The sequence below is a fragment of the Anaerococcus jeddahensis genome, assembly GCF_001182725.1.
Lineage (GTDB): Bacteria > Bacillota > Clostridia > Tissierellales > Peptoniphilaceae > Anaerococcus > Anaerococcus jeddahensis.
Genome location: NZ_CWHU01000005.1, coordinates 461,370 through 519,040 on the forward strand (window position 1 = coordinate 461,370; position 57,671 = coordinate 519,040).

Annotated in this window: 48 protein-coding genes and 4 pseudogenes (2 of these 52 cut by a window edge); 48 read left to right on the forward strand and 4 right to left on the reverse strand. The window is 30.6% G+C overall.

All coding sequences use genetic code 11. The annotated features are described in order from the left end of the window. Positions 1-429, reverse strand: partial view of a relaxase/mobilization nuclease domain-containing protein gene (locus BN2087_RS05300; protein ID WP_049690798.1) — the start only. 903 nt of this gene lie to the left of the window's left edge; the window shows 429 of its 1,332 coding nt (coding positions 1-429); its start codon is at positions 427-429; the stop codon falls past the left edge of the window. Between the two features lies 1 nt (position 430). Then, positions 431-787 carry a plasmid mobilization protein gene (locus BN2087_RS05305; RefSeq protein ID WP_049690799.1) on the reverse strand — a complete coding sequence of 119 codons (357 nt, stop codon included), beginning with the start codon at positions 785-787 and terminating at the stop codon, positions 431-433. A gap of 292 nt (positions 788-1,079) precedes the next feature. On the opposite strand from BN2087_RS05305, the gene BN2087_RS05310 reads away from it, so the two are divergent. From BN2087_RS05310 to BN2087_RS09570, 23 genes and pseudogenes are all read left to right on the forward strand, one after another. Further along, entirely contained in the window at positions 1,080-1,664 is a 585-nt protein-coding gene (locus tag BN2087_RS05310; RefSeq protein WP_049690800.1) for a TetR/AcrR family transcriptional regulator, read from the forward strand. Positions 1,665-1,681: 17 nt separating this feature from the next. Continuing rightward, positions 1,682-3,400 (forward strand): ABC transporter ATP-binding protein, encoded by a 1,719-nt coding sequence (locus BN2087_RS05315; protein WP_049690801.1) that lies wholly within the window; start codon positions 1,682-1,684, stop codon positions 3,398-3,400. Beyond that, positions 3,393-5,129: an ABC transporter ATP-binding protein gene (locus BN2087_RS05320; protein WP_049690802.1), complete on the forward strand. Its 1,737-nt coding sequence runs from the start codon at positions 3,393-3,395 to the stop codon at positions 5,127-5,129. Before BN2087_RS05315 ends, BN2087_RS05320 begins: the two co-directional genes overlap by 8 nt. 9 nt (positions 5,130-5,138) lie before the next feature. Then, positions 5,139-5,303: pseudogene (locus tag BN2087_RS09445) on the forward strand (sigma-70 family RNA polymerase sigma factor); the annotation flags it as partial. A 228-nt stretch (positions 5,304-5,531) separates the two neighbouring features. Continuing rightward, positions 5,532-6,146, forward strand: a complete 615-nt coding sequence (locus BN2087_RS05325; RefSeq protein ID WP_049690803.1) for a TetR/AcrR family transcriptional regulator — start codon at positions 5,532-5,534, stop codon at positions 6,144-6,146. A gap of 107 nt (positions 6,147-6,253) precedes the next feature. Then, positions 6,254-8,023, forward strand: coding sequence for an ABC transporter ATP-binding protein (locus tag BN2087_RS05330; RefSeq protein ID WP_049690804.1), 1,770 nt, complete (start codon positions 6,254-6,256; stop codon positions 8,021-8,023). Then, complete coding sequence (locus tag BN2087_RS05335) at positions 8,020-9,744, forward strand: ABC transporter ATP-binding protein (protein WP_049690805.1); 1,725 nt, start codon at positions 8,020-8,022, stop codon at positions 9,742-9,744. Before BN2087_RS05330 ends, BN2087_RS05335 begins: the two co-directional genes overlap by 4 nt. 25 nt (positions 9,745-9,769) lie before the next feature. After that, the gene (locus tag BN2087_RS05340) at positions 9,770-10,360 is read left to right on the forward strand and encodes an MptD family putative ECF transporter S component (RefSeq protein ID WP_049690806.1); all 591 of its coding nucleotides are present in this window, start codon (positions 9,770-9,772) and stop codon (positions 10,358-10,360) included. Beyond that, a complete protein-coding gene (locus BN2087_RS05345) occupies positions 10,360-11,088 on the forward strand; it encodes an energy-coupling factor transporter transmembrane component T (protein ID WP_049690807.1) in 729 nt (242 codons plus the stop codon). The genes BN2087_RS05340 and BN2087_RS05345 overlap by 1 nt, the downstream gene beginning before the upstream one ends. After that, positions 11,085-12,476, forward strand: coding sequence for an ABC transporter ATP-binding protein (locus BN2087_RS05350; protein ID WP_049690808.1), 1,392 nt, complete (start codon positions 11,085-11,087; stop codon positions 12,474-12,476). Before BN2087_RS05345 ends, BN2087_RS05350 begins: the two co-directional genes overlap by 4 nt. A 385-nt stretch (positions 12,477-12,861) precedes the next feature. Next, a complete protein-coding gene (locus BN2087_RS09275; protein ID WP_023054952.1) occupies positions 12,862-12,999 on the forward strand; it encodes a hypothetical protein in 138 nt (45 codons plus the stop codon). 55 nt (positions 13,000-13,054) lie between these two features. Beyond that, complete coding sequence (locus BN2087_RS05355) at positions 13,055-14,842, forward strand: recombinase family protein (protein WP_049690809.1); 1,788 nt, start codon at positions 13,055-13,057, stop codon at positions 14,840-14,842. A 331-nt stretch (positions 14,843-15,173) separates the two neighbouring features. Beyond that, positions 15,174-15,854, forward strand: coding sequence for a response regulator transcription factor (locus tag BN2087_RS05360; RefSeq protein WP_049690810.1), 681 nt, complete (start codon positions 15,174-15,176; stop codon positions 15,852-15,854). A gap of 8 nt (positions 15,855-15,862) precedes the next feature. Continuing rightward, a complete protein-coding gene (locus BN2087_RS05365; protein ID WP_209320246.1) occupies positions 15,863-16,903 on the forward strand; it encodes a sensor histidine kinase in 1,041 nt (346 codons plus the stop codon). 69 nt (positions 16,904-16,972) lie between these two features. Then, positions 16,973-17,668 carry an ABC transporter ATP-binding protein gene (locus BN2087_RS05370; protein ID WP_049690811.1) on the forward strand — a complete coding sequence of 232 codons (696 nt, stop codon included), beginning with the start codon at positions 16,973-16,975 and terminating at the stop codon, positions 17,666-17,668. Next, on the forward strand, positions 17,652-19,463 hold the full coding sequence (locus BN2087_RS05375) for an ABC transporter permease (RefSeq protein WP_049690812.1): 1,812 nt from the start codon (positions 17,652-17,654) through the stop codon (positions 19,461-19,463). The genes BN2087_RS05370 and BN2087_RS05375 overlap by 17 nt, the downstream gene beginning before the upstream one ends. 205 nt (positions 19,464-19,668) lie before the next feature. Next, positions 19,669-19,983: pseudogene (locus BN2087_RS05380) on the forward strand (23S rRNA (uracil-5-)-methyltransferase RumA); the annotation flags it as partial. Positions 19,984-20,450: 467 nt separating this feature from the next. Further along, on the forward strand, positions 20,451-22,037 hold the full coding sequence (locus tag BN2087_RS05390) for a hypothetical protein (RefSeq protein ID WP_049690814.1): 1,587 nt from the start codon (positions 20,451-20,453) through the stop codon (positions 22,035-22,037). 108 nt (positions 22,038-22,145) lie between these two features. Then, positions 22,146-22,313: pseudogene (locus BN2087_RS05395) on the forward strand (replication initiator protein A); the annotation flags it as partial. A gap of 195 nt (positions 22,314-22,508) precedes the next feature. After that, a complete protein-coding gene (locus tag BN2087_RS05400) occupies positions 22,509-29,297 on the forward strand; it encodes a S8 family serine peptidase (RefSeq protein ID WP_049690815.1) in 6,789 nt (2,262 codons plus the stop codon). Positions 29,298-29,732: 435 nt separating this feature from the next. Next, positions 29,733-30,230 carry a reverse transcriptase domain-containing protein gene (locus tag BN2087_RS09595; RefSeq protein WP_053094092.1) on the forward strand — a complete coding sequence of 166 codons (498 nt, stop codon included), beginning with the start codon at positions 29,733-29,735 and terminating at the stop codon, positions 30,228-30,230. Positions 30,231-30,235: 5 nt separating this feature from the next. Then, positions 30,236-30,697, forward strand: a complete 462-nt coding sequence (locus BN2087_RS09600) for a reverse transcriptase domain-containing protein (protein WP_483413459.1) — start codon at positions 30,236-30,238, stop codon at positions 30,695-30,697. A gap of 129 nt (positions 30,698-30,826) precedes the next feature. Beyond that, positions 30,827-31,123 carry a group II intron maturase-specific domain-containing protein gene (locus BN2087_RS09570; RefSeq protein WP_425339114.1) on the forward strand — a complete coding sequence of 99 codons (297 nt, stop codon included), beginning with the start codon at positions 30,827-30,829 and terminating at the stop codon, positions 31,121-31,123. Positions 31,124-31,200: 77 nt separating this feature from the next. Here BN2087_RS09570 and BN2087_RS05420 read toward each other — a convergent pair whose 3' ends face one another. Continuing rightward, the gene (locus BN2087_RS05420) at positions 31,201-32,166 is read right to left on the reverse strand and encodes a phage integrase SAM-like domain-containing protein (RefSeq protein WP_049690817.1); all 966 of its coding nucleotides are present in this window, start codon (positions 32,164-32,166) and stop codon (positions 31,201-31,203) included. A 721-nt stretch (positions 32,167-32,887) separates the two neighbouring features. Here BN2087_RS05420 and BN2087_RS05425 point away from each other — a divergent pair. The 10 genes and pseudogenes from BN2087_RS05425 (at position 32,888) to BN2087_RS09465 (ending at position 41,283) form a co-directional block, all read left to right on the forward strand. After that, complete coding sequence (locus BN2087_RS05425; protein WP_049690818.1) at positions 32,888-33,061, forward strand: hypothetical protein; 174 nt, start codon at positions 32,888-32,890, stop codon at positions 33,059-33,061. A gap of 93 nt (positions 33,062-33,154) precedes the next feature. Further along, positions 33,155-34,819, forward strand: coding sequence for a recombinase family protein (locus BN2087_RS05430; protein ID WP_049690819.1), 1,665 nt, complete (start codon positions 33,155-33,157; stop codon positions 34,817-34,819). A 63-nt stretch (positions 34,820-34,882) separates the two neighbouring features. Next, positions 34,883-35,116 (forward strand): hypothetical protein, encoded by a 234-nt coding sequence (locus BN2087_RS09455; protein ID WP_245190843.1) that lies wholly within the window; start codon positions 34,883-34,885, stop codon positions 35,114-35,116. A 185-nt stretch (positions 35,117-35,301) separates the two neighbouring features. Then, complete coding sequence (locus tag BN2087_RS09460) at positions 35,302-35,463, forward strand: hypothetical protein (protein ID WP_245190844.1); 162 nt, start codon at positions 35,302-35,304, stop codon at positions 35,461-35,463. Positions 35,464-35,596: 133 nt separating this feature from the next. Then, a complete protein-coding gene (locus tag BN2087_RS09240; RefSeq protein WP_049690820.1) occupies positions 35,597-35,776 on the forward strand; it encodes a hypothetical protein in 180 nt (59 codons plus the stop codon). Positions 35,777-36,268: 492 nt separating this feature from the next. Beyond that, entirely contained in the window at positions 36,269-36,922 is a 654-nt protein-coding gene (locus BN2087_RS05445; RefSeq protein WP_049690821.1) for a response regulator transcription factor, read from the forward strand. After that, positions 36,910-37,782, forward strand: coding sequence for a sensor histidine kinase (locus BN2087_RS05450; RefSeq protein ID WP_049690822.1), 873 nt, complete (start codon positions 36,910-36,912; stop codon positions 37,780-37,782). The genes BN2087_RS05445 and BN2087_RS05450 overlap by 13 nt, the downstream gene beginning before the upstream one ends. 88 nt (positions 37,783-37,870) lie before the next feature. Beyond that, positions 37,871-38,548 (forward strand): ABC transporter ATP-binding protein, encoded by a 678-nt coding sequence (locus BN2087_RS05455; protein WP_049690823.1) that lies wholly within the window; start codon positions 37,871-37,873, stop codon positions 38,546-38,548. Beyond that, entirely contained in the window at positions 38,511-41,012 is a 2,502-nt protein-coding gene (locus BN2087_RS05460; RefSeq protein WP_049690824.1) for an ABC transporter permease, read from the forward strand. The genes BN2087_RS05455 and BN2087_RS05460 overlap by 38 nt, the downstream gene beginning before the upstream one ends. A 13-nt stretch (positions 41,013-41,025) precedes the next feature. Beyond that, positions 41,026-41,283 (forward strand): annotated as a pseudogene (locus BN2087_RS09465) (hypothetical protein). 479 nt (positions 41,284-41,762) lie between these two features. On the opposite strand, the gene BN2087_RS05465 reads toward BN2087_RS09465, so the two are convergent. Beyond that, positions 41,763-42,755, reverse strand: coding sequence for a helix-turn-helix domain-containing protein (locus BN2087_RS05465; protein WP_049690825.1), 993 nt, complete (start codon positions 42,753-42,755; stop codon positions 41,763-41,765). Between the two features lie 160 nt (positions 42,756-42,915). On the opposite strand from BN2087_RS05465, the gene BN2087_RS05470 reads away from it, so the two are divergent. The 15 genes from BN2087_RS05470 to BN2087_RS05540 form a co-directional block, all read left to right on the forward strand. Then, positions 42,916-44,670 (forward strand): ABC transporter ATP-binding protein, encoded by a 1,755-nt coding sequence (locus BN2087_RS05470; RefSeq protein WP_049690826.1) that lies wholly within the window; start codon positions 42,916-42,918, stop codon positions 44,668-44,670. Continuing rightward, positions 44,654-46,375: an ABC transporter ATP-binding protein gene (locus BN2087_RS05475; RefSeq protein WP_049690827.1), complete on the forward strand. Its 1,722-nt coding sequence runs from the start codon at positions 44,654-44,656 to the stop codon at positions 46,373-46,375. Before BN2087_RS05470 ends, BN2087_RS05475 begins: the two co-directional genes overlap by 17 nt. A gap of 11 nt (positions 46,376-46,386) precedes the next feature. Then, positions 46,387-47,730: an MATE family efflux transporter gene (locus BN2087_RS05480; RefSeq protein ID WP_049691435.1), complete on the forward strand. Its 1,344-nt coding sequence runs from the start codon at positions 46,387-46,389 to the stop codon at positions 47,728-47,730. Positions 47,731-47,789: 59 nt separating this feature from the next. Beyond that, positions 47,790-48,374, forward strand: a complete 585-nt coding sequence (locus tag BN2087_RS05485) for an MptD family putative ECF transporter S component (RefSeq protein ID WP_049690828.1) — start codon at positions 47,790-47,792, stop codon at positions 48,372-48,374. After that, a complete protein-coding gene (locus BN2087_RS05490) occupies positions 48,374-49,063 on the forward strand; it encodes an energy-coupling factor transporter transmembrane component T family protein (protein ID WP_049690829.1) in 690 nt (229 codons plus the stop codon). Before BN2087_RS05485 ends, BN2087_RS05490 begins: the two co-directional genes overlap by 1 nt. Then, positions 49,057-50,421, forward strand: coding sequence for an ABC transporter ATP-binding protein (locus BN2087_RS05495; protein WP_049690830.1), 1,365 nt, complete (start codon positions 49,057-49,059; stop codon positions 50,419-50,421). Before BN2087_RS05490 ends, BN2087_RS05495 begins: the two co-directional genes overlap by 7 nt. 348 nt (positions 50,422-50,769) lie before the next feature. Then, on the forward strand, positions 50,770-51,396 hold the full coding sequence (locus BN2087_RS05500) for a DUF6796 family protein (RefSeq protein ID WP_049690831.1): 627 nt from the start codon (positions 50,770-50,772) through the stop codon (positions 51,394-51,396). 19 nt (positions 51,397-51,415) lie between these two features. After that, complete coding sequence (locus BN2087_RS05505) at positions 51,416-52,240, forward strand: class I SAM-dependent methyltransferase (RefSeq protein ID WP_049690832.1); 825 nt, start codon at positions 51,416-51,418, stop codon at positions 52,238-52,240. Positions 52,241-52,271: 31 nt separating this feature from the next. Beyond that, positions 52,272-52,898 carry an L-2-amino-thiazoline-4-carboxylic acid hydrolase gene (locus BN2087_RS05510; protein ID WP_049690833.1) on the forward strand — a complete coding sequence of 209 codons (627 nt, stop codon included), beginning with the start codon at positions 52,272-52,274 and terminating at the stop codon, positions 52,896-52,898. Positions 52,899-52,973: 75 nt separating this feature from the next. Further along, entirely contained in the window at positions 52,974-53,912 is a 939-nt protein-coding gene (locus tag BN2087_RS05515; RefSeq protein WP_049690834.1) for an alpha/beta hydrolase, read from the forward strand. 39 nt (positions 53,913-53,951) lie between these two features. Then, complete coding sequence (locus BN2087_RS05520) at positions 53,952-54,698, forward strand: alpha/beta fold hydrolase (RefSeq protein WP_049690835.1); 747 nt, start codon at positions 53,952-53,954, stop codon at positions 54,696-54,698. Positions 54,699-54,708: 10 nt separating this feature from the next. After that, on the forward strand, positions 54,709-55,215 hold the full coding sequence (locus BN2087_RS05525) for a hypothetical protein (protein ID WP_049690836.1): 507 nt from the start codon (positions 54,709-54,711) through the stop codon (positions 55,213-55,215). A gap of 434 nt (positions 55,216-55,649) precedes the next feature. Beyond that, the gene (locus BN2087_RS09575; protein WP_049690837.1) at positions 55,650-55,889 is read left to right on the forward strand and encodes a hypothetical protein; all 240 of its coding nucleotides are present in this window, start codon (positions 55,650-55,652) and stop codon (positions 55,887-55,889) included. Between the two features lie 480 nt (positions 55,890-56,369). Continuing rightward, complete coding sequence (locus BN2087_RS05535) at positions 56,370-56,975, forward strand: CPBP family intramembrane glutamic endopeptidase (RefSeq protein ID WP_049690838.1); 606 nt, start codon at positions 56,370-56,372, stop codon at positions 56,973-56,975. Between the two features lie 602 nt (positions 56,976-57,577). Continuing rightward, a protein-coding gene (locus tag BN2087_RS05540; protein WP_049690839.1) for a hypothetical protein crosses the window boundary here: on the forward strand, positions 57,578-57,671 show its 5' portion. It continues 1,091 nt past the right edge of the window; only the first 94 of its 1,185 coding nucleotides appear in the window; it begins with the start codon at positions 57,578-57,580; the stop codon falls past the right edge of the window.

Below are 57,671 nucleotides of genomic sequence, written 5' to 3' on the forward strand. Positions count from 1 at the left end.
TTTACATAACTCATCACTTTGATATCTGATTTTATGGTAAGTTTTTTTGTTGGATTGGTAGCATTTACCAGTCTTGTAATTAACATTATTAAAAATAATATGGTTATGGATATGCCCTCTATCTATATGAGTTGCAAGAACAAATTCATAATCTTCTTTTAAAATTTTCTTACATAATTCCATTCCAATTTCGTGAGCTTTTATAGGATCAACCTCTCCTGGTAGAAAAGATTGAATTAAATGTCTAGCTAAGACTGTTCCTTTAGTATCATTATCTTCTCGAGTTTTCAAAAATTGAATATGGGCAGTAGATGGATGACATTTAAATGAAGATACCAAGATTTTTTCATCAGTTTTTTCACTCTTAGTTATATAATCTATTGCCAAATTTAGAGTTGATTTTATAGGATGTATTTTTGTAATTGCCATACTAATTACCAGAACTTTCTTTTGACTTATTAAGAAGTAGGGAATGGATCTGCCATATTTCTCTTGATAATTTTTCTATCTGTTTATTCATTGAGTCGATTTCATTTTTGTAAATAATACCAGTTGTATTAGTTGCTTTTGCAATCTGATTTATATTATTTGTTGCATTTGAAAGTAGCCATTGTAGGTTTCTGAATGGTTCTAAATCCACTACATAAATTTCTTTTTCTAATACACATTTTCTAAGAAAGTGGGACATAGTTTTGCAATTAGCAAGTTTCATTTTCTTTTCAAAAACTTCCTTTTCTTCTTTGGTTAGTTTTATTTCTATTCTTTCATTTCTAAATCTATTTGCCATTTTATTCTCCTTTATAAAATAAATTTCGGGGTCTTAGGGTTCTCCCTAACAAGGTAAAAATTAAAAAAATGGAGCATGCCGTAAAGGTCTGCTCCATTAATTTTTTCGTAAGTGTCCGTACACTTACTGTGCTTGCTATTAAAGTTATAAGCGTTAAGCGTTTATTAGGTTTTATTAATTATACCGCATTTAAAAAAATTAATAAAGAAGTATAAGCGAAGCTATTGACAATGATTATCAGTGCTGATACAATAATACCGACAAGAGTGTCGGTTTGGAGGTTATTTATGAAATGAAAATGGAAGCTGATGAAAGAAAAAAGCAGATTAGACAAGCAGCTATTAAAGTCTTTTTGGATAAGGGATTTAGAAATACAGTTATGAATGACATTATGAAAGCTACTGGGCTTTCTAGAGGTGGCTTGTATCATCATTATGGTTCTACGCATGAAATCTTATACGACATTATGATGGAAGGTAATTTAAATAGAAAAGATATTGTTCAAAAATCAAGTTATGATGAAGGATTAGTATTAAGTCCACAGTTGTTTTCAAGAATGATTATAGACAAGATACTTGCAGATAATGATTATGTAAAGCTTTATGTTATGTTTTTATGTGAGTTAAAAGAAAATGATGATCTGAAAAAACTATATGTGAAAATAAAAAAAGAGTCCATACAAGTATTTAAAGAATTGTTTTCTACTTTGTTTAATGAGTTGCCGTCCGATGATATGTTTGAATTTATGATTAATATTATGAATTCTGGATTGATGGCTTGCGAAATTTTGAATGCACGTGAGAATTTTACAAAAAATAAGATATATCTAACTGAAATGATAGAGACTTATTTTACAAATGTTATGAAAAAAGGATGATGAAAGGAGTTAAATTTATGGATCTATTAAAAAAATACATTAAGAGAAATAAAACACCATATTTTATTTCTGTGTTATTTGCAATACTTGGAGTAATTTCAAATCTTTTTGTATATATTATTCTAAGTAAGATGATTATATCATTAATTGATGGTAGCCAAGATTTTTATTACTATACAAATAAAATTTTCTTTATACTTTCATGTCTTATAATCAAAGAATTGTTTATGTTTTTGTCAACAATGATTTCTCATAAAACAGCCTATCAAATAATACGAGATATAAGAAAAAGTCTTATGGAAAAATTATTTAATATGCCATTAGGAGATATATTGAATGAATCTACTGGTAAGTTAAAAGACATAATTGTAAATCAAGTCGATAATACTGAAACAACATTGGCTCATATGATACCTGAGATGACAGCTAATTTAGTCGGACCTATAATATTATTTGTTTACATGTTAATTTTAGATTATAGACTAATTTTAATATCTTTAATTCCATTAGTTATTGGTGGATTTTTTATGGCGGGGCCGATGAAAAGAATGAAGGTAAAGTTTCCACAAGCAGTTAAAATTAGCCAAGATATGAACAATTCTGTAGTTGAATATATAAATGGAATAGAGGTTATTAAAACATTTAATCAAGGCGAAAAATCTTATAGAAAATACAGGGATAATGTGTATAAAAAGGCAAATTACTATTACGATTGGATGGGAGAAAATACAAGAGACTATGCGATAAGTATGTCTATTGCTCCAGTTGGTATTTTGACAATTATACCATTTGGTTTATATTTCTGTATGAATGGTTCACTAGATGGTGGCGTATTTTTAACATTAATAATCCTTTCTTTTGGGACTATCCAAAATATTATGAGAGTAATGACTTTTGAAGATGATATTGGAAGAATGTCAACTATTTTTGAAGAGATTAAAAATATACTTTCTGCGAGAGAATTATCTCATAAAAATGCAAATCTGGATATAAAAAATTATAATATAGAGATTAAAAACGTAGATTTTTCTTATGAAAAAGATAAGCAAGTACTAAATAATATAAATATAAATATAGAAGAAGGAAGTGTGAATGCTTTAGTAGGCGAATCGGGTTCGGGAAAGTCGACTATTGCAAAACTAATTTCAGGATTTTGGGACGTAGATAGTGGTTCTATAAGTATAGGAAATGTAAATATTAAAGATATGTCCCTTGAAAAGCTATCTACTATTATTTCCTATGTAGCACAAGATAATTTTCTTTTTGATATGTCAATTAAAGATAACATCAGAATAGGAAATAAAAATGCTAGTGATGAGGAAATAATTGAAGTATGTAAGAAAGCAGCCTGCCATGATTTTATAATGAAGTTGTCAGATGGATATGATACAAGAGTAGGAGAAGCTGGTAAACATTTATCTGGAGGAGAAAGGCAAAGAATATCAATTGCAAGAGCCATGATAAAAAATGCTCCAATAGTTATTTTAGACGAGGCTACCTCTTATATCGACCCTGAAAATGAGGCTTTGATTCAAGATGCAATATCAGAGCTTGTCAAAGGAAAAACTCTAATTATAATTGCCCATCGTTTAAAGACAATAACAGATGTAGATAATATATTTGTAATTAAAAATGGAGAACTTGCATGTAAAGGAAGCCATGAAGAGCTTTTGAAGGAATCAAAAGATTATCATGATCTATGGGTAACTGCATTGAAAGGAGAAAAAGATGCTTAGTGTTTTTAAAAAAATATGGAATTTTTCTAATGAAGAACAAGTGTATATAAAAAAATCAATCTTTGCTAATTTTTTCGGCTCTATTTTTAATGCTTTACAATTTGCAGCAATTTATTATGCGATTTTTGGGATAGTAAACAAGGATATAAGTTACAAAACAATTGGAATATCAAGTTTACTTTTATTAATTAGTATAGCTGGAGTAATTATTTCAAAAAATTTCTCTATGCTCAAACAAACACATGCTGGATATTTTATGGCTGGACACAAGAGAATTGAATTAGGTGAAAAAATAAAAAAAGTTCCCATGGGATTTTTCTCAAGTTTAAGCCTTGGAAATTTAACAACTATTGCGACTACTAACTTAGATAATGTCGAAACTTGGGTTCCAACTTTGTATATTATGGTTTTCGGTGGTATGCTTAATGCTATTGTTTTTATCTTATCCTTATTTTTGTTTTCTTATAAGGTAGGTATTGTAGCGATAGTTGGGTCTATTGTATTTTTATTGATTGTTGCTCGTATGCAAAAAAGGTCCAGTAAAAATGCAGATAAGATTCATGAGATTCAGGTATCACTTACCAAAGAAGTCTTATCAACATTGCAAGGAATGCAAATTATAAAATCATACAATCTAAGAGGAAGTAACAATAAAAAACTTGATAAAAGCTTTGATGGTGCAAGTAAATATTCTTTTGATTTAGAAAAAACTATAATGCCATATAGTTTATTAGCTAAAATAATAATAGCTATAACAATTTGTTTGATGTTATTTATATCAATAAACTTATATTTTGTTGAAAACAGTCAAATAGTCAATACTATTATGATACTTATAGCAAGTTTTGTAATATTTGATGGGCTTATAACATCTGGCTCTGCTATGGCTATGCTAAGAATGGTTGAGAATGCAATAGATTCTTATTCTTATGTAAATGATATGGAAGATATGAAAGAAGGAAGTATTACAGAGCCAATAAAAAATCATGATATTGTATTTAAAAATGTCAGCTTCTCTTATGATGACAGACCCATTTTAAAAAATGTCTCAGCAGAGATCAAAGAAAATACCATGACTGCCATAGTTGGTCCATCTGGATCTGGTAAAACAACATTTTGTAATCTAATAGCGAGATTTTGGGATGTAAATTCTGGCGAGATTTTAATTGGTGGAAAAAATATAAAAGACTATAAGATAGAAAACTTAATGAATTCTATTTCAATGGTCTTTCAGGATGTATACCTATTTGAAGATACAATTGAAAATAATATAAAATTTGGGAAACAAAATGCAAGCCATGAAGAAGTAGTTCAAGCTGCTAAAAAAGCAAGGTGTCATGAATTTATAGAAGCTTTACCAGATGGATATAACACTATCATCGGAGAAGGTGGAGCAAGTCTATCTGGTGGAGAAAAACAAAGAATCTCCATAGCCAGAGCCATGCTAAAAGACGCGGACATCATAATCTTTGATGAAGCAACAGCAAATATAGACCCGGAAAATGAAGATAAGCTTAAAGAAGCAATAGAATCATTAACAAAAAATAAGACAGTAATAATGATTGCTCATAGACTAAAGACAATTAGAAATGCTGACCAGATTTTAGTCTTAAAAGATGGAGAAATAGTAGAACGTGGTAATCATGAAGAACTGATTAAAAATAATGGACTTTATTCTGACCTTATAAATGCAAAAACTAAGGCGGAATCATGGAAATTAAATAATTGATAGGAAGAAATATTTAAAGTCTCTGAACATGAAAAATATTTAGAGCAGGTGGACAAGAAAAACCACTTGCTCTTTTTTTCGTTCCTAAATCAATATGGGAATTTTGAAGATAATCTAGAAGATAAAAATGTTGATGTAGAAAAAGTTGTAGCTACACCAATGATGATTGAAGCATAAAAAATGTATCAACCATTACCCTTTAAACAGGATTTAGGTTGATACACAAAATTATTTACAGACCCTGTTATTGTGTAATTAAGACTATAAGCGTTAAGCGTGCTTATTTATAGTAAATAAAATAATACCATACTCAGAATATAATTTCAGGGCACTATTGACAAAAGTATAAGAAAATGATAATCTTTATTAAAGAACGAGTGTCGGTCAATAGGTGGTGAGGTTTTGGCAAAGAGAAATGTAAAAGATCCAGAAGAAAGAAAACAGGAGCTTATAAATATAGCATCAAGACTTTTTGAAAAGTATGGGTATGAGAAAGTTTCTGTTAGAGATATTCTCGCAGAAGTTAATGGAGCGCCGGGAATGTTTTATTATTATTTCAAATCAAAAGAAGATATTTTCTTGGCGTGTATGGAAACATACTTTGATGAAAAATTAAAAAATAAGTTAGGTATCCTTCAAAACAAGGAAATAGATTACGAAGAAAGAATAAAAATTCTAAGAGATCTCATAGTAAAAGATATCGGTCAATTTACAACAAGATATAATTTTTCGAAAGAGAATTCAATTACAGATAACTCTTACAGGCTATGGGAATTAATTCATTACATTGGAAAATTTATAGATGTCTATTCAGAGTTTATAATTGAAGGAATTGAAAATAAAAAAATAGAAAATAATATGGGAATAAACAGAGAAAATGTGAGAAGTTTTGCAGCTTTTATTTTATACGGAGCTGTTGGAACAATATATAATGACTATATTATTAAGGGAGAAAACAAAACAAATTCAAGTGAAGCCTTTGGAATAATAAGCGAACTATTTCAAAGACCTCATTAGAGAAAAATAAAATATAAGTATTTTACAAGGGAAACATCAATGGTGTTTTCCTTGTATTAGTTTTAAGGCAAATGAACGAACTCGTTCGGTAAGGAGGTATGTTTTAGATGAAAAAGAAGAAATCAATCAAAGATATTATTTCCTACAGTGAAATAAAAAAAGGACAACTTGTAGAAGGGATATTATTTGTTAGTCTTGGTATGCTATTAAGTATTTGTCCAATTTTGGTGATATACAAAGTCATAAAATCTCTATTTTTATATGGAAAATTAGAACAAAGTACAATACAATTCTGCACCTATGGACTTGCAGCAGTGGTATTGTCATATTGCTTAACTTACATTGGAGGTATTTTATGCCATAAGTTTTCATATGTTTTAATAGCTAACTTAAAAAAGAAGATATTATTTCATATTGGGAATCTTCCTTTAGGTTTTTTTACCGGAGACAACAAGTCAAAAATAAGGCAAGTATTAGGATCGGACATGAATCAAATTGAGGGATATTTTTCTCATCAATTACCAAATTTAATTTCAACTTTAGCACTAATTTTAGCAATGATAATTGTTATGTTGAAGATAAATTTAATATTAGGTCTTACGACTTTGTTAATTATATTTGTTGGTTTAGGAATTCAGATTGCAATCATGGCAAAGATTATAAAGTCGGGTGGACTTGAGAAAAACTTTGCGATTCTGGATCAAATTAATTCAGCAACTACTGAATATGTTAAAGGTATGCCGGAAGTGAAAATCTTTGGAACAGGAGCAAAATCATTTAAAACTTTTTCAGAGTCAGTAGGAGAATATAGAGACTTTACAAGTTCGATGACATCAATGATAAGACCGGGATTTGTTTCATTTAGAATGTTTATTTTATCTGTTGCTACATTCATAGTTCCAGTAGGAATACTTTTAATGTCACGAAATAATAACTTGGATTTTGCTACAGTTTTTATTTTCTATTTGATTCTTGCACCTGCCATTAGTGTACCAGCGTTAAAACTTAGAGATTTTGCAGAAGGAATGAATTTACTAAATGAAGTTGTTTTGAGAATCTACGAAATTATAGATCAAAAAGAATTGTCAATTGAAAATAGCGAGGAAGAGATAAAAGGTCATGATCTTGAATTCGAGAATGTAAGCTTTTCTTATGGAGATGAAGAGGTTTTAAAGAATATAAGCTTCTGCGCCAAACAAGGAGAAGTTACAGCATTGGTTGGCTATTCGGGAGCAGGTAAATCTACCATTGGAACTTTAATACCGAGATTTTACGATCCTTCAGAAGGTTCTATCAAAATTGGTGGAGTTAATATAAAAAACATTCCAATAAATGTTTTGATGGATAATATAGCATTTGTTTTTCAAGACAGTGATCTTATTACAGATACAGTATTCAATAATGTTGCTATGGCAAAGACAGGTTCTACAAAAGAAGATGTTATAAAAGCTTGTAAAAAAGCAAGATGTCATGATTTTATTGAAAAACTTCCTAATGGATACAATACTGTTTTGGGTAAAGGGACTTATTTGTCTGGAGGAGAGAAACAACGTATTGCTGTAGCAAGAGCGATTTTAAAGGACGCACCAATATTAGTATTAGACGAGGCAACAAGTTTTGCTGATTCTGAAAATGAATATCTTATGCAGGAAGCTTTGTCTGAATTGGTTAAAGATAAGACAGTTATCATGATTGCTCATAGGTTAAATACCATAGAGCATGCAAATCAAATTTTAGTAATATCTGATGGAAAAATTGCAGAAAGAGGTAAGCATGAAGATTTAATCGTTGCAGATGGAATATATAAGCGACTCTTTGATATTTATAAGAAGACAAATATTTGGCAAATGGATATAGAAGGGAGTGAGAGTAAATGATAAGAAATATTACATTAGGAAAGATGAATAATATAAGAAAATCAATTATTTTAAATGTTTTGGCATCTATTTCCAACCTTATACCATTTATTGCTTTGGCGAAAATTGTAGAAACACTATTTTTAAATAGAGGTGCAGATAGTATAGATACGAGCCTTTTATGGAAGTATTTTGGGATAATGGCAGTATTTTTCTTTGTAACATTCTTATTGGAAAATTTAGCCACAAAATATACCTATGAACTTGGATACAAGACAAGTGCAGATGGAAGAATAGAGCTTGCAGACTACATAAGAAAACTGCCGATAGGTTATATTTCAGGAAAAAGTTCAGCAGAGATCTTAGATACATTAATGAATGATTTTTTCAAAGTTGAAACGGCAGTAACGCATCAATTGCCTCAATTTTTCAGTGGCATATGTGTAGCGGTTCTTTGCTCAATATTATTTTTGATAATTAATGTAAAAATGGGAATAGCAACACTTATAGGACTACCTATTTCTGTTCTACTTCTCACGCTCATGCAAAACTTTCAGAAACAAATTTATTTAAAAACAAAGAAAATGAGGATAAAAGAGGAAGAAGATATAAATGAATATTTGGATGCCATTAAGACTCTAAAAGCTTATAACAGCTTAGATGATACATTAACAAAACTTGAAGAAGATATAGATAACTCAAGAAATGCAAATATTAAGAGTGAGAAAGGGGTTGGTTCATTAACTACTATAGCAAGTATGATTTTAAGAATAGGACTTCCTTTGATGAGTTTAGTTGGTTCCTATTTATTTATAAATGGATCTTTGGAAATTGATACATTTTTAATGTTCTTATTTGTAGGCACAAGGATTCTTGATCCCTTGGAGCTTGCACTTGTAAATTATACAGGTCTACAAATGGCATCAGTTTCAGGAGAGAGAATCATTAACTTACTTAACGCTAAACCTATGTCAGGAAATTCCGATGTAAACGAAAGCAACAAAATTGAAATCTGCGATGTTTCATTTTCTTACAAGGAATCTAAGGTTATCGATAATGTTTCATTAGACATTAATGAAAATGAATTAACTGCTTTTGTTGGTTACTCTGGCTCTGGAAAATCTACACTAATTAAATTAATTTCCAGATTTTATGATCCTAATGAAGGGACAATTAAAATTGGTGGAGTAGATTTGCTAACAGCCGACCCTGATAAATTAATGGATAAATTTTCTGTTGTTTTTCAAGATGTGTATCTTTTTAAAGACACAATTTATAACAACATAAAATTTGGAAATGAAGATGCAAGTAAAGATGAAATAATGAATGCTGCAAAAATGGCAGGAGCTTATGACTTTATAGTCAATAAAGATGATGGATTTGACACTATGATTGGACAAGGAGGTGCGACTCTGTCTGGAGGTGAGAAACAAAGAATATCAATAGCGAGAGCAATATTAAAAAATGCACCAATAATACTACTTGATGAAGCAACATCTTCACTTGATCCTGAAAATGAACTTATTATACAGGAAGCAATATCAAATTTAATTAAAAATAAAACAGTTGTGGTTGTAGCTCATAAATTAAGGAGCGTAATGGGAGCTGATAAAATTGTTGTTTTAAACAAAGGAAAGGTAGAGGAAGTTGGGAAGCATGAAGAACTTATAAAAAATGAAGGACTATATAAAGACTTATGGAATTATCAAGAAAAGTCTAAAGAATGGAAGATTGTACAGTAACAATCAATTTTAAAGGAGGAAATTTATGAAAACACAAAAGAAATCATCAAAAAATGCAGTTACAGCCGGTGTTTTAATTGCACTTTACTTTGTAACATATGCAGTCATTGGGGCAATATCTATGCCTGTCCCTGTTTTATTTTTACTAATGCCTATGCTTGTAGCACTATTTGCTGCACCAACCTATCATATGCTTCTTGCAAAGACAAAGTCAGCTACTGCTATTGTAATAGCAGCTATTTTACCAAGTATTTTATTAGTTGCAACTGGGCATATTCCAATTGCACCATTAGTGGCAGTGCCTGCCGGAATAATTGCTATGTTCATAGCAAAAGGTGGAAATTATACAGACTTTAAGAAAAATACAATTAGTCATATGTTTTTTTCTCTAAACTTATTTGGAGGCTTTTTACCAATTTGGGTTATGAGAGAAGCGTTTTTTGAAAGTGTAATAAAAGGTGGCTTAGATCAAAGCTTTTGTAGCACAGTAAGAGCATGGACACCAATATGGATGTTACCAGTTATGATTATAGGAACATTTATATTCTCTTTGATTGGTTCTTATTTTACAAAAAAAATATTAAATAAAAAGTTGGAATCCGCAGGAGTTTTATAATGGAAAATTCAAAGTTTGTTCTGGGGTCAAAATATGACCTCAGAACAAAACTTATATTGCTTATGGGTGCGAATATTTTAATTTTTTTAGGGTTTGATTGGATCTATCAAAGCCTTATTACATTATTTTTCCTTGTCATCATTATTAGCGATGGTTATAAAAAATCCGCTATAAGGTATATTTTATTTTTTGTAATAAGTGTAGTATTGGAAAAATCTTTAGCCTATTTTAATATGAATTTTCTTTTGAATTTAATTTTATTTATCTTGGCAATTGGAAGAAAATTTTTGCCATGTATTATCGTGGGTAAATGGATTTTAAATTCCACATCTGTTTCCAGTGCAGTGGCAACTTTACAAAAATTAAAACTTTCAAAAGACTCGCTCATAATGATTTCTGTAATATTTAGATGTTTGCCTACTATTAAAGACGAATGGAGTCATATAAATATGGCGATGAAAACTCGAGAAATCAATTTTAACCTAATAAATTTAATAAGAAAACCAACATTAATTATGGAGTACTTTTTTGTACCCTTATTTGTAAGTGTGATAGAAATTGGGGATGAGCTCTCTCAATCAGCCATTATAAGGGGACTTGATGCTCCTGTTAACAAAACAAGTAGATATCTTATTAAATTTAGGATAAAGGATATTTGTGTTTTACTTTCTATGATTCTAATTATATTAATCGTTGTATTTATGAAAATCTCAGGGTGGGACTTATGATTGAAATTAGAAAATTAAATTTTAAATACAAGGGAGGAGCTAATTACTCATTAAAAGGCATTAATTTAAATGTAAAAAAAGGAGAATGCATTCTTCTATGTGGTAGGAGTGGTTGTGGAAAGTCTACTCTCTTAAAGCTTATGAACGGTATAATACCTGAGTTTTATGATGGGGACATTTCTGGCAGCGTTATGGTCAATGGTATGAATACATTTACTACACCAATTTATAAATTATCTAAGAATGTAGGTTCGGTTTTTCAAAATCCTAAAACACAATTTTATACAACCAATACAACCGATGAAATCGCTTTTGGTTTAGAAAATTACGGCATAGAAAGAGAAGTAATTAACAAAAGGATTGAAGAAGTTGAAAAAGAGCTTCATCTTGAAAACTTGATGAATAAAAATATATTCAATCTTTCTGGAGGAGAAAAGCAGAAGATTGCTATAGCAAGCATTTACGCATTAAACCCTGAGATATTTATTCTTGATGAACCATCTTCAAGCTTAGACATAAAGTCAATGAAAGAACTATCGCTTACAATAAAAAAGCTTAAATCTTTAGGAAAAACTATTATTATTGCAGAACACAGGTTGTGGTATTTAAAAGACATTGTTGATAGAGCAATATACTTAGAGGATGGAAAAATCATCAGAGAATATAGTATGGACGAAATTGAAAATCTAAGTGAAGATGAACGAATGAGAACAGGACTTAGGCATTCTGATTATAAAGCTATTGAAGGATTTGATGATTTTGAAATTTCAAATAAAGGGACTTTATTAGAGTTAAAAAATCTGATATTCAAAAGAAATACCAAAATAATTTTGTCCATTGAGGATCTTAAATTTAGCTATGGGAATATTATTGGGATTGTTGGAGAAAATGGAATTGGGAAGTCTACATTAGCAAAAATCATATGTGGCTTATACAAAGAAAATAAAGGGAAAATTTTAAGAGATGGTGAGAATTTAAATATAAAAAGTAGGCTAAATGAGAGCCTGCTTATTATGCAGGAAGTGAACTATCAGTTATTCACGGACACTGTCAAAGATGAAATAGTATTAACATCAAATATTAAAGATGATAATGCTTTAGATACTTGGTTAAAAGACATGGAGTTAAAAAACATTGGTGATAGAAATCCTCACACCTTGTCAGGAGGACAAAAACAGAGAGTGATTATTTTATCCGCTTTACTATCCGACAAGAAAATCCTATTTTTCGATGAGCCAACCAGTGGATTGGACTATAGAAATATGAAAATAGTAGCTAAAAACATAAAGAAAGTTAAGGAAAAAGACAAGCTGATTTTAATAATATCCCATGATGTTGAGTTTTTAGAGTCAGTTTGTGATAAAGTGATTGATTTCACGTATTTGTGAAAATGCATACATTAGTAAATTGCAAGAGGGACATATGATAAAAACGCAAGAAAAACGAGAAGTTATGAATAGTATTTTTTAGAATACTTCATAATATAAACTTTATAATATTTTTTATTTTTGAGGATTTATGCCTAATAGCATAAGTCCTCATTTTTTATATTCAATTAATCATTAAAACTCAAAAATACTATAAAAAAATAAAAATTCTGGTTACCAAAGAGGGCAAATTTCACTATATAAAGTGAGGGGTATTTTGTCATCTTTCTATAAAAATCAAAATACTTTGAGTTGCGAATATTTATAAATTTCTTAGGTGAGATTAGTATATTTTAAATTTAAACAACTTATCAAGGTAAAAAATTAACTTAAATATGAGGTTAAAATGCAAGCAATAAAAGTTTATAGCATGAGAGTTGCTATGTTATGTAGACTTTATGATCTTAAATTAATTAATGATAAGGAATATACAAAAATAAAAAATAGAATAGAAAATGATTATAAGAAGAGAGATAGAAAGTAGTTAATCTTGTGATATAATAACACTGTAGAAAGATACAAAATGGGAAGGAGGTAAAATGAATACTAAAGTAAAATTAATAAAAGCTTCAAATACAGGAGCAAGAAATAGAAATGCACTGCATTTAGATTTAAAACGAGTTGCACCATATTGTCGAGTAAGTACAGATAGTAAAGACCAACTTGAATCATATAAATCGCAAGTTGATTATTACACAAATCTAATAAAAAATAATAAGAACTGGACTTTGGCTGGTATATACGCAGATGAAGCAACAACAGGAACAACTGCTACTAAAAGAGCAGATTTCATGAGACTAATTAGTGATTGTCAAAATGGAGATATAGACATGATAATTACTAAATCTATATCAAGATTTGCTAGAAACACATTAGATACTTTGAAATATGTAAGGCTTCTAAAGGAAAATAATGTTGGTGTAGTATTTGAAGAAGAAAATATAGATACTTTGACAATGGATGGAGAGCTATTACTAACAATATTAAGTTCAGTAGCTCAACAAGAAGTAGAAAATACCTCAGCCCATGTAAAAAAAGGACTGAAAATGAAAATGGAAAAAGGGGAACTTATTGGTTTTCAAGGTTGCCTTGGATACGACTATGACCCTATAACAAAAAGTATCTCTATAAATGAAGAAGAAGCCAAAATTGTTAGATATATCTTTAAAAGATATTTAGAAGGCAATGGTGGTTCGGTCATTGGTAGGGAACTAGAAGAACAAGGATATCTCACCCCTAGAGGTAAAACAAAATGGTCTGATACTACAGTGTTAGGGGTAATTAAGAATGAAAAGTATATTGGCGATATACTAATGGGAAAAACTTTTACAGTTGATCCAATAACAAAAAGAAGACTAGCAAATTTTGGAGAATCTGATAAATACCACATTGAAAATCATCATGAGCCAATTATATCAAAAGAAGATTTTGAAAAGGCACAAGAGATTAGACTCAGGAGAGCACAAAATAGAAACACCATTGCTAACAAGGATAGAAAGAGAGAAAAACTATCAAGACAATACGCTTTTTCCAGTATGCTTGAATGTGGATTTTGTGGAGAGATACTTTCAAGAAGAACTTGGCACACAAGTTCAATATACAAAAAAATTAACTGGCAATGTGTAAAGTCAACTAAAAAAGGTAAAAAATATTGCCCTCATTCAAAAGGAATACAAGAAGCAGCAATAGAAAAAGCATTTGTTGAAAGCTATAGGCAATTATGCCATGCAGATTCAACAGTAATAGATGACTTTTTAAAAATTGTTGAAGAAGAAATAAATGATGAGACTTTGGTCAAAGATTTGAAAAAGATAGAAAGTCAATTAAATAGAATCATTAGTCAAGAAAGAAAGTTAGTTGATCTTCATTTAGAAGATAGTATAGACGAAGAAGTTTATTCTAAAAAGTATAAAAAACTTACAAAACAAAAAGAAGAATTACTTGATGAAAAGAAAACCCTAGAGCTAACAATAAAAGATGAAAACTCTATTAAAGAAAGATTAAAGCAATTTAAAAAGGTGTTAGAGAATAGAGAAATCATAGAGGAATTTAACAGAACAGTATTTGAAAGCATAGTTGATAAAGTCGTAGTGGGTAGAATTGACAAAGACGGAACAGTCCATCCTTATGACTTAACATTCTATTTCAAAACAGGGGTTAAAGATAGTCAAGATTCTAATAACTTTAAAGATAATAGAAAAAATGCCAAAGACAATGACAGTGATAAATTGTGTTCCTACAAGAATAACGAGGATAAAAAATTATGTTCCCAAGCAAAAGACAACGCACGTGGAGAGTGTTGTGTTGATGTCAAGAAAATAAGATAAGAGGTTATAAGACTGTTGAAATCAATGGCTTTTAGGATTTTTAAAGAGATCTTAAAAGCCATTTTTCTTTTTGATAAATACCTTGTAGGAACATATCGATGGTAAAAATCGTAGGGGTGTGTAGACAGGATAGATATTTATAAGGAGAGTGGAGAAGAAAAACTGAAAGTAATATTTAAGTCAGGAATTGAAATTGATATCAACAAGTAGCAGATCCGTAATGGGTCTGTTTTTACTTATACTGAAAATGGTGATATTATAAAATAGAGTGTATTTTTGTACTTATAATGTATAATCTAACATAGATTAAATGATTTTTAGGAGATTTTATATGAACAAGATATTACTATTAGAAGATGACAAGAGCCTTATTTATGGGTTGTCATTTTCTTTTGAAAAGCAAGGGTTTGACGCTGATATAGCTAGAACTATAAGCGAAGCTTTAGATTTATGGTCAAAAAACAAATACGAATTATTAATTTTAGATGTATCTCTTCCTGATGGCTCAGGATTTGAATTTTGTAGAAAAGTAAGAGAAAATTCCGATGTACCTATTATTTTTCTAACAGCCTCTGACGAAGAAACAAGTGTAATTATGGGTCTGGATATTGGTGGAGATGACTATATAACTAAGCCATTTAGATTAAGTATTTTAATCTCAAGAATAAATGCACTTCTTAGGAGAACAGAAAAATATAATAACCAAAATATTGAATCAAATGGTATAAAAATACATTTATCAGAAAGTATTGCTTATAAAAATGGTCACGCTTTAGATCTAACGAGTGGTGAATATAAACTGCTTTGTTTATTCATGAAAAATCCTAATATTGTTCTATCTAAAGATCAAATTTTAGAGAAATTATGGGATATTAATGATAATTATATAGATAATAATTCCGTAACTGTATATATTCGTAGACTTAGAGTGAAAATTGAAGACAATCCTAGCCATCCCAAAATGATACAAACTATTAGAGGCCTAGGATATAAGTGGAACGTTTCTTGTTGAGGTAAACAATGATGTCAGTATTTTCAGATGAAAACAATAAAAGATATTTCAAAAATATCTTTACAGTTAATATCTTATTCGCCTTATCAATTCAAATATTTACTTGGAAAGAATTCAAAACTATTTCTACTCCTTCAATTTTTATAAGTCTTATTTTTATTTTTTTGACACCTGGTATATTTTATCTTTATTTAAAACGCCAAGAAGAAAATATAGAAAATGCAGAAGCACAAATCAATAAGTATCTTGAAGGCAATCATAATGTTCAGATTGATTCTGACAAAGAAGGGACAATTTACAGGTTATTTAATTCCATAAATCAGATGGTTTCAATATTAAATGCCCGAGCCAAGAATGAATCTAAAGAGAAAAAATTTCTAAAAGACACTATATCTGATATATCTCATCAACTAAAGACACCATTAGCAGCTTTAAACATATATAATGAACTTATTTTTAATGAGGTTGATAAAGATTATCCTATTAAAGATTTATGTGAAGCGTCGGACCGTGAGCTTAATCGAATGAATACATTAATACAAAACCTTTTGAAGTTAGCTAAGTTTGATGCAGGTGTGATTGTTCTTGAAAAATTGAATGAAAATGTGTATGCAATGATTAAAGATGTAGAACTCCACTTTACATACCGTGCAAAAAGTGAAAAAAAACATCTACAAGTTTCTGGAGATGAAAAAATAAATCTTATTTGTGATAGAGATTGGCTATTGGAAGCAATAAATAATATTGTCAAAAACGCTTTTGACCATACTAAAAGCGGTGATGTAATTAAAATTGAATGGGAGCAATTCTCGTCGATTTTACAGATAAAAATTACTGATAATGGCTTTGGTATACATGAGGATGATCTTTATCATATTTTCAAACGTTTCTATAGAAGTAGATATTTAACAGATTCACAAGGTATAGGCTTAGGACTACCCTTAGCAAAGTCTATCATCGAAGGACATGGTGGCACAATTGAAGTTTCTAGTGAATTAGGTTATGGGACTACTTTTATATTAACTTTTAGAAATCCTACAAAATTGTAGGATTTTAGTAATTTAAGTGTAGGAATGGAGTGTTATTCTTTAATAAATAGAATAAGATCGAGGTGTTTTATGAGTTTATTAGAAGTTAAATCTGTTTCTAAAATATATGGAAAAGGCAACAATGAAGTGCATGCTTTAAAAGATGTAAGTTTTTCTGTAGATAAAGGAGAATATATAGCGATAGTAGGAGAATCAGGTTCTGGGAAAAGTACCCTTCTAAATATAATAGGTGCGCTAGATACTCCTACTGAAGGTAAAGTTATTATTAATAATAAAGATTTGTTTTCAATGAAAGATAGCGAGCTTACAGTATTTCGCCGCAGAAATATAGGTTTTATTTTTCAGGGATTTAATTTGATTCCAGAGTTGACTGTGGAACAAAACATAATCTTTCCAGTTTTATTGGATTACAAGAAACCAGATAGAAAATATCTTGAAGAACTATTAAATATATTAGGACTACAAGAGAGAAAGAATCACTTGCCAAGTGAACTTTCTGGTGGTCAGCAACAGAGGGTTGCTATAGGTAGAGCGCTTATAACAAAGCCTTCTCTAATTCTAGCAGATGAACCAACGGGAAACCTAGATTCTAAAAATAGTTCAGAGGTTATCAGTTTACTAAAAGAATCTTCACAGAAATATGAGCAAACTGTAATTATGATTACACATAGCCGTTCGATAGCTCAAGCAGCAGATAGAGTTTTAAGAGTTTCAGATGGAATACTAGTTGATCAGGGAAGTGCTACAAATGAAAAGCTATCTTAGTTTAATTCCAATATCAGCTAAAATTCGTAAAAAACAGAATCATTTAACTATAATGTGCATAGCTATTTCAGTATTTTTGGTAACTGCAATTTTTAGTATGGCTGAAATTGGATTACGCATGGAAATTGATAGTTTGAAATTAAAGCATACTGGTTTTAATTTCAATGATGTGTTAAAGAGTAACTTGGGGCAAACTTTAATTCCTGTAGCGATAATATTATTTATTCTGATACTTGTAGCTGGTGCTTTAATGATTTCTGGTAGTATTAATAATAGTGTTGCCCAAAGAACGAATTTTTTTGGGATGATGCGCTCTCTTGGGATGAGCAAAGGTCAGATTAAAAAGTTTGTGAAGTTAGAATCACTAAATTGGTGTAAAACAGCTATTCCTATTGGTACATTGATAGGTATTGTTTCAACTTGGATTCTCTGTGGTGGACTAAGATATATAGTTGGGGAAGAATTTTCTAATATACCTATTTTTACAATAAGTATATTTGGAATTCTAGCGGGTGTTCTGGTAGGACTTGCAAGTGTTTTAATTGCCGCACAAAAACCTGCGAAAGAAGCTTCTAAAATTTCGCCAATTGCAGCTCTTTCTGGAAATACAAAATCTAATATAGGAAATAAACAATTAGTAAATAATAAGTTTTTTAACATCGAAAAATCACTAGGAATAAATCATGCTATAGAAAATAAAAAGAATTTATTTCTAATGTCAGCTTCCTTTGCATTAAGTATTATCTTGTTTCTAACATTTATAGTTTTCGGACAATTTGTAAATTATATCATGCCACAATCTTCTGCCAGGGCGGATATAGAAATTACAAGTAAGGATATTTCAAATAATATTGATCCAAATTTGTTGAATAAATTAAAAGAAGTAGATGGAGTAAAAAATGTATATGGTAGAAGAAGCGCTTTTGATGTAAATGCAAGTTTAGAATCTGAATCTAACCTTAGAGAAAAAATAGATATTATCTCATATGATGATTTTGATTTAAAAAGTTTAAAAAAAGATAAAGCCCTAAAGAGAAAAAGTGATTTATCGAAAGTATTTGGCAATAGCCATTATGTTTTAGCTACTTGGGATAGAGATAGCGATAAGAAAATTGGGGATAAAATAAAAATTAAAGGAGAAGATTTTGAAATAGCTGGATTATTGAAATACGATCCATTTACTAGCGATGGTGAAACTGGAGGTAAAACTACAATAATAACTTCAAATGAAACATTCAAACAGATAACAAATGAAGATAGGTATAACTTAATTATGTTACAGACCGACGAGAATTTTTCGGATAAAAGTATAAATGAAGTTCAAAAGATTATTGGGAACAAGAATACAATAAATGATCGTAGAGAACAAAAGACAACAGGAACCTATATGGCATTTATGCTTTTTGTATATGGTTTCATTGCCATTATTGGTCTTGTAAGTCTACTAAATAGTATCAACAGCATATCCATTAGCGTATCTTCAAAAATAAAGCAATATGGAATGATGCGTGCAGTGGGTATGGATAAGCTTCAAATTAAGAGGATGATTAAAGTAGAATCAGTAACCTATGGTTTCTTTGGTTGTCTTATAGGGATAATAGTTGGTGTTTTACTGAATAAAATTATCTTCACAAAACTGATAGAAAATCACTTTTCCTATGCTGTTTGGCAGTTTCCAATTTTGCCAGCAATGATTTCGATAGGATTTATATTAACTTCAGTAATCATTTCAACATATAAACCTATTAAAAGAATTAATAAGATGTCCATAACTGACAATATAAATGAATTGTAAATTATTCTTTCTTATAGCTATATTTGCAGTTCATCTTAGTAGTATTATAACTAGTTCAATTAGAGGATTTAAACAGCTCTTTTATGGGCTGTTTTTTCTTAACTCTAAAATGATATAATGAATTATAGATGTTTATTGATTAACATATTTCCACATACGAGGCTTTTGGAAAACTTGGAAATTTATCCATACTGACTACTCAAGCCACGTGGAGACGGTAGCACTTTTGTCCAAATTCGATGTCGATAAGCACATAAGTGTTGAAATTGAGCTGGATGAGATGGATTTGACAAGTGCGGAGAGCAAAGCAACATATACTCAAATCAAAGAATATGTTTGGAATAAATTTCAATTAAAAGTTTCAACATTATATATTGCACAGATAAAAAGGAAATGTGGAATAGAATTACGAGAACATTACAATAAGTCTAAAAAGGAGAAACAAAATATTCCACAGTGTACACCTGAAAAAGAAGAAGCCATCACGGATGCCTTGAGACACTTCAAAATGATTGAATAGAAAGCAATGACTGCCTATGACTCTCAGCATTTAAGACATTCATGCTCGGTATAGGAACAGCTATTATTCCTTTCTTACAAGGTATCAGTGAGAGAACAAGCTCAATATAAAGATTGATATGATCATTTTTATATTTAAAGGAGCGTTGAAATGATTGATAAAAGCAATAAAAAATTTTGGGATAAATTTGCTAAGCTATATGCTCCTTGCATGAAAAAAATAAAGGAGTATATGATAAAGTTTGCGAATACATTCGTCCTCATTTGAATAAAGACATGGAGGTGCTTGAACTTGCTTGTGGGTTTCGTGTCATAATAGTGATAGAGGCAAATAGTTATGTAAATATAAGGAGTTCAAAACTTCTACCAAATTTTAAAACTCAAAAAATAAATAGTTGGTGTGCTGCTTAGAGTAATTATTATATAATAATTATTGTAAAGAGTACATCAACATAAGGAGGTAGTTAGATGCCAAGAAAAGGGGTAACCATATATGATTTATTAATATCTTGTCCAGGCGATGTTACAGATTTTTTAGAAATAATAAAAGAAAGTGTTGAAAGCTTTAATAGAACTTTTGGTGATTTAAATAATATCGAAGTAGTTACTAAACACTGGTCTACAAATAGTTATCCTGAATCAGGTGATAAACCACAAGAATTATTAAATAAACAATTTGTTAGAAATTGTGATGCTGCAGTTGCAGTTTTTTGGACAAGATTTGGTACACCAACTGATAGGTATGGATCTGGTACAGAAGAGGAAATAGAAGAGATGCTTTTAGCTAATAAGCAAGTATTTATGTATTTTTTGAATGCTCCTATTAATCCTTCCGAATTCAATCAAGAACAATATCAAAAAGTGTTAGAATTTAGAGGAAAATATAAGGATAAAGGAATATACGCAATAGTTGATGATAAATTTGATTTTCAGCGACAATTTACCAATCATTTATCATTATATTTTTTATCATTAATTTCGGATTCAGGAAATTCGAAAAGTGAAATATTAAATCCTATATTAAAAATAAGAGATTTAAATACATTTTCAGAAGAATATTGTTCAATAAGTATGAATAAGTTGTTAGAGTCAAAATCTATTAACAATCAAAAAGATAAAATAATAGAGAGTATTGAAACTTTAAATAATTTTATTTTGCCAGAACGTAGTAAAGATATAAGTTCAGAAAAATATAATTTTAACGAATTAACTAATATTAACAAATCATATGGACAAATTAGTAAACTTAGTGGGATAAATAATTATGTAGAAATTAGTGACGAATGGATAAAAGCTATTAATGATTTTGCTAATAAAAATCAAATTAACATTGAAGAAAATTTTTGGAATTTGGGAAACTTAAAGAGTTATAGTTCTCAGCTACAGCTTCCATTTGGGAGTAGTGGACCTTCGTATTATGGAACTGATGAGGAGAAAAAACGCTATTCGTTGTTAAAAAAACTTTATATTAGTATAAAAGAATATAATGAATATAACGAGTATTTTGGATATATAGATAATGTTAAAGTTATTAAATTAATGATTTCAAATTTAGGTAATACATTTGATGAAGATATTGATATTAAATTGATTATACCAAAAGGATACATTCTTAAACATAAAGATTTACCTGATCCAGGCATGAATATTATAGAAGACTTACTTGAAATGAAACTTTTTGATTTCATATTTTCAATTCAAGAGAGTGATACTGTTAATAGATATGAAGATTCAAAAGTGGATAATTTAAATTTTAGACATGTTAATAGACTTAGTCCAATTTTAACAAAAAGCATTAAGGATGAATATGAAGATAACAAATATGATTATCGAGATTTATTAGATGACATATTTTCATATAAGCAATTTGAAAACTCAGATTCTGATATTTTGATTTTCGATATAAAGTATTTAAAACACAACTCTTCAATGGCATTTCCTTCTATTTTAATGTTTAAAAACCTTCCAGAATCAATAGAATATGAGATTACATCAAAACATATACCTGAAATTATAAAAGGGAAAATATATATTAAAGACAATATTAGTGGATGAAAAAGAGTTTTTAAGGTTATCTAATGATGAAAATTTAATATGTGAATCTCAGACGATAGAAAGTAATAATTCTGTCGTCTTTTTTTATTTCAAAGAAAGGAGGTAAGGATGAATTTTGATTATTTTTATAATAGGCAATCTGAGATGTATTACTTCATTAGGTTACCTATGGTATTAATGAAAGATGAAATTTTTGAGAGTATTTCTATTGAAGCTAAAGTTTTGTATTCATATATGCTTAAATTATTTGCTAACCACAAAATAAATGGCTATATAAGCTTAATCTAGCGAGTGCGATAAATCTTGAAAAAGTGTTAAAATATTTAATGATTATATTGACAAGCTGATATAAAAGTGTTACTATGCTTTTGTGATACTGAAAATCGCTATCACATTTTTATATTTTGTATATTCATATGAATTAATATTTAACATGTTAAAAAAATATTTAGTAGAGGATATGGGGAATAAATGAATAATAAAAGAATTATTAAGGCGACATTAATTGCCGCCTTGTCTATTTCATTCTTATTTAACGAGCCTTCCTTTGCCAGTAGCGAAGAAGAAAAACCGCTAGAAGCAAATAACCAAGGTCTTTTTGAAGAAAATGAAGCAACTGTAGAAAAAAAAGAAGAAGCAAAAAAAGAAGAAGCTTCTGATAAAGAAAGTGAACAAAATAAAGAAGAAGCAAAAAAAGAAGAAGCTTCTGATAAAGAAAGTGAACAAAATAAAGAAGAAGCAAAAAAAGAAGAAGCTTCTGATAAAGAAAGTGAACAAAATAAAGAAGATGCAAACAAGGACAAAGCTCCTGCTTTGGAAACTTCCCTCAAAGAAGATAAGTCTGTTGAAAAAGAAGGGAAAGCAACAGAAGTTACACATAAAGCTGACCTTAATAAGGATTCATCTACTGAAGAAAAGAAAGACGAGGGAAGGCTCATATACATAGCCGAATTTAAAGATAAAGAGGCTGGGGAAAGGGCAATGAAGGAAATATCAAAACTTTCTTCTACAAAAGTTTTGTATGCCTATAACACAATTTTTAATGGTTGTGCAATTGAAACAAAACAAGATAATCTTGATTTGATTAAACACATCGAAGGAATCTCATCTGTAGAAAGATCCCAAAAAGTTGAGCCAATGATGAATCACGCTAGGGAAGAAATTGGTGTCAACGAAGCTATCGACTACCTAAAAGCTATCAACAAAGACATGATAATGAAGTTTGATGGTAGGGGTATGGTAATTGCAAACATAGATACTGGAACTGATTATAGACACAAGGCTATGAGAATTGATGATGATGCTAAGCCTTTTATGAGATACAAAAAAGAGGACTTGCAGGGAACTGACAAGAACTTTTGGTTGAGTGATAAAATTCCTCACGCCTTTAACTATTATAATGGTGGCAAAATCACTGTCGAAAAATATGACGATGGTTCTGACTATCATGATCCACATGGTATGCATATAGCAGGAATCCTTGCTGGAAATGATACTGATGAAGATATAGCTAAGTACAATGGAATAGACGGTATAGCACCTAATGCTCAAATCTTTTCTTACAAGATGTACTCAGATTCAGGTGATGGCTTTGCTGGTGATGAAACAATGTTTCACGCTATCGAAGATGCAATCAAACATAAGGTTGATGTAGTATCTGTATCTTCTGGATTTACAGGAACAGGCCTTATTGGTGAGAAATATTGGCAAGCAGTTAGAGCTTTAAGAAAAGCAGGTATTCCTATGGTAGTTGCTACTGGTAACTACGCAACATCAGCTTCAAGCTCATCATGGGACTTGGCTGCTAATAACCAACTAAGGATGACCGATACAGGAAATGTAACAAGAACTGCTGCCCACGAAGATGCCATAGCTGTTGCATCAGCCAAAAATCAAATAGTAGAGTTTGATAAGGTAAATATTGGTGGCGAAAGCTTCAAGTATAGAAATATCGGTACCTTCTTCGATAAGGATAAGATTATTACAAATGAAGACGGAAGCAAGCTATCTGACAAAGTAAAATTTGTTTATATAGGCAAGGGTCAAGATGAAGATCTAGTTGGTCTTAATCTTAAAGGCAAAATTGCCGTTATGGATAGAATCTATACCAAAGATTTAAAATATGCCTTCAAAAGAGCTGCGGATAAGGGTGCTCGTGCAATCATGGTTGTAAATACAGTTAACTACTACAACAGAGATAACTGGACAGAGCTTCCAGCCATGGGCTACGAAGAAGATGAAGGAACAACTTGCCAAGTATTTTCAGTATCTGGTGATGATGGACTTAAAATTTGGAATATGATTGCTCCAGCCAATAAAACTGAGGTTAAGAGAAACAAGAAAGAAGACTTCAAAGATAAGCTTGACCAATACTATCCAATTGATATGGAAAGCTTCAACAAAAACCGTCCAAAGCTTGGTGATGAGAAAGAGCTAGACTTTAACTTTGCTCCTGATACAGACAAGGAACTTTATAAAGAAGAAGTAATCGTGCCAGCAGCTTCTACATCATGGGGTCCAAGGGTTGACCTCCTCCTAAAGCCAGATGTATCAGCACCAGGAAAGAACATCAAATCAACCCTAAATGTAATTGATGGCAAATCAACTTATGGTTATATGTCAGGAACAAGTATGGCAACACCAGTGGTCGCAGCATCAACAGTATTGATTAGACCAAAACTAAAAGAGATGCTCGAAAAATCTGTCCTCAAAAACCTAGAAGGTGAGGATAAAATCGACTTAACTACTCTTACAAAGATTGCCCTACAAAACACAGCAAGACCAATGATGGATCCAACAGGTTGGAAGGAAAAATCACTATATTATGCTTCGCCAAGACAACAAGGTGCAGGTCTAATTAACGTTGCTAATGCACTAAGAAGTGATGTTATAGCAAGCTTTAAAAATGTTGACTCCGCAGGTCTAGTAAACTCATATGGATCTATATCACTTAGAGAAATTAAGGGAGACAAGAAATATTTCACAATCAAGTTGATTAATACATCAGATAGGCCTCTTACATTTAAGGCTTCATCATCTGCAATCACCACAGATTCCCTTACCAATAGGCTAAAACTTGATGAAACTTACAAGGATAAGAAATCATTAGATGGCAAACAAATTGTTCCAGAAATTCATCCAGCAAAGATTAAGGGTGCAAATATTACTTTCGAACACGATGTATTTACAATTGCTCCAAACTCTTCATATGAATTGAAGGCTGTAATAAATGTAGGAGAAGCAAAAGATAAAAACCAATTTGTAGAATCTTTCATTAGACTTGAATCTAAAGAAGAACTTGAGGCAATGTGTGGTGGGGAAAACAAGACAGTATTCCAACCATCTCTATCAATGCCACTTATGGGCTTTGCTGGAAACTGGAACAAGGAGCCAATCCTTGACAAGTGGGCTTGGGAAGAAGGCTCTAAATCAAAAACCATGGAAGGTTATGACGATGATGGTAAACCCAAAATACCTGGAACCTTGAACAAGGGTATAGGTGGAGAACATGACATCGATAAATTCAATCCAGCTGCCGTTATCCAAAACAGAAAAGATGGAAATACAAAATCACTTGATCAAGATCCTGACTTATTTGCACTAAATAACAATCAAGGATTATTTGATCCATCACAAAGCGAATCAAAAGTCGCAAGAATTTATCCACTTGATAATAAGGGAGAAACACAAGAAGTTCAAATAGAAAGAGGGCTAACACCTTCCCCACTCGTTCTAAGAAGTGCAGAAGAAGGCTTAATCTCAATTGTAAATACAGACAAAGAGGGCGAAGGACAAAAAGACCTCAAGGTTGTATCAAGAGAGCACTTCATCAAAGGAATCCTAAACTCAAAGAGAAACGATGCTAAGGGTATTAAGTCATCCAAGTTAAAAGTTATGGGAGATTTGAAATGGGATGGCCTTATTTACAATCCTAGAGGAAGAGAAGAAGGCGCTAATGATGATAATAATAACCAAGACTTGGAAACAAAACTTAGGGGTCAATTTGAACCAATAGCTGAGGGTCAATACTTCTACAAGTTCAAATACAGATTAACTAAGGATTATCCATGGCAAGTTTCTTATATACCAGTAAAAGTTGACAATACAGCTCCAACAATTGTCGATGTTGATTTCTCTGATCCAAACAAAATCAAATTAATAGCAAAAGATACTTACCACAAGGCAAAAGATAAGTACAAAAACGAAACCTTGTTTGTAAGAGATCAAAAAGACCATCCAGAGAAATTTGAAGAAGTAGCCAACGAAGTATGGTATGCAGGTGCAGCTATAGTTGACGAGTACGGTGATGTTGAAAGAAACCTTGATGTAAAATATGCAGGAGAAGGCGAAGGTAGACATAGAAAGCTTGATGCTAAAGGAAATACTATCTACGAAATTAAAGGAGCTGGAGATTTAAGAGGAAAAATCATAGAAGTAATAGCCCTAGATGGTGCAAGCAACTTCACCAAAATCCATAGGATAAAATTTGATAGTAAAGCTGATGCAAAGGGAATGATTTCTTATTACCTAGTAGATCCTGACAAAGATTCTTCTTCTTACAAAAAACTTGGAGAAATTTCTGAAGAAAAACTCAAAAATGCAATAAGCTCAGAGGAAAATACCAATAATAATAAAGCTAAGGATGAAGACTCAAAACCAGCTGAAGAAAGTTCAGTTGAGGGAGAAGCTAGCCTTGAAATAGATAAAAATATTTCAACAATTAGAGAATTTGAAAATAAAGACCTAAAGAAACTAATTAAAAAGAAATATAAGAAAATAGAAGACTTTACAACTGGTGGAATGAAAACAGTAGAGCTTGATTATCTATATGATGAAAAAGGAAATGTAAAATCCTACGAAGATGGAAGTGATCTAGAATATGAAACTGAGAAACTTGATGATGTTAAATCAAGGCTTGGTGGAGTGTTAAGTCCATCAAAGGATGGCCATTTTGAAATTCTTGGAGAAGTAAATAATGTATCAAAAGATGCTAAGGCCTACTATGGTAATGACTTTAAACTAATAGAAATCAAGGCAAGTAAATACGACCCACAAACAAAAACTCTAACCTTTGACTTATTTGCAAACACAAATGATGTAGTCGATGGTCTATCCTTTACTGGAGATATGAATATTATCGTAAAAGATAAGGGTCAAACAAAAGCTAAAACTATAATAAGAATGCCAGAAAAGAAGGATGAAGCCGAGGAAGCTTCACCATATGCTTCAAGCTATGGAAATATTATCGAACTAGGTGAAGGTGAACTAACTAAACAAAAACCAAAAGATCCAAGCAAGATGGATACAAACAAGATGTTCTTCGATAATGAAAAGGGTCAATATGTATTAAATGATAATATGATTGTAAGAAATGGATATGCCCTAAGAGTTACGACATTTAACCCAGGAAAAACTGATATGCTTGATGGTAATGGAGTTTATAGCAAGGAAGTTATAGAAAAAATCCAAAATACTGCCCCTAACATCAAGGCCCTATCACAAAAAACAATCTACTGTGATAGTAGAAATGTTGAAGATGGTAGAAGCACTCAATCAGTTCTCATGTCAGCCTTGGACGGATTTAATATAGTTAGATATCAAGTCTTTAAATTCAAAACTAATGACAAGGGAGAAGCTATAGATAAAGATGGAAATCTTGTAGATGATCCTTCTAAACTAGTTCTTCTTGGCAAAGATGGCAAGGAATACCTTGGAGATGATAAATCCAACGTAGAAGCCATCAAAGAAGACGGAGCAATGCTATTTATAGATGCAAAACCAGTAGATTTGACTATGGATAGAAACTATTTCAATCCAACAAGGGACAATAAAATCTATGTAAGAAAACCAGAATTCTATTTAAGAGGAAAGATAGGAGATAAGGGTGGTTTCAACTGGGAAATGAGAGTTAACGAGTCAGTTGTTGACAACTACCTAATCTATGGTGATTTACACATTGATAATACAAGAGACTTTAATATTAAGCTTGATGTAAAAGATGGAGACATCATGGATTGGGGAATGAAGGACTACAAGGCTAATGGCTTCCCAGATAAGGTTAAAGATATGGATGGCAATGTCTACCTACAAACTGGTTATAGTAATCTCAATGCCAAGGCTGTAGGTGTTCACTATCAATTCCTCTATGATACTATAAAACCAGAAATCGAACAAAAAGATGATGGTAACACAGCTATTGAATATGATAAAGATAAATTCATCAAATTCAATGTTACAGACAAGAGAGATGGGGATAAGGCTGGAGAAATCCAAGATAAACAAATCTTTGTAAATGGTAAAGAATACAAGTCCTTAGATGATATCAAAGATATCAAGGATGATAAGCTAACAATTAAGTTTGTAGTAAAAGACTTTGCAAACAATACTAGGGTAAAAGAATTTAGCTTTGACAAAAAAACTGGCTCATTAACTCCTGTAGATCCCGAAAAAGTCAAGATTACAATAGGTAATAAGGAAAATGAACTTGTAAAGGGAGAGGACTTCCGATTACCAGAATACAAGGGAGAACTTCCAGAAGGTAAAGGCTTTAAGGGTTGGAAAGTCAAAGTCAAAGACAAAGATGGAAAAGAAAAAATCAAAGCACAAGGTTCCTTCCTATTTGCTGAGTCTGATCTAAGTGTTGAACCAGACTTCTACGAGCTTCATAAAGAAGTTAAAGAAGAAAATAAACAAACTTTTGATGAAACAAAGAAAAAAGATGAGGATTATTCAAAGATTTGGAATATAACTTGCCCAAGTGATACAGAAGAACCTTCAGACAATCCTTGCGAAGAACCATCAGAAGAAGCTTCAGAAAATCCTTCAGAAAATCCACAAATTCCAGAAACAAATATAGCTCATAAGAGTGAAAATCCAAAAGACAATCCTTGCGAAGAACCATCAGAAGTACCTTCAGAAAATCCTTCAGAAAATCCACAAATTCCAGAAACAAATATAGCTCATAAGAGTGAAAATCCAAAAGACAATCAAGGATTAGTAGTAGAGGTAAGCTCAGAGACTAAAAAGCTTAAAGGAGATCCTTCAAAAGACGATAACTTAGTTCAAATTCCAAGGGAAGATAAGGATAAAGAAGAAGCAAGGGAAAATAAGAACCAAAGAAGTGATGACAAATCACAAGCAAACAATGATAAAGCTCCAACAAGTACAAATGTTAAAACAGGAGTAGAGAGCCTATCATCAGTAGTTATGGGACTATTTGCAGCAAGCCTTGCCTTATTCAAGACTAAAAAAAGAAAATAAAAAAGACCTAATATAAGCTAAGCAAATATTAGACCTTATGCCAGAGTTAGCTTTAGGCTTGCTCTGGTATTTTTGTGTGCTTGGCATGAGCATATTCTAACAGGTGTAAGTCCCGGTAGTGGGAAACATATAGCCAAAGGCAAGGGTGTCCATCGTGAGGTGGAATCTGAAGGAAGCCCTAGGCAAACTCTTGGTCTGACGAACAGAAATCACATAAGGCAGTTACGTAGGATAAGCTTGCAAAACAAAGTAAAGTCCAATAACTACACGGAATACGTAAATGTAAATGTGGCAGATAGATGAGAGGAAAGAATATGCCCTTACCCGAGGAGGTCTCATAGGCGACTTAGTAGTAACAACAAACTATGAGAAGTCAGCAAAAGTCATAGTACTAGTTAAAACTAGGAAGGACCGAACTACAGGAGGTATAAATTTATGAAAGAAACTAATCATGACAAAGACTGTAGAAAATTAACCAGACAAATCAAAGATAACTCGGAAAGTGAAAATAAATTAGCTGTACACAGTCATGATAAGATTAACTCAAAAGAAGAAAATACCAAAAATGAACTAATTGAAAAGATACTCCATAGAAACAACCTAAACGAAGCCTTTAGAAGAGTAAAATCCAACAAAGGTTCAGCAGGAGTAGATGGAATATCAACAGAAGAACTCCTAAAACATCTAAAAGAAAACAAAGATAAAATACTAGGACAAATAAGAGCAAGGAAATACAAACCCAAACCAGTAAAAAGGGTACAAATACCAAAATCAAATGGTAAGAAACGAAATCTAGGAATACCCACAACAACAGATAGGGTGATACAACAAGCAATAGCACAAATACTAAGCTCCATCTATGAAAAGAAATTTTCAGAAAACAGCTATGGATTTAGACCAAAAAGAAGTGCACACGATGCCTTAAAAGGATAAAAGAAATAGCAGATGAAGGATACACATGGGTAGTAGATTTAGACCTAGAAAAATACTTCGACACAGTAAATCAATCCAAACTCATACAAATCCTATCAGAAGAAATAAAAGATGGAGATGTAATATCCTTAATACACAAATATCTAAAATCAGGAATAATGATAGATGGGATAAAAGTAAAATCATACAAAGGAGTACCACAAGGTGGACCCCTAAGTCCATTACTCGCAAACATCTACCTAAATGAAGCTGACCAAGAACTTGAAAAATGGGGATACAAATTTGTAAGATATGCAGACGACATGCTAATATTCGCAAGAAATAGGAAAGCAGCCGAAAGATACTATAAGAGAGTCAAAAATCTGTTAGAAGGAAAATTAAAACTTAAAGTAAACGAGGAAAAGACCTCAATAAGAAAATTAAGCCAAACAAAATATCTAGGATATGGATTTTACCATAACAATTGAACCCAATTAAAAGCACACAAAGAAAGCCTAAAGAAACTAAAGGCAAAACTAAAAGCGGTAACAAGCAGAAGTAATGCACTAGGCTATAGGCAAAGAAGAATAAAAATCAACCAAATCGTAAGAGGATAGATACAATATTTCAAACTTGCAAATATGAGAAAACATCTTCAAATTTTAGACGAATGGTTAAGAAGAATCAGAATGTGTGCGTGGAAAGGCTGGAAGAAAGTAAAAACCAAATTTAAAAACTTAGTAAAATTAGGTACAGCTAAATATCAAGCTTGGCAATGGGCAAATACACGCAAATCCTATTGGAGAATAGCAAAAAGCCCAATACTGAGCAGAGCTCTTAACAACAAAAGAATAGCTGAAAGGGGCTATATATCCCTAGTCAGCTATTACAATAAAGTTCAAATTAAACGGTAGAACCGCCATATACGGAACCGTACGTACGGCGGTGTGAGAGGTCGGTAGATGGATTAATCATTTACCTCCTACTCGATTTATACAATATAATTTACTACAGTAACATCTAATCTCCAATGACTTAAAGCCAGTACAGAAACAGCCATAAGGGCTAGACGATTATAGATAACGGGTTTCCCATTTTGGATAGCTCTTTTTTTATTTTCTCCTCTGAGTTCATAGGGAGTATCATTCATATCATCAATAAATCGTTTTAATTTAGCTTCATATTTTTGGGGATTTGCTTTATATAAATCATAATTTCCTCTTTCAAACATTTTAATAAGTCTTTCTCTTAATGATCTAGCGAATCCATTAACTGTTAATATTATATTTTCAAAGAATTGGTAAACATCATTAGCGTGTTCTTTTCTTAGGGCATGAAGATTTATTTTATTATTCATCTCATCTTTTGAGAATACATTATGACCTGTAGGAACTTCTTCGAATATATTTTTAACTATAGGTATATCTTTAGGGAGAATCATTTGAAAAGTTTCTTTTCCGCCTTTTCCTTTTCTTACATGGACATAATATATGCCATATTCTCTCTTAATAAAATCCTTTCTTTTTAGATTTTCAAGTTCATTTCTTCTTATACCAACAGCTTTTTGTAAGGTAATTAGCCTTTTAAATTCAGGTGAAGTTTCTTGTAATTTTCCATAAGGATTTTCTGCTTCTTGTCTACCTTTTATTATGGTATTAGATTTCCTCCTAGGCTTATTAATATCTCTCATATTTACTCCACAAGCCTTGCAAATAGGGGCAAGGTAGGTATGAATAGTACCAGCAGAAAACTTAAAAGGATCTTCCTGTAAATGGTTTGAGTATTTTTGTATTAAATCTTTATCTACTTTTTCTATTTGTTTAATTCCTTGTTCTTTGCACCAGCTTGCAAATTTCTTACAGGCATATTTATATTGCTTTCTGGTTGTATTTCCTTTTAATCCTTCAGATGCTCTCTTAAATAGTTCAAATTGTAAGCTATTTTTATTTCTTGACATTCTGGAATCCTCCTAAATAAATTTGGTTTCTATATTATTGTTAATTAGCCTCCTCCTTTTTTTACGAGCTTAAGATGCTCTAAAAAATCTAAATAATATAGGCTTAAATATTATTGTTATTTCAATTCAGCAGACACCGTCTTGATATAACTTTTAGATTTTGCCATTTGATTAAACAGGTAATTTTCATTCTTTATTTTTCCTCATTTTATCCTTAATATTTCATAAATTATTTATTAAACCATAATATTCCTGCCTAAACTGGTAATTTTCAAAGATGACTCTTTAAAAATTACCATTTAGGTTCTTCTAATAAATACATATCGAAGAACCCTTGAGATCATGAATTTTAATGGCATCAATTCAAGACCTTCGACTATTTTGAAATAATAAAGTTACCGTAGCCGGACCTTATTACTTTGAAAATAGTTGAGCCTAGCAAGTAGGACTACCGTTTTTTATCTGGTGAGATAATTGAGGTATATCTAAGACATACCTTTTGAGATAATAGAGTTATATCATCTCTTTTTTCCTTTACGAATGTCAAATTGTGTTTCCTCCTTTTTCATCTCCATTTCTTCAATCTTCTATTTTTAATATGTAATAAAGTCATTTGGATAAAAAAAAGAGTAGAATATGAATATTAAAAACTAAAAAAACACCTTTCTAAAAAAATTATGGCATATAAAAAGTGAAGAAATTTTTTAAGGAGGTGGTTATCATGGCTGATGAGTTAGACGGGCTTGCTCGTCTACTACAAGAATTTATAGAGAAATATGCAGATCAAATAGATTTTAAAAGCCTAGATATGCCACCAGAAATTTTAGAATCTAATTTAGATTTGGATAAGAAAAATTATGAAAATAATAATGAGGACTTAAAGCCAACAAATTAGTTTATTTGTTGGTTTTTAAATTGGAATATAGTAAAATATAGTGTATAAAAGAACTTGCTATTTTATCCAAACTTATTTAAAGGAGGTGTTTCCATGAAAAAGAAAAGAGCCTATGTTTATATTAGAGTGTCTACTTCTATGCAAATTGATGGCTATTCCCTAGATGCTCAGGAAGAAAGAATAAAACAATATGCTAAAGCTTATGATATAGAGATAGTAGATGTTTATAAAGATGCTGGAAAATCAGGGACATCAATAATTGGCAGAAATAATTTTATAACTATGTTAGATGATATCAAAGAAGAAAAAGACAACGTTGATTGTGTTTTAGTATTCAAATTATCTAGATTTGGTAGAAATGCAGCTGATACATTAAATTCTTTGCAAGTAATGGAAGAGCATGGGGTATATTTGGTATCAGTTGATGATGGCCTTGATAGTTCAAAAGATGCAGGAAAATTAGTCATAACTATACTATCGGCAGTAGCTGAGATGGAAAGAGAGAACATCATCGCTCAAACCATGGAAGGCAGAAAACAAAAAGCAAGAGAAGGAAAATGGAACGGTGGTTTTGCTCCAATTGGGTATAAGCTTCAAGATGGAGAATTGATAATTAATGAAGACGAAGCTAAAGCAATAAAAATGATTTTTGATTTATACACTAATTCAGATATGGGAGCAAATGGAGTTGCAAAATATTTAGCATCATTAGACATAAGAAAACCTATCAGACAAAATGGAAAATCACTATATTTTTCTGCTTCATTAATTCGCCAAATTTTAGATAATCCTGTATATAATGGGAAAATTGCCTATGGTAGAAGAAAGACAAAAAAGGATAAAATTACAGGGAAAATTTCGCAAGAAAAAGCTGATAATTATATTATAAGTAAAGGAATACATGAAGCTATTATTGACGATGAACTTTGGGAATTAACGCAGAAAAAGAGAAAGTCACAAGCTAAGAAATATGAAAAGATAAATAGAGGAAATGATGAGAAAACTTATCTATTGTCAAGCCTTATAAAATGCCCAGTTTGTGGTGCAGGTTTATATGGAAATAAAAGTCGTAAACGCAAGAATAATGGAGAACACTACAAGGATTATTACTATTACTCATGTAAGCATCGACAATTGATGAATGGATATAAGTGTAACTTCAGTAAACAAATTAAGGCGGATGCAATCGATAGTGAAGTTGCAACAATAATAACAAAAATAATTAGTAATCCAAGTTTCGCAAAAAAATTAGAAGAAAAAATTAATATACAAATAGATACTGATGAAATAGATAAAATCATTGACAAGCACATGGCTAAAGAAAGACAATTATTGGGAACAAAAGCATCTTTGATAAATCAAATTGATTCTTTAGATTTTGAAGATAAACATTATGAAAGAAAATTTGAAGATTTAAATCTAAGGTTAGATGCAATCTATGATCAATTAGATTATGTAGAATTACAGATTTCAGACAGCAGAAAAAGAAAAGAAGCTATCTTAGAAGAAAAGATAACTTCTGATAATATTTATAAGATTTTGATTAATTTTCATAAGCTATATTCAGTGCTTTCATACGTCGATAAGAAGAGATTATTCAATCAATTGATAGAAAAAATAGAAATATATGGAGAAAAGACTGAATCGGGTAGATGGGTTAAATCGCTTACTTTCAAGCTTCCATTGATAGATGAGGATATCAATTTAAGTTTGGACAATGATAGTTCCGTTGAGAGTGTAGTATTGATGTCAAAATGAGATTTAGTTTAAATTTTACAAAACTAAATAACTGGTAAATTATATATTAACTAAAGGATAATAATGAACTTTTTAGAATTTAAAAATAAATTTATAAATAACGTGATAAATCAAAATAGTAATATAAATATACAGAATCTTAAAAATTCTTTAAATAAAATACCTTTGATATTAAAAAATATGGAAGGGAATAGACTCATAATGATTAGGGATTTAATCTGTGATGAAACAATAGGTTTCAATTATATATCAGAAGTATATCTTGCAAATATGATTTTTTTTGAAATGAGCTCATAGTAGGAATAATATCACCTGACTGGTCTAAAGGGTGGAGGAACATATCATCAAATAAATATATTTCTGAAATTATATCTGATTATATGTATTTTTTAAATCAATACGTGTATAGAAGTTATTTTATTAATATTATTGGAGCATTAGCTTTAGTATATGGTAAATCTAGCCCATTTTTTTGACAATCAATGTTTAGATACGATCACTATAATATAGATAAAGATTATAAGAAATTTACAGATACTATCAATAGAAAATATAATAATCTTAATACGAATTATAGAATGTTTGTCTATATAATGAGCAAAATTAATGCACTTGCCCCTTACGTAAATAGAGCTGTTTTTTAACATTCTAAATCTTTATGATTAATTACTAATTTATTTGAAGAAGAGGCAATTATTTGCCTAGATAATTGTATTGATATAATAATTCAGTTTATAAAAATAAAAGAGAAGTTACCTACAAAAAAAAAGAAAAGATATGCATAGATTTCTTAAGGAAGTTTTATATATTAACGATTTAAATATTAAATACTTAGATTATATATATGATTTAAGATGCGATTTTGATGCTCACCCTGCTAAGAGTTTATGGTGGGATTTTAATGAGATTCATATGAATAATTATGAAGATATTATATATAATGTTCGTATCATTTAATTAAATTCATAGAATATGAATATTCAAATAGAATAGTATTAAAAAAACCTATATCTTGGTATGAATGGTTTATGGATAATTGTGATTTAATATATGACTTTATTTGATTGTAATTGATATCATTAGAAAATTTATAATAAATACGTAATATTATTACTTAGAGACAATACTAAATTCTTTATGTAAAAGTTCGCTGACTAAATATCGTAATACAAACGCTTACCGTTAAGTCATAGTTAGATAGGTACGCATTATACAGTTTTAAATTCATAATGTTATACGGTATAAAAAGTTTTAAATTTAGTAAAGTAATTGAATAGATAGTATATCTAAAATGCCAATATATATTGGTATTTTAGAAAATAAATTTATGGCAGTTGTTAAGTTATTGACCAATTTCATATCTATGTATTTAGTTAATTGAATGGTTATTTTAATAAAAATGATTTTATTCTGCTATAATTAGGGTTGTAACTGAGGGAGAGCATTTCATTGAAAAAGATATTAATAATTGAAGATGATAAAAATTTAAATAAAGGGCTTTCTATAGCTTTGAATAAAGATTATGAGGTTTTCTCTGTAAGCACTGTTAGCAAAGCCAAAAATTTTATTTTTAGTGTTGATTTGATTCTACTTGATATGAACTTACCAGATGGAGATGGGCTTGAAATAATAAAATATACTAGACAAAATTCATCAATTCCTATTATAGTTTTATCTGCCATAGATCTAGAAGCATATATCATTTCAGCCATAAATTTAGGGGCAGACGACTATCTAACAAAACCTTTTTCTCTAGGAATCTTAGAAGCAAAGATAAAGAGAGCTTTTGAAAAAATAGTGTCTAGTGATTTAAATCTTTATAAGAAAGATGGCCTAGACTTTAATTTCAATGAAAATACTTTCTATGTAGATAATAAAAACATAGATCTCACAAGGACAGAGACAAAAATTTTATACTACATGATAAAAAACAAGTCTCAAGTTATTACTAAGGAACTACTTTTTGATTTTGTTTGGGGAATAGATGATGAATTTATTGATCAAAATACATTGAGTGTCAATATTTCTAGAATAAGAAATAAATTCAAACCCTATGACCCAATAGAAACAGTCTTTGGAGTTGGATATAAATGGAATTTTTAATAGGTCTTTTAGTTCTTATAATTGGAATTATTTTATATAAATATATTGTATTGAGAAGTGAAATGAGCGAACTCTCAGACTATATTGATAAGGCTTTGGATGGAAACTTAGAAATCACAGAATTTGATGAAAAGGAATTATCTAAAATAAAATCAAAGCTCATTAAGTTTTTGTATGCCAGCCAAGTAAAAGAAGCGAAAATAAATACAGAAAAAAGTAAAACAAAAGATTTAATAGCAGATATATCACATCAAACCAAGACGCCAATTACCAACCTTTCTTTATACATTAGTCTTTTAGAAGATGATCCGAAAGATGAGTATCTTGAAATTATAAAGTATGAACTTAATAAACTAGAATTTTTAATTCAAAACCTAGTAAAATCTTCTAGGCTCGAATCAGATATTATTTCCTTACAAAAACATCAATCAAATTTAAAAGACATAGTAGAAGATGTTTTGAGAGAATTTAAAGTAATATTAGATGAAAAATGTATAAGCATAAATTTAAAAGACGAAGACTTAATTTTCAATTTGGACGAAAGATGGCTTAAAGAAGCTATCCACAATCTTTTAGATAATGCTATAAAATACTCGCCAAATGGTTCTACTATTAATATTTCAATTTATAAATCTTACCTAAACTATAATCTAGACATAGAAAATGAGTGCAAAGACTTATCGGAAGAAACTTTGCCAAAGATATTTGAAAGATTTTATAGAGGAAAAAATTCAGTTTCCAAGGACGGTTTGGGTTTAGGTCTTTTTATAGCCAGAGAAATTATAGAAAAGCATGGCGGAAATATAAGAGCGTCTTTGGACAATAACAGAATAAAATTTTCAGTAGACTTCCCTTTGTGAGAAGTCTTTTTTCTTACAAAACTGTAAGAAGTCTTGTAAGTACTTTGTAAGATATAAGTGTTATTTTAAATGTAGAGAGGTGATAGATATGTTAAAAGTAGAAAATTTAAAAAGATATTATAAAACAAATGATGTGGAAGTAAGAGCTCTTGATGGAGTATCTTTCGACGTGGAAAAAGGAGAATTTATTTCTATAATTGGAGCATCAGGATCCGGTAAATCAACTCTATTACATTTATTAGGAGGACTTGATTATCCTACAAGCGGAAAAGTTTTAATTGATGGTACTGATATTTATGGATTAAAAGATGATGAGAGAACTATTTTTAGAAGAAGAAATATTGGTTTTGTCTTTCAAGCATATAATCTCTTGCCCATGCTAAATGTATATGAGAATATAATTATTCCCTTTGGTCTTGATGGGGACAAAGTAGATAAGAAATATGTTGATTCCGTAATAGACATTCTAGAAATAAGTGATCAAAAATATAAAATGCCTAATGAATTATCTGGTGGTCAGCAACAAAGGGTCGCAATAGCAAGAGCCTTGGTTACTAAACCATCTTTAATTCTAGCTGACGAACCTACAGGTAATTTGGACTCAAAATCATCTTCCCAAGTTGTTTACTTACTAAAAAAGATTAATAAAGAGCTTGGAAATACTATTCTTATGATTACTCACGATGATGCCGTCGCTCAAGCTGCAGAAAAAACTATAAGGATAGAAGATGGAAAGCTGGTGGGAAAAAATGAAAGTCAAAAATAAAGCTTATATAAGGCGTCTTGCAAAAAGTATTTTAAATGCAAATAAAAGTAGGAGAAATATTCTCTTATTAGCAATAGCCCTAACATCTATACTTTTTACAAGTCTATTTTCAGTTGCATTAGGTTTAGGGAAAAGCATGGAAACCCAAACAATGAAAACTATTGGCACAATCAGCCATGGCTCTTTTAAAGAACTTTCTGACGAAGATATAAATATTTTATCCAAGGATAAAGACATAAAGGAATTTTCAATAAGAGAGAAAGTTGGCATTCTTGATGATGAAAAAATAAGTGCAGAGCTATCTTATATTGATAAAAATGGGTATAAATGGTCTCTAATAGAAAAAGTTAAAGGGAAATTTCCTGAAAAAGAAAACGACGTATTTATAGATTTAGCAACTGCAAAAAAATTAGGTTATAAGGGAGAAATTGGTGAAGAAATAGAAGTTCCCTACAATATAGAGAAACCTTACACAGGAGAAATTACAGAAAAGAAAAGTGAGAAATTTATTATATCAGGGACTTTTCAAAATCCTATTGACTCCAATGTTGGTGTAGGACAAATTTATTTATCAAAAGCTTATGTAGATAAATTATCCCTTCCAGAAAATAATAAAGATTTGGAAGTTATGCTAAAGAATGCATTTATGATAAGGGATAAACTTTTAAAAATTGCAGAGAGAAATGGTTATAAAGTGGTAGATGACCCTGGAAATCTATCCGACAAAGAAATAGGAATTGGTGTTAACTTTGCATATCTTTTATCTGGTGATAGTAGTTTTGATTTTAAAACATTTATACCCTTCTTAGCTTTTTTGATTTTGGTAATAGTCGCAGGATACTTGATAATAAATAATATTTTTAAGATATCCGTAAATGAAGATATTAAACTTCTGGGACTTTTAAAAACAATTGGAATGACAAAACCGCAAATCAAAAAACTTATTCATCTAGAGTCTATAGCAGCCTCCCTTCCATCAATAATAGTTGGAGATATAGTAGGGATTTCTATTGGAAAAGTTATTTTAAATAAAATATTTGCAAATAATGAGATGTTAACGGATGTAAAATTATCACTCATGGTAATAATCTTAATTATCTTATTTTCGACAGCCTTTACTTTGCTTACAGTATTCCTATCAGTTATGAGACCTGCAAAATATGCAGCAAAAGTTTCTCCAATAGATGCCAGCAGATACAATGAAACCACGATAAAAAAGAAATATATGAGTGAGAATATTTCTCTGGGCAAGCTTGCTAGTAGACAAGTATTTTCCAATAAATTTAGATTTATATCAATAGTTCTTTCCATTAGCCTTTCTGCTGTTATTTTGAATAGTGTCTTAACTTATACAGGCAATATTGATTTAGAAAAAGGAATATCTGATGTAATTGCAACGGATTATAATATAGCAAGCCCAAAATATTTTAGGTATATGTACTCAGGAAGTGAGGACGGTATCAAGGATAATTTTATTGATGAAATAGAAAATCAAAAGGGATTTAAAGCTGGGGGAGCATTATACTACTATGGTTATGAATACGCTTATCCAGATATAAAAATAGAAAACAATAAAGTTGCTCCAATATTATTGGGAATAGATGATTATTTAATAAATAAACAAAAAATAATAGATGGAGAGTTTGATAAAGAAAAATGGCAAACTGGAAATTATGTTATTATAGGCGAAAAAATAAAAAATAATTCTGACTATAAAACTGGCGATAAAATAAAAATCAATGTAAAAAACAGAGTCAAAGAAGTCCAAGTTATGGGCAAGGTTGAATATAATTTTTCAAATGGTCTTAGATATTTTCCTGTAATTAAGGAAGATATAAACGACGAATCTAGTCCTACTTTAGGCTTGGAATATATTTATATGAATCCGAATGAATATAAAGAGCTTACAGGAGATAATAGTATAATGTCCTATGGATTTGATGTAGAAGATAGCGAAAAGGAAAATTTTGATAAGTTATTAAAATCTTTTGAAAATGAACCAGGATTTTCCTACGATTCAAGAGATCTTCAGATAAAGTCTTTTAAAGATTTCAAAAATCTTATAGAATTTGTGGGTTATAGTTTATCTATAGTATTATTCTTAATATCTGTGCTGAATTTTATAAATGTTATTGCTACTGAAATATTAAGAAACATGGTGAACTTATCAATCCTTGAAGCAATTGGAATGACAAAGAAAAACATCAAAAAATATTTGGTGAAAAAGAATTTGATCTATTCTTTATGTGGCTTAGTATTTTCCTTAATCATTATGCTTCTTGTAGATAAATTTATATTAATAGATTTTATGGAACAGACTCAGTGGACTTCTTATAAATTTGTAATCATGCCTCTTATCCTTGTAAACTTTGTAAATATAATCATTGGGATAATATTTACAGGTAGATTCTATGAAAAGCACAGTCAAAACAGTCTTGTAGATAGAATTAGAAGTTTAGAATAATAGAAGAGGTTTTATGAAAGAAAATTTAAGCAAGAAGATATTTCTACTTGGACTCGTAATATTTGTGATTTCCTACCTACTGCCAATAGATATCTTTAAAAGCTATACAAGTTTAAGACCAACTGGACTCACATAAATGTTTGTTTGCCCAATTATTGGACTAATAGGTTTAATATTTGGGATAAAGGAAAAGGATAGATTGTTTATGGTGTTAAACATTCTTTTAATCACATTACTTCCTATAGTAATGTTTGTAGGTCATCTAATATAAGTAATGCGACTTAAACAAGAAAATAAATTAAACAGCTCTTTTATGGGCTGTTTTTTCTGTGCTTACGAATGATATAATAGATCATAAGATGAATACTGATTGGACATATTTCCACATACGAGGCTTTTGAAAAATCTCAAATTTTATCCATACTGACCACTCAAGCCATGTGGAAGCTATAGCGTTGATACAAAAGATGTAAATTTAGAAATCCTGTATTTTAAGCAGTTTTACAAGCATTTTGTATTTGAAAAAGATGAAGAAGGATATGTCAAAAAGACACAAAAAAACTATATGGACGTGAGAGTAGTTTTTGGGCTGGTATGAGGAAACACAAAAATATAATTAACTCGCTTTGTACTTTCTACAAGAGTAGCTTAAAAGGCTGCTCTTTTTTTGCTTTTTACAAAATTTATATATACCTATACAAATATCCATAAACTCATATAAGATAAAGGCCTATAAATATAAAAATTAGTTTAATCACAATAATCGCATTTTAAATTGTGATGTTTGCAAGCTAAATTACGAACCTCACTAGGAAGTTTCCCCTTGTATCTTTTGTAATAAATGGAAAATTTGCTATGGGATGTGTATCCAACAGATTCAGCAATTTCCTTTATAGGTAGTTCGGTATTTAAGAGAAGAGTTTCAGCTACATTCATTCTTTTTCTTTGAGTGTATTCTGTAATGCTTTGACCATATTTTTCTTTGAAAAAATTTTTTAATTTCGTTCCGCTCATTTTAGAGATTTTTTCAAGTGTTTCCTGATTTACATTCATTGCGAAATGATCATCTAAGAATCTTGCTACATCTTCAAGTGCTTTATTATCATCAGACTCAATTTTATATTTTTTTCTATTTAAGTATGTGTCAATCACAATACTTACCCATTCATTTGCTTTGGCCTTAAAGAAAAAATCAGCGGCAGGGGCGTCCATCTTACAATTTAAGATTTCCATTGCCACTTTTTCCAATGACTTTGTAAGTATTATTTGATTTGTTTGAAGCAAAGTGGAATAAAAAGATTCTGTATCTATATTAATAGCTGCTAGATGCTTTTCTAAAAACTCCTTTTTAAAGCCTATGGAAACAGCAAGATAATAGCAGTTCTCATGTAATAAAAATAGGAAGTCATCTTTTATATTATCAAAATCAAGTGTGCATAATGAGTTTGCGGTAAGCGTTTGATAAGGACTGAATTTCTCCCCATTTGCGCTGACTATGTAGCTTGTGTATATTGAAACATAATCTGCCATACTATAAGTATTATTTTGAACTACTTCTTCACTTATATAAAAGTCATGGACATCAATAATAAATCCATCTCCTTCATAAAACCAATACAGGCCTTCTCCATAAGTTGAGTCCTCTTTTTTCCAACAAAAAGTGTGGCCTGCACTTGAATACTTCTTATTGTTTTTACATTCATCTACTTTCATATAATCTTTTACAAAATCATAATAAGTCATAATCCACCTATCCCTTTTAGACAATGTTCCAATTAGCCTTATTAATTTAAAACTATTGTATTAGTAATTATAACCGATGTATAATAAAAATACAATGATAGGCATTATCAAATAAGTAAATTTATACCTAAAAGGAACATCAAAGAAAGGGGAGATGATTATGAAAATTTACAAAAAACTATTTGCTTATGTACAGGATAAAAAATATCTCGGATTTTTAGCTATAGTTTTTTCTGCTATATCTGCTGTACTTACGGTATATGGATATTATTTAATCTACAAATTTCTAGATAAGTTAATAATTAATTCAAATTTATCTGGTGCAGAGAGCATAGCATTAAAATCTGTTATTACACTAACAAGTGGAGCGATATTTTATTTTGTCTCAGGACTGTTTTCACATATATTGGGATTTAGGCTTGAAACAAATTTAAGAAAGAGGGGGATTGATGGCTTAGAGAAAGCAAGTTTTAGGTTCTTTGACTTAAATCCATCTGGTCAGATAAGAAAGATCATAGATGATAATGCAGCACAAACTCATCAGGTTGTAGCTCACATGATTCCAGATAGCTCTCAGGCAATAGTTACACCCGTACTTGTCCTTGTACTTGGCTTTATAGTAAGTATAAGGGTTGGTATAACTTTGCTTGCTCTTACTATAATTGGCGGCTTAATTTTAGGGGCGATGATGGGCGAGGGAAAATTTATGAAGATATACCAAGAGGCCCTATCTAAACTAAGTGCTGAAACTGTTGAGTATGTGAGAGGAATGCAGGTTGTAAAAATATTTAGAGCAAATGTAGAGTCTTTTAAAAGTTTTTATAAGGCGATAAAAGATTACTCAAAGTATGCTTATGATTATTCCCTATCTTGTAAAAAGCCTTATGTTTTATATCAATGGTTATTTTTTGGACTGATTGCAATTTTAATTATTCCTATAGTTTATTTTATGACAAGCTTAGGTAGCGCAAAGGTGATTTTACTTGAGCTTATCATGATTATATTTTTATCAGGAGTTCTCTTTGTTTCATTCACGAGAATAATGTGGTACTCCATGTATATTTCTCAAGGAAATTATGCAGTAGATACCTTAGAGGCACTTTACGAAGATATGCAAAAAGACAAATTGGTCCATGGCAATGTCAATAATTTTAAAAACTATAATATAGAATTTGAGAATGTAAGCTTTGCTTATAACGATAAAGCTGTTATTGAAAATTTATCCTTTAAATTAGAAGATGGAAAGTCCTATGCACTAGTCGGTTCATCGGGATCAGGGAAATCTACAGTAGCAAAACTTATATCAGGTTTTTACAATGTTAATGAAGGAAGCATAAAGATAGGCGGGATAGCAATAAGTGAATATTCTGATGAAGCCTTAATTAAAGCCGTTTCCTTTGTTTTTCAAGATTCAAAATTATTCAAGAAGAGCATTTATGATAATGTTGCTTTAGCTAATAAAGATGCGACGAAAGATGACGTTATGAGAGCCTTAAAATTAGCAGGATGTGATTTAATATTAGACAAATTCCCAGAAAAAGAAAATACAATCATAGGCTCAAAAGGTGTTTATTTATCCGGTGGAGAAAAACAAAGAATTGCAATTGCTAGAGCAATTTTAAAGGATTCCAAAATTATTATTATGGATGAAGCATCAGCATCTATTGACCCAGATAACGAGTTTGAATTGCAAAAAGCTTTCAAAAATCTTATGAAGGATAAAACAGTTATCATGATTGCACACAGACTATCTACAATTAAAGACCTTGATGAAATTATTGTTATGGATAGTGGAAAAATTATAGAAAGAGGGTCTGACAAAGAATTAATGTCAAAAGATACAAGGTATAAGAGCCTGCAAGAGATGTTTAACAGTGCGAATGAATGGAGGGTTTCAAATGAAAGAGTTTTATAAAAAAAGATTTGCTCTTACAGATAAAGGAGCAAGAAATTTAAGTAAAGCAACACTGGCTACATTTTTCGTTTATTGTATAAACATGCTTCCTGCCATATTACTTATGATTTTTGCTCAGGAAGTTTTGGAAAATATGGGCAAAAGCAATGGCTTTTATATAGGATTCTCAGTTTTGACTTTGATAGCAATGTATATTTTGCTTTCTATCGAATACGATAAATTATATAACACAACCTATCAAGAAAGTGCAGATTTAAGAATAAGGACAGCGGAGAATTTATCAAAATTACCTCTATCTTACTTTTCTAAGCATGATATTTCCGACATTTCACAAACAATCATGGCTGATATTGCAGGCATAGAGCATGCAATGAGCCACGCAATACCAAAGGTGGGCGGCATGGTACTGTTTTTCCCATTAATGTCTGTAATGATGCTAGCGGGCAATGTGAAGATGGGTTTAGCTGTAATTATTCCATCTATTTTAAGCTTTATATTTATACCTTTATCTAAAAAATATCAGGTTAATAGACAGAATAGACATTATGATGTCTTAAGAAAAAACTCAGAAAGCTTTCAAGAAAATATCGAAATGCAAATGGAGATTAAAGCATATAATTTATCGAAGGATATTAAAGATGATTTATATAAAAAAATGGAAGATAGTGAGAGAGTACACTTAAAGTACGAAGTAACTACAATTTTAACTTTGTCTATATCTTCAATATTTAGCTTTATATCTCTTGCTGTTGTGATATTTGTCGGCGTAAATCTAATTATTAATAAAGAGATAAATTCTCTCTACCTTATAGGATATTTACTAGCTGCTATGAAGATAAAAGACGCTTTAGATGCATCTAAAGCGGGCTTGATGGAAATATTTTATTTAACGCCAAAAATTGAAAGATTAAAAGAAATTCAAAATCAAGATTTACAAGAAGGCGATGACTATAGCTTAAAAAAATTTGATATTGATCTAAAAGATGTTGAGTTTGCTTACAATAAAGACGCAAAAGTTTTAAATGGTGTAAGTTTTAAAGCTAAGCAGGGAGAGGTTACTGCTTTGGTAGGTGCAAGCGGATGTGGTAAAACAACTATCTTGAAACTTATATCAAGACTTTATGATTATGATGAGGGACAAATCTTAATCGACGGCAAAGACATAAAAGAAATATCAACAGAATCTCTATTTGACAAGGTTTCAATAGTTTTCCAAGATGTGGTTCTCTTTAATCAAAGCGTTATGGAAAATATTAGACTTGGTAAGCAAGATGCAAGTGATGAAGAGGTTAAAAGAGCAGCAAAACTTGCAAACTGTACAGATTTTATAGAAAAGATGGATAAGGGTTTCGATACAGTTATTGGTGAGAACGGAGCTGAACTATCAGGAGGAGAAAGACAAAGATTATCAATAGCCAGAGCCTTCTTAAAAGATGCACCAATATTAATCTTAGATGAGATAGCAGCCAGCCTTGATGTTGACAACGAGAAAAAAATTCAAGAGTCTTTAAATAATTTAGTTAAAGATAAGACAGTTGTAATCATTTCACACAGAATGAAATCCATAGAAAATGCAGACAAGATAGTAGTTCTTGAAAACGGAAAAGTAGAAAGCGAAGGCAAACATGAAGAGCTTTTACAAAAATCAAAAGTTTACAAGAATTTAATAGAAAAAACAAAAATGGCAGAAGAATTTATATATTGAAAGAACTAAAAATGAAACAAAACATGAAAGAACAGTTGTTGACCAAGAAGCCATTGTCTTTAATGTTTCAATTATCTATACCAGCAGTAATTGGCATGGTGGTTATAGGTCTATATCCACTTATGGATGGAATATTTGCTGGACAAATAATTGGTGAGAATGCTATGGCGGCTTGCTCAATAGCTATGCCACTTACATTTTTTAATAATGGGATTGCAACGCTTATAGGGATAGGTTCGGCATCAATTTTATCAAGAGCCATGGGAAAGAGTGATAAAGATACTATAGACAAGCTTATGGGAAATCTTATCTATTGGATTGTATTTTTTTCAACGATCATAACAATAGGAGGAATACTTCTAGGACCATATTTTTTAGATTTAATTGGAGCAACAGGAGAAATAAAGGCATTAGGCATAAGGTATTTAAGAATAATATTTCTAGGCTCAAATTTTGTAAACTTTACCCAGTCAGCCAATATGGTTATGCGTGGTGAAGGACTTATGAAAAGAGCAATGAGTATCATGGGACTTGGTGCCTTTATCAATATAGCTCTTGATCCAATACTAATGAAATTAATGGGTGATTATGCCATTGAGGGAGCAGCTATAGCAACTGTAACAGCACAAATAATTCAAGCGGTTATTACTCTTTATTATTTTAAGAGTAAAAGTGAAAATGTAAAAATAAAGAAAATAAAAAAAGAAAAAGATATATCAAAGGAAATGTTTGGAGTAGGAGTATCAGCTATGATCATGCAAGTATTTTTCATGGTTCAACAAACATTGCTTTATAGACAAGCTTTTAGATATGGAGGAGATCCAAATGCAATATTAATGTCTGCAACTTTGAGATTTTATGGATTTTCATTTATACCAATTTGGGGAATGAGTCAGGCATTACAGCCGATTATTGGTACAAACTTTGGAGCAAAACAATACGATAGAGTAAAGGAAACTATGAAGATATTTTCTATAGGAGGAACAGTACTTGCGGCAATTTTTTGGTTACCAGCACAAGTATTTTCAAAACAGTTACTTGGTTTATTTAAAGTAAGTCAGGATATAATTTCAAGTGGAGTTAATAATTTCAGAATGTTCTATTCAGTATTTATTCTTTATGGAATTATGATTATGACAATAACTTTTTTCCAAGCGATAGGGGATGGAAAAAAAGCTGGAATGATTGTAATGTTAAGACAGCTAATACTACTTGTTCCAGCCTTACTTATATTACCAAGAGTATTTGGAGCAGCGGCTGTTTGGTGGACAGAACCAGTTGTAGATTTTACTATGATAATGGTAGGTTTAGCAATGCAAGCAAAGGCTCTTTCAAATATGAATGTAAATGATTAAAAATAAAATAAAAAGAAAAATAAAAATGACAGAAGAATTTATTTATTAGGAGGTTTAAATTGGATAATAAAAAATTAAAAGTCAAAGATTTAGTAAGTATCGGTGTTTTTGCCGTAATTTATTTCGTCTTGATGTTTGGTGTTGGCATGATGGGCATGATCCCAATATTGTTTTTAGTTTACCCAACAGTTTTAGCCATAGTTGCAGGAACTGTAGTTATGTTATTTATGGCTAAGGTTCAAAAACCATGGGCATTATTTATATTCGGTATGATATCACCACTTGTTATGTTTGCATGTGGTCATACCTACGTCCTTGTAGTTTTATCGCTTATAGTAATGATAATAGCAGAATTAATTAGAAAGATTGGTAATTATAATTCCTTTAAATACAATATGCTTTCTTATGCAATCTTCAGCACATGGATATGTAGCTCTTTAATGCAAATGCTTTTAGCGAAAGAAAAATATTTGGAAATGTCTATTGAAATGATGGGAAAAGATTATGTTGATGCAATGGAAAAACTAATAACATATCCTCACATGGCCTTAGTAGCCTTAGGTGCTTTTCTAGGAGGAATAATTGGAGCATATATAGGCAAGGCTCTATTGAAAAAACACTTTGAAAAAGCAGGCATTGTATAATGCCTACCTTTTCTTCAAATGTTCCCTTTAATCCCAATCCAATAAGTAAGATATTAGTCGTATTTCTTACAGGCTTAACTGTTGTGCATAGCTTAAACATCCGTTTTGAGCTAGCAATTGCTTGTATTATTGGTATTTTGTTTTATTTAAATGGATACAAAAAAACACTTTTTAAATGGATAATTTTATGCACAATATTATATGCTTTACCTAATTTTATGGTGCTATCTAATATAAATCCAATAATTAAGATGTTTTTAAGCTTATTTATTATCTTCAGAATGTTTTTATTGCCATTTATGGCAGCTAGCTTCATGATAAAGACCTCTGATGTAGGTGCAATAATTTCATCAATGGATAAGCTTAAAATTCCAAAAAATCTTTCCATACCTATTGCAGTTATGTTTAGATTCTTCCCATCTTTTAAAGAGGAGAAGAAAAACATCAAAATGGCTATGAGAGTAAGGGGGATAAATTTTAAAAACCCAATCAAATATCTTGAATATGTTTCAGTACCACTACTAATTATATCTTCAAACATTGCAGATGACATTGCAAAAGCAGCAGAAACAAAGGCGATAGAAAATCCAATTGCCAAGACTAGATATATTCGAGCAAAAATACAGCTAATTGATTTTGTTTATGTATTAGCAGTTGCTGGACTTATTGTGGGAGGCTTAATATGGTAGAAATTAAAAATTTAAGTCTTGATTATGGCGAAGTGCATATATTGGATGATATATCACTATCAATAGCCGAGGGAGAGTGTGTGCTATTTACAGGAAAAAGCGGAAGCGGTAAGTCATCTTTAATAAATTCAATCAATGGATTAGCTGTAAGGTATGATAACGCAAAGACAAAGGGCGAAATAATTATTGATGGTAAAAATATAAAAGAGTTGGAGCTTTATCAAATCTCAATGCTTGTCTCAACTGTTTTTCAAAATCCTAAGACATATTTCTTTAATGTTAATACGACATTAGAATTATTGTTTTATTTAGAAAATATTGGACTTGCAAGAGAAGAGATGGACAAGCGTTTAAAGGACATGCTTGAAATATTCCCGATAAAAAATCTTTTGAATAGAAATATATTTAATTTATCTGGCGGTGAAAAACAAATTCTTTGCATTGCTGCTTCTTATATAGCGGGCACAAAGATTATAGTTATGGATGAGCCTTCATCAAATTTGGATATTAAAAGCATAAGTGTTTTGACACAAATGCTTAAAATACTAAAAGAAAAAGGCGTAAGCATAATTGTTGCAGAGCATAGAATTTATTATTTGATGGACATAGTTGATCGTGTATTTTTGATAGATAAAGGTAAACTTAAAAAAATTTATAGGAGGAGTGAATTTTTAAAGTTTGATAAAAATGAATTGAACGCTTTAAGTTTAAGAGATAAAGAATTAAGCAAATTAGAAGTTCCTTATTTAAAAGAAGGCGGAGATTATCAGATAAAAAATCTTAGCTATAAATTTGATGAAGGTGAATATTTAAGTGTAAAAAACATTTCTTTTAAACTTGGTAAAATTTATGGCATAATAGGATCCAACGGACGTGGAAAGTCAACACTTTTGAGATGCTTAATAGGTCTTGAGAAAAAATCAAAAGAAGAAATTTATTTTAAAGGAGAAATACTATCCAAGAAAGAAAGGCTTAAAAAATCTTCACTTGTTATGCAAGACGTAAATCATCAATTATTTACAGATGAGGTATTCAAAGAGCTTGGTATAGGAGTAAAGAATTTTGATGAAGAAAAGGCAAAAATCATTTTAAAAGATTTAGGCTTAGACGAATTTAGAGAAAGGCATCCAATGAGTTTGTCAGGAGGTCAAAAGCAAAGACTTGCAATAGCATCTCTTATGTGTAAGGATTCTCCATTTGTCTATTACGATGAACCTACAAGTGGTATGGATTATTCCAATATGATGAAAATATCGGAATTAATCAAAAAATATAGAAATAAGGATAAAATAAATTTTATAGTTTCTCATGATATTGAGTTTTTAAATGAAGTAGCAGATGAGATTTTTGAATTGTAAAATAGGGCCTGTTAAATCTGTCTATAGAACTGGGAGATTATTTAAAAATTTAAAAGATATTTAGAACCATTGGTATTCATGAAAGATTTACCTTAAGGATTTTTCGTATGGTATTTATACATTTCACGATTCTTATTTACAGTGTTTATATTTTCCGTATTTCTAGTGAAATTCTTTATTTACTTACTATAATTAGAGAGATGAGAGATAAGTATCGGCAGTCTTCGGGCTGCCTTTATTTTTTTGTTTAGTTTAACGCAGCAAACCATATGATTGAAAGGAATCTGTGTTATATGCTATAATTAAACTGATAATTGATATCATCTAAGTGAAAGAAGGTGCTTAACTGTGACTTTATATAAGAGTATATTGATAGGTCTTTTGGGTTCATTCTTGATGTTTTTGGGAGACATGACCCTATATTATGATCCAAATGATTACGATGGCAAGGATACTATAAATAATATTATTGGCATAATGAAAAGCGTTAACATAAAAAGATTATATCTTGGTGGTCTTTTAGGTCCAACATGTGCTTTTATTTATTGTATTGGGTTTTTCCATATTGTTTTGGGCATACAAGAAAAGTATTTAACTATCGGTTGGTTTGTATTTTTAATAAATGTTTTTGGTATGATATTGGGAGGGGCTTATCATATTCAATGTGCCTACTTAGGTCTTTTATCAAGATATGAAAATAAGGGAGCTTTTGATGAATTTTTAAAATATTTAAAATTTCAAGCAAAAATAGTTTTTGTAACTATGGGTTTAGGTAATATTGGTATTGCAATTTTGATGTTACTTGGATTTACAGTATTTCCAAGATGGCAAGTTTTATTTACACCTATATTTCTTATTATTCTCACTCCTCTTGCTGAGAGATTGCCAAAGGGACTACATATGATTATTCGCGGAGGCTGGTTTAACTTACTATATTTTATTTACTATTTTTCTTTACTTATTAGTTTTAGTTAAAAATTTTAGGAGAAAACTTATGAAACTTTTATATTTTTTTGATGACAAAACAAAACCTGATTATAGAAACTGGCTTCCTAAAAGATTGTTGAAGGCTAAGATTATTGAAAGTCTAGTATGTCTTATTTTATTCATATTATTTGGTGCAAGTGATCTTATTCTTCAAGGAAGGCAAAGGATTATCTGGGGAATTATCCTAGGGATAGGATACCTTATACTCCTATTAATAACTGTCTGGGTTAGCTTCTTATATAGGAGTTTTGATTACAATGGAAAAAGAAAGCTTGCCAAAGTCATAATAGAGGGGACTGCCGACTATGTAAAAATCCCAGATGGTGGCGTGGGATTGGATGTGGGTTGTGGTAGCGGTGCACTTACTATTGCTTGCGCAAAGAAAAATCCAAAGACGACTATGGTGGGCTGTGACATATGGAGGGGTTCATATAAAAGTGAATTTTCTAAAGAACTCTGTGAAAATAATGCAAAATTAGAGGGAATAGAAAATGTGAGATTTGAAGAAGGAAATGCAGCGAATCTTCCTTTTGAAGATGAAAGTTTTGATGTAGTAACAAGCAACTATGTTTATCACAATATAAGAGGAAAAAATAAACAAAAACTTTTACTGGAAACATTACGTGTACTTAAAAAGGATGGAGTTTTTGTTATCCATGATTTGATGAGTAAGTCAAGATATGGAGATATGAATAAATTTATGGAAAAGCTTAAAAAAGATGGCTACGAAGATGTGCAATTAATTGATACAACAAAGGGTCTTTTTATGAGTCACAAAGAATCTTTATTCCTTGGACTTTCTGGCTCAGCTCTTCTTATTGGGAGAAAATAAAAAATTTTAAAAAATTAATGAGGTATGCAAGATGAAATACAAAGGTTTTTATTTCTTATTATTTAAAGGTCCAATGAAGAAAGTTCTTATAGAAAAGTATGATAAAGCATATGCTTCAGAAATTATTAGAAAGAGCAAAAAAATTTATCGAAAAATAATAGAAGAAGCAGATGATATCGGCAATGATAATCCCATGGCATACAATGAGATGTTCGCTCTTGTTTTTGTTGCTCCCTACCTAGCAAGCGAGAAAAAGATTCCACCAGAAACCATTCAAGATATGATGCGCCAATCTCTTTATTCTGTCAAATGGTATTTTTCCTTAATTAATCTAAATACTAAGAGGGGGAAAGAGCTCAATAAGAAAAATATTCTTAAATATTACAAGTGGTATACAGATGAAAAAGAAAAGCTCTATCCCACATCCTTTAAGGTTGATTTTGAGGGTCAACCCTATAAGGGTGCTTGTTATTATAGAATTACTCGTTGCCCCATTTGTGCTTATACAAAGAAGCTGGGGGTAGATGAATTAATGCCACTATTCTGTGAGCTTGATGAGCTTATGATAAGTCTTCAACATGGAGTACTTCACAGGAAAGGCACGATAGCAAGTGGAGCGGATTGTTGTGATTATTTCATTACAGGCGATAGAGAATGAAGTTGAGTTACAAGAATAAGTGTTGGTAAAAACTTGTAAAATTATGATTAATTGAGTATCAATCGGAGGTGTGAAATGAGCGCTACATATAAAATTACATCGACAATAGTAAGACTTGCAGGTGTCAAAAAAATGTTTTTAAAGAACAAAGAAGAGATGCTTGAATATGCAAAAAGAGAAAATGCAAAGGCGGAATTTGATTTAGATAAGGCAAAGAAGATAGCTGAGAGAAAAAATTATTTTCTCTTTGACAAAGAGGTCATGGGTTATAGGCTCCTTTCATATCAAAAAAATAAAAAACCAGCAGAAGGAGTAGTCTTTTATCTTTTCGGCGGAGGAATGATTACAGGACCTGATAAATTGGATTTTTCTTTGGCAGAAAGAATAATGGAAAAAACTGGTAAAGACCTATGGTTTTTATTTTATCCTCTTTGTTCAGAAGATGTAAAGCTTGATAAAACCTATGAAGTTTGTTTTGAAACCTATAGGCTAATGACCGAAACTTATAAGGCAGAAAATATAAGTGTACTAGGATTTTCATCAGGCGCATCTTTAGCCCTTGGAATTTTTTTACATAATAATGCACTAGGCAGACCTTTACCAATGGCTGGGAAAATAATTCCAGTATCTCCTGGTGGACTTCCAGATGTAAGTCCTGAGGGAAATAAAGAAGTATGGGAAAAATTAAATGCCCTTAACAATAAAGACATAATGATTGAACCTAGCTATTTTAAAACTGCAAGAGAAATCGTAAAGGGTGATGAAGACTTACCTGAATATATGTTAGACGGAACAAAGGGAGATTTTTCAGACTTTCCAAAAACTTACTTTTATTACGGAGGAAATGAATGTATTTATGCTTTTGCAGAATACTTTAAAAAGGCAATGGAAAAACACAAGGCTCCATATAAAATCATTGTGGGTGAAGGAATGTGTCACTGTTATCCACTTTTAAGATTTTTTAGAGAGGGTAGACAGGCCCAGGATGAAATTATTGAATTATTAAAGTCTTAATATTACAAATATATAAGAAAAGTTTAGAATAGGGAAAATATGAACTTTATAACATTTGGAAATAAAAATAATAAGTCAATATTATTTATTCATGGACTTGCCTCTACTGCAGACCAATGTTTCAAACCCCTTCTGCCTTATTTGCAAGATTATTTTGTAATTTTCTGTGAATTGGATGGACATTATGGGACTAACCCAAAAGATTTAACTTCAATGGAGGAAACCATAGATTTCATAGAAAGTTACATATTAAATGAAATGGGCGGGAGTGTCTATGGAATATGCGGTTTTTCTATGGGAGCAACTTTAGCTGTTGAATTAATTGGAAGAGGAAATATTTCTACATCGAGAGTCCTCTTAGATGGGGCGATTACTGCCGAGTTGGGTTTGATGGCAAGGCCATTTACCTGTGCTTTTATCATTGGTACAAGTAGGATCAAAAACAAAAAGCCAATACCTAAATTTTTATTAGATAAGATTATGGGCAAGGATAATCTAAGCGTAATCGAAATGATGTATCCGCAAATTTCAAAAACCACTATTAAAAATGCTTGTAAGTTTATTTATCATTACAAGCCTCCAAAAAATCTAAGCAAGTTTTCAAACCCAGTAATGTTTTGGAGGGGGAGCGAAGAGCCAATCCCTGAAAAAAGTGAAAAGATATTAAGAGAGTATCTTCCACAAATGGAAACAGAAGTATTTGAAGGAATGGGCCACGGACAATTTCTCCACGAACATCCCAAAGAATATGCTGAAAAATTAAAGTTATTTTTGGAAAATAAATAAGGAGAATATTATGGATATAACAAGAGCAATATTAGATGGAATTGCAATGGCTGCTATCTTTAACGGTTCAGTAGCAGCTTTTGTACTGATTAACCCAAGATTTTTCTTCGATTCCTATCCAAAAGAAATACAAAATTCGGCTCCAGAAAAGATGACAAAAGAAGAGAAAAGAATAAATTTAATACTTACGTATATAATTTCAGTAATATGTTTGATATATGGAGTGACCTCTCTTTTACATACGGGAATAAGAGGACTTAGAGATCTTTTCTGGATGAGCTATATTCAGTGGATAATATTAAATTTTGGAGATTTCCTTCTATTGGATGTACTTTTGTTCCAAGGAAAGTACAAGGACAAGATAGTCATACCAGGCACAGAAGGACATGAGGACTACGAATTTGGAAATTGGATTAAACATTTGGCCATTAAGGAACATTTTATCTTGATGCCATTTTTACTAATTCCAATCGTATCCATAATAGAAGCGTGGCTAGTGATTCTACTTGGATTATAAAATAAAATTTGAAAGAAAGGAATAAAAGAAGCGGCAATAGAAAAAGTATTTGTTGAAAGCTATAGGCAATTATGTAATGCAGATTCAACAGTAATAGATGACTTTTTAAAATTGTTGAAGAAGAAATTAATGATAACACTTTATTTAAAGATCTGAAAAAGATAGGAAACCAGCTTAATAGAATCATTAGTCAAGAAAGAAAGTTAGTTGATCTTCATTTAGAAGATAGTATAGAAGAAGTTTATGCTAAAAAATATAAAAAACTTACAAAACAAAAAGAAGAATTACTTGATGAAAAGAAAATACTGGATCTAACAATAAAAGATGACAATTCTATTAAAGAAAGACTAAAGCAATTTAAAAAGATCTTAGAGAATAGAGAAATTATAGAGGAATTTAACAGACTAGTATTTGAAAGCATAGTTGATAAAGTCATGGTGGGCAGAATTGACAAAGACGGAACAGTCCATCCATATGACCTGACATTCTACTTCAAGACAGGAGTTAAAGATAGTCAAAATTCTAATAATTTCAAAGATAAAAGAAAAAATGCCAAAGACAATGACATTAATAAATTGTACTCCTACAAGAATGACGAGGATAAAAAAATATGTTCCCAAGCAAAAGACAATGCACGTGGAGACGGTGGTGTTGATATCAAGAAAAAAAGATAAAAAATTATAAGACTCTCAATGATGTGTTTTCATTGATCGAAATAAAAAGCGAGGACTGCAGGGGTGGAATACTCATGAAAATACCTGATGAGAAAGTACAGAATCGTTTTCGAGTATACCCACATATTGGAAGGGTAAAAATATTATTCAATTTGCTTCGTCAAAAAATCATATAGGAGTATATCTAGGAGAGGAAGGAACTGAATATTTTAGGGATAAATTAAAAGATTATGATATAACTAAAGCTACGTAAGGCTGCCATATTCTAGGCCATTTCCTAAAGATCTGTTAGCTGAGATATCAAAAGGGTGTTATGAAAAATATTCAAAAGGCAATTAACTTAAGAGATTTAATCAAATATTATAATTTATAGATAAGGTTTATATATAGGTGAAGAAAATATTTTACATTTCTCAAGTTTTAAATATGCATATATGGGCATAATATAAATGTATTTTTATATTATATCAAGGAGGGATTATGAGTTTAGTAATTAACAAACTTATTAGTAGTTTAATTCAAATCGTTTTATTTTCACTTATACCATTTGTTTATTGGTATTTTAAAGTTAGAAAAAATCAGAAATTTACAGAATGGATAGGGCTTAAAATAATTAAAAGGGTAGACAGGACTTTGATATTATCAATATTTATAGTAACCATTATCTATCTAATAATAGGCATAATTCTTCTAAATAGTCTAAGTGGAGTTAATAATGCAACTAGCGAGTTTGCGGGACTTAAATTCAAGGCTATTTTGCCTATTATAATTTATGCAGCCCTTAACACTGCTTTACCTGAGGAGATTTTGTTTAGGGGATTTGCACTTAAAAGGCTAGTTAGTAAAATAGGATTTAATAATGGAAATCTTATACAATCAATATTGTTTGGACTGGTTCACGGAGTGATGTTTTTTCCTATTGTAGGTGTATTAAAATCTCTTTTAATTATTTTTGTTACAGGGTGTATAGCCTATGCTATGGGATATATCAACGAGAAGTTATCAGAGGGATCAATTATTCCAAGTTTTATCATACATACATTGTCTAATTTAGTAGCTGGTTTATATGTTGCATTTTTTCTTTAAATTTAGTAAGACATGAGCTTAGAGTTTATCTATAGCCTATGTCTTTTTTATTTTTATAAATTAATTATGGATATGTATTCTGATAAGATAAATATAAGGACTTTTAAACAAGAATCCAAGTAAATTAAGATAATATAGAAAATATAATAGGACACCTACAGATAGAATGAAAATCTATAATCTAAAAATAAACCGACATCAGATTTTGTATTTTGTTTTTTTATGTGACTTTTATTGACATATTAGATTTTATCCATACTGACCACTCAAGCCATGTGGAATCCATTGCTTTACTTATCAAGGAAAATTAATGGAAAGGCTGTTGTAATTAATTCAGCGTTGGAATATGCATAACAATTTAGTATTGTGTGATTCTGGTGAGAGATAACTTATTTATTTTTAAAAAAATTAGTTATAAGCTAGTCGAATTACTTATGACATACTTTCATATTTGTCTATAAGCAAATATAAAGCAAACTTAATTAAATACAAATAATTAATTTTCTCATTTTACCTATTTTCTAATAAATTATATAATAATCTTAATTATTGGTATTTAACTTTAGAGATTATGAATAGAAGAAAATGTATGGAGATTTTATATGGGAGATATAAGTAAAATTATTGGGGATAATAATTTAGAATTGATAACTGGAGCCTTGCTTGAAGAAACAAGGAAAGCTATTGATATAAAAA

What these genes read in the sequence shown, in the direction of transcription:
- BN2087_RS09275 (WP_023054952.1), top strand. Translation starts at nt 12,862, where the DNA reads ATGCAAGCAATAAAAGTTTATAGCATGAGAGTTGCTATGTTATGTAGA.
- BN2087_RS05330 (WP_049690804.1), top strand. Translation starts at nt 6,254, where the DNA reads ATGAAAAAGAAGAAATCAATCAAAGATATTATTTCCTACAGTGAAATA.
- BN2087_RS05345 (WP_049690807.1), top strand. Translation starts at nt 10,360, where the DNA reads ATGGAAAATTCAAAGTTTGTTCTGGGGTCAAAATATGACCTCAGAACA.
- BN2087_RS05490 (WP_049690829.1), top strand. Translation starts at nt 48,374, where the DNA reads ATGCCTACCTTTTCTTCAAATGTTCCCTTTAATCCCAATCCAATAAGT.
- BN2087_RS05310 (WP_049690800.1), top strand. Translation starts at nt 1,080, where the DNA reads ATGAAAATGGAAGCTGATGAAAGAAAAAAGCAGATTAGACAAGCAGCT.
- BN2087_RS05365 (WP_209320246.1), top strand. Translation starts at nt 15,863, where the DNA reads ATGATGTCAGTATTTTCAGATGAAAACAATAAAAGATATTTCAAAAAT.
- BN2087_RS05430 (WP_049690819.1), top strand. Translation starts at nt 33,155, where the DNA reads ATGAAAAAGAAAAGAGCCTATGTTTATATTAGAGTGTCTACTTCTATG.
- BN2087_RS09240 (WP_049690820.1), top strand. Translation starts at nt 35,597, where the DNA reads ATGCATAGATTTCTTAAGGAAGTTTTATATATTAACGATTTAAATATT.
- BN2087_RS05535 (WP_049690838.1), top strand. Translation starts at nt 56,370, where the DNA reads ATGAGTTTAGTAATTAACAAACTTATTAGTAGTTTAATTCAAATCGTT.
- BN2087_RS05450 (WP_049690822.1), top strand. Translation starts at nt 36,910, where the DNA reads ATGGAATTTTTAATAGGTCTTTTAGTTCTTATAATTGGAATTATTTTA.
- BN2087_RS05505 (WP_049690832.1), top strand. Translation starts at nt 51,416, where the DNA reads ATGAAACTTTTATATTTTTTTGATGACAAAACAAAACCTGATTATAGA.
- BN2087_RS09455 (WP_245190843.1), top strand. Translation starts at nt 34,883, where the DNA reads ATGAACTTTTTAGAATTTAAAAATAAATTTATAAATAACGTGATAAAT.
- BN2087_RS05510 (WP_049690833.1), top strand. Translation starts at nt 52,272, where the DNA reads ATGAAATACAAAGGTTTTTATTTCTTATTATTTAAAGGTCCAATGAAG.
- BN2087_RS05520 (WP_049690835.1), top strand. Translation starts at nt 53,952, where the DNA reads ATGAACTTTATAACATTTGGAAATAAAAATAATAAGTCAATATTATTT.
- BN2087_RS05370 (WP_049690811.1), top strand. Translation starts at nt 16,973, where the DNA reads ATGAGTTTATTAGAAGTTAAATCTGTTTCTAAAATATATGGAAAAGGC.
- BN2087_RS05340 (WP_049690806.1), top strand. Translation starts at nt 9,770, where the DNA reads ATGAAAACACAAAAGAAATCATCAAAAAATGCAGTTACAGCCGGTGTT.
- BN2087_RS05455 (WP_049690823.1), top strand. Translation starts at nt 37,871, where the DNA reads ATGTTAAAAGTAGAAAATTTAAAAAGATATTATAAAACAAATGATGTG.
- BN2087_RS05515 (WP_049690834.1), top strand. Translation starts at nt 52,974, where the DNA reads ATGAGCGCTACATATAAAATTACATCGACAATAGTAAGACTTGCAGGT.
- BN2087_RS05475 (WP_049690827.1), top strand. Translation starts at nt 44,654, where the DNA reads ATGAAAGAGTTTTATAAAAAAAGATTTGCTCTTACAGATAAAGGAGCA.
- BN2087_RS05465 (WP_049690825.1), bottom strand. Translation starts at nt 42,755, where the DNA reads ATGACTTATTATGATTTTGTAAAAGATTATATGAAAGTAGATGAATGT.
- BN2087_RS09595 (WP_053094092.1), top strand. Translation starts at nt 29,733, where the DNA reads ATGAAAGAAACTAATCATGACAAAGACTGTAGAAAATTAACCAGACAA.
- BN2087_RS05525 (WP_049690836.1), top strand. Translation starts at nt 54,709, where the DNA reads ATGGATATAACAAGAGCAATATTAGATGGAATTGCAATGGCTGCTATC.
- BN2087_RS05425 (WP_049690818.1), top strand. Translation starts at nt 32,888, where the DNA reads ATGGCTGATGAGTTAGACGGGCTTGCTCGTCTACTACAAGAATTTATA.
- BN2087_RS05335 (WP_049690805.1), top strand. Translation starts at nt 8,020, where the DNA reads ATGATAAGAAATATTACATTAGGAAAGATGAATAATATAAGAAAATCA.
- BN2087_RS09460 (WP_245190844.1), top strand. Translation starts at nt 35,302, where the DNA reads ATGTTTAGATACGATCACTATAATATAGATAAAGATTATAAGAAATTT.
- BN2087_RS05420 (WP_049690817.1), bottom strand. Translation starts at nt 32,166, where the DNA reads ATGTCAAGAAATAAAAATAGCTTACAATTTGAACTATTTAAGAGAGCA.
- BN2087_RS05390 (WP_049690814.1), top strand. Translation starts at nt 20,451, where the DNA reads ATGCCAAGAAAAGGGGTAACCATATATGATTTATTAATATCTTGTCCA.
- BN2087_RS05355 (WP_049690809.1), top strand. Translation starts at nt 13,055, where the DNA reads ATGAATACTAAAGTAAAATTAATAAAAGCTTCAAATACAGGAGCAAGA.
- BN2087_RS05320 (WP_049690802.1), top strand. Translation starts at nt 3,393, where the DNA reads ATGCTTAGTGTTTTTAAAAAAATATGGAATTTTTCTAATGAAGAACAA.
- BN2087_RS05400 (WP_049690815.1), top strand. Translation starts at nt 22,509, where the DNA reads ATGAATAATAAAAGAATTATTAAGGCGACATTAATTGCCGCCTTGTCT.
- BN2087_RS05360 (WP_049690810.1), top strand. Translation starts at nt 15,174, where the DNA reads ATGAACAAGATATTACTATTAGAAGATGACAAGAGCCTTATTTATGGG.
- BN2087_RS05480 (WP_049691435.1), top strand. Translation starts at nt 46,387, where the DNA reads ATGAAACAAAACATGAAAGAACAGTTGTTGACCAAGAAGCCATTGTCT.
- BN2087_RS05350 (WP_049690808.1), top strand. Translation starts at nt 11,085, where the DNA reads ATGATTGAAATTAGAAAATTAAATTTTAAATACAAGGGAGGAGCTAAT.
- BN2087_RS05375 (WP_049690812.1), top strand. Translation starts at nt 17,652, where the DNA reads ATGAAAAGCTATCTTAGTTTAATTCCAATATCAGCTAAAATTCGTAAA.
- BN2087_RS05305 (WP_049690799.1), bottom strand. Translation starts at nt 787, where the DNA reads ATGGCAAATAGATTTAGAAATGAAAGAATAGAAATAAAACTAACCAAA.
- BN2087_RS05315 (WP_049690801.1), top strand. Translation starts at nt 1,682, where the DNA reads ATGGATCTATTAAAAAAATACATTAAGAGAAATAAAACACCATATTTT.
- BN2087_RS05460 (WP_049690824.1), top strand. Translation starts at nt 38,511, where the DNA reads ATGGAAAGCTGGTGGGAAAAAATGAAAGTCAAAAATAAAGCTTATATA.
- BN2087_RS05495 (WP_049690830.1), top strand. Translation starts at nt 49,057, where the DNA reads ATGGTAGAAATTAAAAATTTAAGTCTTGATTATGGCGAAGTGCATATA.
- BN2087_RS09575 (WP_049690837.1), top strand. Translation starts at nt 55,650, where the DNA reads ATGGTGGGCAGAATTGACAAAGACGGAACAGTCCATCCATATGACCTG.
- BN2087_RS05470 (WP_049690826.1), top strand. Translation starts at nt 42,916, where the DNA reads ATGAAAATTTACAAAAAACTATTTGCTTATGTACAGGATAAAAAATAT.